Annotated in this window: 50 protein-coding genes and 1 riboswitch (1 of these 51 running past the window's edge); of the genes, 33 read left to right on the forward strand and 17 right to left on the reverse strand. The window is 72.3% G+C overall.

Features of this window, described 5'->3' with window-relative positions:
- Positions 1-52: 52 nt before the first annotated feature.
- A complete protein-coding gene (locus AMK31_RS32115) occupies positions 53-1,564 on the reverse strand; it encodes a M1 family metallopeptidase (protein ID WP_198948613.1) in 1,512 nt (503 codons plus the stop codon).
- Positions 1,565-1,860: 296 nt separating this feature from the next.
- On the opposite strand from AMK31_RS32115, the gene AMK31_RS32120 reads away from it, so the two are divergent.
- Positions 1,861-3,816 (forward strand): Xaa-Pro dipeptidyl-peptidase, encoded by a 1,956-nt coding sequence (locus AMK31_RS32120; protein WP_073944241.1) that lies wholly within the window; start codon positions 1,861-1,863, stop codon positions 3,814-3,816.
- An 8-nt stretch (positions 3,817-3,824) separates the two neighbouring features.
- Here AMK31_RS32120 and AMK31_RS32125 read toward each other — a convergent pair whose 3' ends face one another.
- Positions 3,825-4,784, reverse strand: a complete 960-nt coding sequence (locus AMK31_RS32125) for an FAD-dependent oxidoreductase (RefSeq protein WP_073944242.1) — start codon at positions 4,782-4,784, stop codon at positions 3,825-3,827.
- 66 nt (positions 4,785-4,850) lie between these two features.
- Here AMK31_RS32125 and AMK31_RS32130 point away from each other — a divergent pair, with 66 nt between their 5' ends.
- Positions 4,851-5,876 carry an oxidoreductase gene (locus tag AMK31_RS32130; protein WP_073944243.1) on the forward strand — a complete coding sequence of 342 codons (1,026 nt, stop codon included), beginning with the start codon at positions 4,851-4,853 and terminating at the stop codon, positions 5,874-5,876.
- Between the two features lie 96 nt (positions 5,877-5,972).
- Positions 5,973-7,610: an ABC-F family ATP-binding cassette domain-containing protein gene (locus tag AMK31_RS32135; protein WP_073944244.1), complete on the forward strand. Its 1,638-nt coding sequence runs from the start codon at positions 5,973-5,975 to the stop codon at positions 7,608-7,610.
- Here the strand turns inward: AMK31_RS32135 and AMK31_RS32140 are convergent.
- From AMK31_RS32140 to AMK31_RS41140, 3 genes are all read right to left on the reverse strand, one after another.
- On the reverse strand, positions 7,597-8,181 hold the full coding sequence (locus tag AMK31_RS32140) for a putative glycolipid-binding domain-containing protein (protein WP_073944245.1): 585 nt from the start codon (positions 8,179-8,181) through the stop codon (positions 7,597-7,599). The two genes, AMK31_RS32135 and AMK31_RS32140, sit on opposite strands and share 14 nt — an antisense overlap.
- A gap of 77 nt (positions 8,182-8,258) precedes the next feature.
- Positions 8,259-10,637: a Tex family protein gene (locus tag AMK31_RS32145; protein ID WP_073944246.1), complete on the reverse strand. Its 2,379-nt coding sequence runs from the start codon at positions 10,635-10,637 to the stop codon at positions 8,259-8,261.
- Positions 10,638-10,733: 96 nt separating this feature from the next.
- A complete protein-coding gene (locus AMK31_RS41140; protein ID WP_198948614.1) occupies positions 10,734-10,871 on the reverse strand; it encodes an LPFR motif small protein in 138 nt (45 codons plus the stop codon).
- A 131-nt stretch (positions 10,872-11,002) separates the two neighbouring features.
- On the opposite strand from AMK31_RS41140, the gene AMK31_RS32150 reads away from it, so the two are divergent.
- Entirely contained in the window at positions 11,003-11,962 is a 960-nt protein-coding gene (locus tag AMK31_RS32150) for a GlxA family transcriptional regulator (protein WP_073944247.1), read from the forward strand.
- 76 nt (positions 11,963-12,038) lie between these two features.
- Positions 12,039-12,674 (forward strand): DJ-1/PfpI family protein, encoded by a 636-nt coding sequence (locus tag AMK31_RS32155; RefSeq protein ID WP_073944248.1) that lies wholly within the window; start codon positions 12,039-12,041, stop codon positions 12,672-12,674.
- On the opposite strand, the gene AMK31_RS32160 is transcribed toward AMK31_RS32155, so the two are convergent.
- Entirely contained in the window at positions 12,661-13,410 is a 750-nt protein-coding gene (locus AMK31_RS32160) for an enoyl-CoA hydratase/isomerase family protein (protein ID WP_073944249.1), read from the reverse strand. The two genes, AMK31_RS32155 and AMK31_RS32160, sit on opposite strands and share 14 nt — an antisense overlap.
- A 266-nt stretch (positions 13,411-13,676) precedes the next feature.
- Between AMK31_RS32160 and AMK31_RS32165 the strand changes: the two genes are divergently transcribed.
- A complete protein-coding gene (locus tag AMK31_RS32165) occupies positions 13,677-14,153 on the forward strand; it encodes an ATP-binding protein (protein ID WP_241842794.1) in 477 nt (158 codons plus the stop codon).
- 244 nt (positions 14,154-14,397) lie between these two features.
- On the opposite strand, the gene idi is transcribed toward AMK31_RS32165, so the two are convergent.
- The 3 genes from idi to galE form a co-directional block, all read right to left on the reverse strand.
- Positions 14,398-14,991, reverse strand: coding sequence for an isopentenyl-diphosphate Delta-isomerase (gene idi, locus AMK31_RS32170; protein ID WP_073944251.1), 594 nt, complete (start codon positions 14,989-14,991; stop codon positions 14,398-14,400).
- A gap of 241 nt (positions 14,992-15,232) precedes the next feature.
- Entirely contained in the window at positions 15,233-16,171 is a 939-nt protein-coding gene (locus AMK31_RS32175; RefSeq protein ID WP_073944252.1) for a cation diffusion facilitator family transporter, read from the reverse strand.
- 134 nt (positions 16,172-16,305) lie between these two features.
- Entirely contained in the window at positions 16,306-17,277 is a 972-nt protein-coding gene (gene galE, locus AMK31_RS32180) for a UDP-glucose 4-epimerase GalE (protein WP_073944253.1), read from the reverse strand.
- A 713-nt stretch (positions 17,278-17,990) separates the two neighbouring features.
- On the opposite strand from galE, the gene AMK31_RS32185 reads away from it, so the two are divergent.
- The 20 genes from AMK31_RS32185 to AMK31_RS39335 all read left to right on the forward strand — a co-directional run bounded on the left by AMK31_RS32185 (position 17,991) and on the right by AMK31_RS39335 (position 39,360).
- Positions 17,991-19,805 (forward strand): DUF5941 domain-containing protein, encoded by a 1,815-nt coding sequence (locus AMK31_RS32185; protein ID WP_073944254.1) that lies wholly within the window; start codon positions 17,991-17,993, stop codon positions 19,803-19,805.
- Positions 19,802-20,554: a phosphocholine cytidylyltransferase family protein gene (locus tag AMK31_RS32190; RefSeq protein ID WP_073944255.1), complete on the forward strand. Its 753-nt coding sequence runs from the start codon at positions 19,802-19,804 to the stop codon at positions 20,552-20,554. Before AMK31_RS32185 ends, AMK31_RS32190 begins: the two co-directional genes overlap by 4 nt.
- A complete protein-coding gene (locus AMK31_RS32195; protein ID WP_073944256.1) occupies positions 20,542-21,603 on the forward strand; it encodes an iron-containing alcohol dehydrogenase family protein in 1,062 nt (353 codons plus the stop codon). The genes AMK31_RS32190 and AMK31_RS32195 overlap by 13 nt, the downstream gene beginning before the upstream one ends.
- Positions 21,581-22,360, forward strand: a complete 780-nt coding sequence (locus AMK31_RS32200; RefSeq protein WP_073944485.1) for a CDP-alcohol phosphatidyltransferase family protein — start codon at positions 21,581-21,583, stop codon at positions 22,358-22,360. The genes AMK31_RS32195 and AMK31_RS32200 overlap by 23 nt, the downstream gene beginning before the upstream one ends.
- Positions 22,361-22,377: 17 nt before the next feature.
- Positions 22,378-23,250 carry a glycosyltransferase family 2 protein gene (locus AMK31_RS32205; protein WP_073944257.1) on the forward strand — a complete coding sequence of 291 codons (873 nt, stop codon included), beginning with the start codon at positions 22,378-22,380 and terminating at the stop codon, positions 23,248-23,250.
- A 97-nt stretch (positions 23,251-23,347) separates the two neighbouring features.
- Positions 23,348-24,277 carry an ABC transporter permease gene (locus AMK31_RS32210; RefSeq protein ID WP_073944258.1) on the forward strand — a complete coding sequence of 310 codons (930 nt, stop codon included), beginning with the start codon at positions 23,348-23,350 and terminating at the stop codon, positions 24,275-24,277.
- Positions 24,270-25,046, forward strand: a complete 777-nt coding sequence (locus tag AMK31_RS32215) for an ABC transporter ATP-binding protein (RefSeq protein ID WP_073944259.1) — start codon at positions 24,270-24,272, stop codon at positions 25,044-25,046. The genes AMK31_RS32210 and AMK31_RS32215 overlap by 8 nt, the downstream gene beginning before the upstream one ends.
- A 329-nt stretch (positions 25,047-25,375) precedes the next feature.
- Positions 25,376-26,308, forward strand: coding sequence for a squalene synthase HpnC (hpnC, locus tag AMK31_RS32220; protein ID WP_385312917.1), 933 nt, complete (start codon positions 25,376-25,378; stop codon positions 26,306-26,308).
- Positions 26,305-27,267, forward strand: a complete 963-nt coding sequence (gene hpnD, locus AMK31_RS32225) for a presqualene diphosphate synthase HpnD (protein ID WP_073944261.1) — start codon at positions 26,305-26,307, stop codon at positions 27,265-27,267. The genes hpnC and hpnD overlap by 4 nt, the downstream gene beginning before the upstream one ends.
- Positions 27,267-27,566: a DUF6380 family protein gene (locus AMK31_RS42465; protein ID WP_385312919.1), complete on the forward strand. Its 300-nt coding sequence runs from the start codon at positions 27,267-27,269 to the stop codon at positions 27,564-27,566. Before hpnD ends, AMK31_RS42465 begins: the two co-directional genes overlap by 1 nt.
- Positions 27,563-28,966: a hydroxysqualene dehydroxylase HpnE gene (gene hpnE / locus AMK31_RS32230; RefSeq protein WP_073944262.1), complete on the forward strand. Its 1,404-nt coding sequence runs from the start codon at positions 27,563-27,565 to the stop codon at positions 28,964-28,966. The genes AMK31_RS42465 and hpnE overlap by 4 nt, the downstream gene beginning before the upstream one ends.
- Positions 28,966-30,102, forward strand: a complete 1,137-nt coding sequence (locus AMK31_RS32235) for a polyprenyl synthetase family protein (RefSeq protein WP_073944263.1) — start codon at positions 28,966-28,968, stop codon at positions 30,100-30,102. The genes hpnE and AMK31_RS32235 overlap by 1 nt, the downstream gene beginning before the upstream one ends.
- 119 nt (positions 30,103-30,221) lie before the next feature.
- Positions 30,222-32,240 carry a squalene--hopene cyclase gene (gene shc, locus AMK31_RS32240; RefSeq protein WP_073944264.1) on the forward strand — a complete coding sequence of 673 codons (2,019 nt, stop codon included), beginning with the start codon at positions 30,222-30,224 and terminating at the stop codon, positions 32,238-32,240.
- On the forward strand, positions 32,240-32,881 hold the full coding sequence (locus tag AMK31_RS32245; RefSeq protein WP_073944265.1) for a phosphorylase family protein: 642 nt from the start codon (positions 32,240-32,242) through the stop codon (positions 32,879-32,881). Before shc ends, AMK31_RS32245 begins: the two co-directional genes overlap by 1 nt.
- A gap of 5 nt (positions 32,882-32,886) precedes the next feature.
- Complete coding sequence (gene hpnH / locus AMK31_RS32250) at positions 32,887-33,909, forward strand: adenosyl-hopene transferase HpnH (RefSeq protein WP_073944266.1); 1,023 nt, start codon at positions 32,887-32,889, stop codon at positions 33,907-33,909.
- A gap of 4 nt (positions 33,910-33,913) precedes the next feature.
- Positions 33,914-35,071, forward strand: a complete 1,158-nt coding sequence (gene ispG, locus AMK31_RS32255) for a flavodoxin-dependent (E)-4-hydroxy-3-methylbut-2-enyl-diphosphate synthase (RefSeq protein WP_073944267.1) — start codon at positions 33,914-33,916, stop codon at positions 35,069-35,071.
- Between the two features lie 27 nt (positions 35,072-35,098).
- Positions 35,099-37,081 (forward strand): 1-deoxy-D-xylulose-5-phosphate synthase, encoded by a 1,983-nt coding sequence (gene dxs / locus AMK31_RS32260; RefSeq protein WP_079187023.1) that lies wholly within the window; start codon positions 35,099-35,101, stop codon positions 37,079-37,081.
- The gene (locus AMK31_RS32265; protein ID WP_073944268.1) at positions 37,078-38,505 is read left to right on the forward strand and encodes an aspartate aminotransferase family protein; all 1,428 of its coding nucleotides are present in this window, start codon (positions 37,078-37,080) and stop codon (positions 38,503-38,505) included. Before dxs ends, AMK31_RS32265 begins: the two co-directional genes overlap by 4 nt.
- 106 nt (positions 38,506-38,611) lie before the next feature.
- A complete protein-coding gene (locus AMK31_RS32270) occupies positions 38,612-39,244 on the forward strand; it encodes a helix-turn-helix domain-containing protein (protein ID WP_073944269.1) in 633 nt (210 codons plus the stop codon).
- Complete coding sequence (locus AMK31_RS39335) at positions 39,241-39,360, forward strand: DUF6126 family protein (RefSeq protein ID WP_079187024.1); 120 nt, start codon at positions 39,241-39,243, stop codon at positions 39,358-39,360. The genes AMK31_RS32270 and AMK31_RS39335 overlap by 4 nt, the downstream gene beginning before the upstream one ends.
- A 56-nt stretch (positions 39,361-39,416) precedes the next feature.
- On the opposite strand, the gene AMK31_RS32275 is transcribed toward AMK31_RS39335, so the two are convergent.
- Entirely contained in the window at positions 39,417-40,214 is a 798-nt protein-coding gene (locus tag AMK31_RS32275; RefSeq protein WP_073944270.1) for a tyrosine-protein phosphatase, read from the reverse strand.
- Between the two features lie 478 nt (positions 40,215-40,692).
- Positions 40,693-40,850, forward strand: a riboswitch (cyclic di-AMP (ydaO/yuaA leader).
- Positions 40,851-40,854: 4 nt separating this feature from the next.
- On the opposite strand from AMK31_RS32275, the gene AMK31_RS32280 reads away from it, so the two are divergent.
- The 3 genes from AMK31_RS32280 (at position 40,855) to AMK31_RS32290 (ending at position 43,712) form a co-directional block, all read left to right on the forward strand.
- Positions 40,855-41,841, forward strand: a complete 987-nt coding sequence (locus AMK31_RS32280) for a M23 family metallopeptidase (RefSeq protein ID WP_073944271.1) — start codon at positions 40,855-40,857, stop codon at positions 41,839-41,841.
- A gap of 245 nt (positions 41,842-42,086) precedes the next feature.
- Entirely contained in the window at positions 42,087-42,815 is a 729-nt protein-coding gene (locus AMK31_RS32285; RefSeq protein ID WP_073944272.1) for a DUF6250 domain-containing protein, read from the forward strand.
- Between the two features lie 111 nt (positions 42,816-42,926).
- Positions 42,927-43,712, forward strand: a complete 786-nt coding sequence (locus AMK31_RS32290; RefSeq protein ID WP_073944273.1) for an SGNH/GDSL hydrolase family protein — start codon at positions 42,927-42,929, stop codon at positions 43,710-43,712.
- A gap of 79 nt (positions 43,713-43,791) precedes the next feature.
- Here AMK31_RS32290 and AMK31_RS32295 read toward each other — a convergent pair whose 3' ends face one another.
- Both AMK31_RS32295 and AMK31_RS32300 read right to left on the reverse strand, forming a co-directional pair.
- Positions 43,792-44,391 carry a TetR/AcrR family transcriptional regulator gene (locus tag AMK31_RS32295; RefSeq protein WP_198948615.1) on the reverse strand — a complete coding sequence of 200 codons (600 nt, stop codon included), beginning with the start codon at positions 44,389-44,391 and terminating at the stop codon, positions 43,792-43,794.
- A 41-nt stretch (positions 44,392-44,432) separates the two neighbouring features.
- Positions 44,433-45,611: a glutamate dehydrogenase gene (locus tag AMK31_RS32300; protein ID WP_073944275.1), complete on the reverse strand. Its 1,179-nt coding sequence runs from the start codon at positions 45,609-45,611 to the stop codon at positions 44,433-44,435.
- Positions 45,612-45,778: 167 nt separating this feature from the next.
- Between AMK31_RS32300 and AMK31_RS32305 the strand changes: the two genes are divergently transcribed.
- Positions 45,779-46,972, forward strand: coding sequence for an MBL fold metallo-hydrolase (locus tag AMK31_RS32305; RefSeq protein WP_073944276.1), 1,194 nt, complete (start codon positions 45,779-45,781; stop codon positions 46,970-46,972).
- 622 nt (positions 46,973-47,594) lie between these two features.
- Here AMK31_RS32305 and AMK31_RS32310 read toward each other — a convergent pair.
- The gene (locus tag AMK31_RS32310; protein WP_073944277.1) at positions 47,595-48,308 is read right to left on the reverse strand and encodes an ArsR/SmtB family transcription factor; all 714 of its coding nucleotides are present in this window, start codon (positions 48,306-48,308) and stop codon (positions 47,595-47,597) included.
- 149 nt (positions 48,309-48,457) lie between these two features.
- Here AMK31_RS32310 and AMK31_RS32315 point away from each other — a divergent pair, with 149 nt between their 5' ends.
- Together AMK31_RS32315 and AMK31_RS32320 are read left to right on the forward strand one after the other, a co-directional pair.
- Positions 48,458-49,066 carry a flavin reductase family protein gene (locus tag AMK31_RS32315; protein WP_241842807.1) on the forward strand — a complete coding sequence of 203 codons (609 nt, stop codon included), beginning with the start codon at positions 48,458-48,460 and terminating at the stop codon, positions 49,064-49,066.
- A 241-nt stretch (positions 49,067-49,307) separates the two neighbouring features.
- On the forward strand, positions 49,308-50,918 hold the full coding sequence (locus tag AMK31_RS32320) for a DHA2 family efflux MFS transporter permease subunit (RefSeq protein WP_073944279.1): 1,611 nt from the start codon (positions 49,308-49,310) through the stop codon (positions 50,916-50,918).
- 273 nt (positions 50,919-51,191) lie between these two features.
- Here AMK31_RS32320 and AMK31_RS32325 read toward each other — a convergent pair whose 3' ends face one another.
- The 4 genes from AMK31_RS32325 to AMK31_RS32340 form a co-directional block, all read right to left on the reverse strand.
- Complete coding sequence (locus AMK31_RS32325; RefSeq protein ID WP_073944280.1) at positions 51,192-52,016, reverse strand: hypothetical protein; 825 nt, start codon at positions 52,014-52,016, stop codon at positions 51,192-51,194.
- 108 nt (positions 52,017-52,124) lie between these two features.
- Complete coding sequence (locus AMK31_RS32330) at positions 52,125-52,985, reverse strand: carbohydrate ABC transporter permease (RefSeq protein ID WP_073944281.1); 861 nt, start codon at positions 52,983-52,985, stop codon at positions 52,125-52,127.
- The gene (locus AMK31_RS32335; RefSeq protein ID WP_073944282.1) at positions 52,982-53,956 is read right to left on the reverse strand and encodes a carbohydrate ABC transporter permease; all 975 of its coding nucleotides are present in this window, start codon (positions 53,954-53,956) and stop codon (positions 52,982-52,984) included. Before AMK31_RS32335 ends, AMK31_RS32330 begins: the two co-directional genes overlap by 4 nt.
- A 97-nt stretch (positions 53,957-54,053) precedes the next feature.
- Positions 54,054-55,376 carry an ABC transporter substrate-binding protein gene (locus AMK31_RS32340; RefSeq protein WP_073944283.1) on the reverse strand — a complete coding sequence of 441 codons (1,323 nt, stop codon included), beginning with the start codon at positions 55,374-55,376 and terminating at the stop codon, positions 54,054-54,056.
- Between the two features lie 266 nt (positions 55,377-55,642).
- Between AMK31_RS32340 and AMK31_RS32345 the strand changes: the two genes are divergently transcribed.
- A protein-coding gene (locus tag AMK31_RS32345; RefSeq protein ID WP_073944284.1) for a glycoside hydrolase family 2 protein crosses the window boundary here: on the forward strand, positions 55,643-57,671 show its 5' portion. The gene runs 404 nt beyond the window's last position; only the first 2,029 of its 2,433 coding nucleotides appear in the window; it begins with the start codon at positions 55,643-55,645; its stop codon lies off the right edge, out of view.

Genomic DNA, 57,671 nt, shown 5'->3' on the forward strand with positions numbered 1-57,671 from the left:
ATGACGACGCACCACGAACAGACCAACGCGCCAACCACTTTGCGGACACGCCCTAGCGCCCGTGCCCGTGCCCGTGCTCGTGCACGTTGTTCGTCGCGGCGATCTTCTTCCACGACTTCGGCTGCGCGGGAGCCTTCGAGGTCCGCGCGATCGACGCGTCCCGCGCCGCCGACGCGCCCGGCTTCGACGGCTCGTACAGCCAGGTGTCGAACAGCGCCGCCAGCGGCTTGCCGGACACCTCCTCCGCGTACTGCCGGAAGTCGGCGACGCTCGCGTTGCCGTGGGCGTACCGCTGCGGCCAGCCCTTGAGGATCGCGAAGAAGTCCTCGTCGCCGATCTCGTTGCGCAGCGCCTGCAGCGCCAGGGCGCCCCGGTCGTAGACGGCGACGTGGAACTGGTTCTCCGGCCCCGGGTCACCGGGCTGGACCGCCCAGAAGGCGTCGTCGGCCGGGCGTGAGGCGTACACCCAGTCGGCGATCTCCTGCGCCGTCCCCTCGCCCTCGTGCTCGGACCACAGCCACTGCGCGTAGCGCGCGAAGCCCTCGTTGATCCAGATGTCCTTCCACTCGGCCACGGACACCGAGTCGCCGTACCACTGGTGGGCCAGCTCGTGCACCACCACGGAGGTGTTGGTGCCGTTCGCGAACTGCCGCGGGCTGTAGAACGGCCGGGTCTGCGTCTCCAGCGCGTACCCGGTGTCGGTGTTCGGCACGTACCCGCCGAGCGCGTTGTACGGGTACGGCCCGAAGTACCCGGTCAGCCAGTCGGCGATCTCCCCGGTCCGCTCGACGCTCGCCCGCGCGGCGCCGTAGTTGTCGCCGAGGTCCTTGCTGTAGGCGTTGACGACCGGGATGCCGCTCTCCGTCCTCCCGGTCGTGACGTCGAACCGGCCGACCGCGAGGGTGGCGAGATACGTCGCCTGCGGCTTGTTCGAGCGCCAGTTCCAGCGGGTCCAGCCGAGCCGCGAACTCGTCGACTGCAGGGTGCCGTTGGAGATGGCCTGGGTGCCGTCCGGCACCTGCACCGACACGTCGTAGGTGGCCTTGTCCAGCGGATGGTCGTTGCTGGGGAACCACCACCACGCCGCCTCCGGCTCGTTCGCCGCGACACCGCCGTCCGGGGTGCGGTGCCAGCTGGTGAAGCCGTACGCCTGCTTCGCCGACGGCACCCCGCTGTAGCGGACCACGACGGTGACGGCGCTGCCCTTGTCGAGGGGTGTCCTCGGGGTGATCTCCAGCTCGTGCTCGCCGGAGGTCCGGAACTTCGCGGCGGCGCCGTTGACCCGGACCTCACTCACGTCCAGCAGGAAGTCCAGGTTGAACCGGGACAGGTCCTGCGTGGTGCGGGCGAGCAGGGTCGCCGTGCCCTCCAGCCGGTCGGTGGCCGGCTGGTACTTCAGCCGGAGGTCGTAGTGCGAGACGTCGTAGCCGCCGTTGCCGTACGCCGGGTAGTAGGGGTCGCCGATGCCCGGAGCGCCGGGGGCGTGGCTCGCGGCCGATGCCGGGATCGCCAGCAGGAGGGAGGCCGCGGCCAGCGCGCCCGGAGCGGTCATTCTGCGGTGCACGTCAGCTCCAATTCCTAGGTGCGGAAAGTCTGTTCGGAGTCTGTTCGGAGCCTATTCAGTCCCTGTGGCCCCGGGCATGTCCACCGCCACCCCTGTCACACGATCGCCATTCGGCCGTCACGAGCGGCTCCGCCACACGGGCGAATTCCGGCCGCACACGCCCCTGGCCGGCACGTAAGCGACGCGTCACACTCATCGGACGACGCGCGACACTCATCGGACGACGCGTCACACGAATCGGATGATCCGTCACACGCCCCTTCTGCACGGCATTTCACCCCGGTAGCGTCCGCGGCATGCCGATACGCACGCGCTTCACGATCTGGAGACCGCTCGCGGCAGTGGCCACCGCCGCCCTGATGGCCGGCCTCCTCACCCCCATCACGGCTCAGGCCGCACCCCGCACGAGCCGGCCGGTCTACTCGTACGACGACGCCATCCGCGAGTCCGTCTGGGTCGACACCCGTTTTGACGGCGACGGCGACGGACGCACCGACCGGGTCGCCGTGGACATCGTCCGCCCCCGCGAGACCGACCGGCAGGGCCGCCGGATCCCCGTCATCATGGACGCCAGTCCGTACTACTCCTGCTGCGGGCGCGGCAACGAGAGCCAGAAGAAGACCTACGACGCGGCCGGGAACGTCGTCCGGATGCCGCTGTTCTACGACAACTACTTCGTTCCTCGCGGCTACGCCTTCGTCGGCGTCGACCTCGCCGGAACCAACCGCTCCGACGGCTGCGTGGACGTCGGCGGCCGCTCCGACATCCAGTCCGCGAAAGCCGTCGTCGACTGGCTCAACGGCCGCGGCAAGGCCTACACCACCCGCACCGGCACCACCCGCGCCAAGGCGACCTGGACCAACGGCCGGACCGGGATGATCGGCAAGAGCTACGACGGCACCATCGCCAACGGCGTGGCCGCCACCGGCGTCGAGGGCCTGGAGACCATCGTCCCGATCGGCGCCATCTCCTCCTGGTACGACTACTACTTCGCCAAGGGCGCCCCGCTGTTCGACTCCGGCCCCGACGGGCTGGCGGACCGCGTCGAGAGCCCCGAGGCCCGCGCCCGCTGCGCCGCCGTCCAGCAGCGCATCGCCGACGGCGCCCCGTGCACCGGCGACTGGACCCCGCTGTGGACCGAGCGCGACTACGTGCCCGACGCCGGCCGGGTGAAGGCCAGCGTCTTCGTCGTCCACGGCATGCAGGACCTCAACGTCCGCGCCAAGCACTTCGGCCAGTGGTGGGACGCGCTCGCGGAGAACGGCGTCGAGCGCAGGATCTGGCTCTCCCAGGCCGGCCACGTCGACCCCTTCGACTTCCGCCGCGCCGATTGGGTCGACACCCTGCACCGCTGGTTCGACCACGAACTCCTCGGCTACGACAACGGCATCGACGACGAGCCGATGGCCGAGATCGAACGCGCCCCCGACCAGTGGGTCACCTCGGAGGTCTGGCCGCCCCGCAGCACCCGGCCGACCACCCTCAGGCCCGCCGAGGGCACCCAGGACGGCGTCGGCACCCTCGGACTGCGCCCCGGCACCGGCACCGAGACCTTCACCGACGACCCCGCGCACGACGAGACCGACTGGGCGGCGCACATCCACCGGCCCACTCCCGACAAGGCGGGCTTCACCACCGGCCCGCTCACCCGCGACCTGCGGCTGTCCGGATCGTCGAAGGTGACCGTCACCGCGACCCCGACCACTTCCAGCGCTCACCTCAGCGCCGTCCTGGTGGACCTCGGCCCCGACACCATCCGCGACTACGCCGCCGAGGGCGAGGGCATCACCACCCTCACCGACCGCACCTGCTGGGGCGAGAGCACCAGCGGCGACAGCGCCTGCTTCAAGGAGACCGCGGCGGACACGGCCGACGTCGACTACACGATCGTCAGCCGCGGCTGGGCCGACCTCGGCAACCACTCCTCCGCCACCGGGGCCCCGCTCACGCCCGGAAAGCCGTACACGATCACCCTCGACCTGGCCGCGACCGACCACGTCGTCCCCCGGGGCCACCGGCTGGCGCTGATCGTCGCGGGCACCGACACGGACCTGATCGAGCCCCCGGCGAGCACACCGACGCTCACCCTCGACCTGTCCCGCACCTCGGCCCGCGTGCCGCTCGTCGGCGGCGCGCCCGCCTTCGCCCGCGCCACCGCCGGCACCACGACCGCCGGCACCACGACCGCGGTGCCCGAGGCCGCGCCGCTCGACGGCGTCCGCGACCCGGGCGCCGCACGCAGCGTCCCGTAGGGGGTGTCTCACCCGGAGGGGGCGCCGGCCAGTCCGGCGGCCTCCTCCGCACACCCCCAGGCCACGGTGACGCCGGCGCCGCCGTGGCCGTAGTTGTGCACCAGCACCCGTCCGTCCGGCAGCGACGTCCGCTCCAGCCGCACCGCCGGGCGGGCGGGCCGCAGCCCCACCCGGTGCTCCAGCACCCGCGCGCCGGCGATCTCCGGCCGCAGCGCCGCGCACCGCCGTACGATCGCCTCCGCCTCGGCCGGGTCCGGCTCCGGCGTCCAGACGTCGTCATCGGCGGTGCCGCCGAGCACCAGGCGGCCGGGCTGCGGGAAGAAGTAGGCCATCGTGCCGTCGGCGGCCGTGGACACCAGCCAGGTGCGGATGCCCGGGTTCTCCACCACGACCAGCTGCCCGCGCACCGGTCGCACCGACGGGTCGGGCACCAGGGTCCGGGCCCCCAGCCCCGTGCAGTTGACGACGACCGGCGCGTCCGCCTCGGCGAGCGCCGTCACCGCGCGCTCCTCCACGATCCCGCCCGCCGCCCGCAACCGCTCGCGCAACCAAGGCAGATGAACCGACATGTCGACGAGCGGCAGCCGCGCCCACAGCCCCGCCCCGGAGTACTCGTCGGCCGTGGCCGCCCGCAGCCCGGGCAGCCGCGCCGCGGCCCAGCCGGCCACCTCGTCCAGGGCCGTTTCGCCCAGTACCCCTTCGACCACGCGTACGCCGGTCACCACGGGGCGTCCGGCCAGCTCCTCGTACACCGTCAGCGAGCGCAGCGCCCAGGCGCGCGCCGAGCCGACCGGCCGGATCCGGTACGGCCACCACAGGGCCCCGGCAACCGCCGAGGTGGTCCGCTCGACGGGCTCCCGCGTCCACAGCCGGACCCGGTGCCCGCGCTCGGCGAGCACCACGGCCGTCGTCAGCCCGATGACACCGCCGCCCACCACGACCACGTCGTCCCTCACGTCACTGTCCACGCCGGGACCGTAGCGGAATGTGTCATGCCGCGCTCAGAACGCCGCCGGACTGGGGATACTCACAGCATGTCTGCCGCGTATGCGACCTTTGGCCTGGCACCGGCGATGCGCGCCGGAGGCGTCCTCGCGGACGGCGCGTACCAGGTGCACCGGGACTTCGTCGACTTCATCGTCGACGGACGCCCGCTGCTCTTCCAGCTCTCCGACCTGGACGCGGTCTCCCCGCTCGCCGCCGACGTGCCGCCCGCCATCTTCACCGCCCAGGTGCGCAGCCTGCTGCTGGACGCCGCCCCGCCGCTGCCCGGCGGACGGCAGGTGATCTACGGCTGCCCCGAGTGCGCCGACCTGGCCTGCGGCGCGGTCACCGCCGTCATAGAGCGGGACGGCGACGACTACGTCTGGCGGGACTTCGCCTGGCAGACGGAGGAGCGAGCCGACCTCGAACTCAACGGCTACCACGGCATAGGGCCGTTCCGGTTCCGCGGCGAGGAGTACCGCGCGGCGCTGCGCTCCCTGCTCGACGGCACCGACCCCGCCGCCGGCCGCCGCCGCGTGCTGCTCATCGGCGCCCGCGTCGCCCTGCTCGCCAAGCTCGCCGCGGCCCTGCGCACCATCGGCATCGGCGCGGACATCGCCCACGACGCCGACCACGTGCCCGCCGAGGAACTGCGCGGCTACGGCGCCGTCGCCTTCGGCCGCGCCGTCGGCCCGGACGAACGCGCCGCCGTGCGCGGCGCCTTCGAACGCGCCGGGGTCGACGTGGCCTACGTCGACGGCCTCGCCCCGATCGTCCCGCTGCTCGTCGCCCAGATCGAACACGCCCTCGACCGCAGCCCCGCGGAGCGGCGCCGCCTCACCCGGCTGGTCGCCGCCGACGGCGAGGCCGGCGTCGAGGTCACCTCCCCGTGCCGGGTCGTCCTCACCGCGTACCGCCTCGACCGCCTCTACCGCACCCACACCCGCGAACTCTTCGACGGCGTCCTCGAACCCGGCCGGCACCGCATCGCCCTGGACGCCAAGGCCGTCAAGGGCGATTCCTACGTGGTCGCGCGGACCGCGGGAAGCGTGCTGGTGGAGGCCATGGCCAAGTGAGCCCCGCCGGGCCCCGGCCCGCTCGGGGACGGTGGACGGGACGGTGGGAAACCGGCGCGACCGGTCCGCGGGGCGGCGGTTAGGATCGGCGGTCTGATGACTGCCACCCTCGTCGCCAAGAACCTCGCCGCCGGTCACGGCGACCGCTCGCTGTTCACCGGCCTCGACCTCGTCGTGGCCCCCGGGGACGTGATCGGTCTGGTCGGTGCCAACGGCGCCGGAAAGTCCACCCTGCTGCGCCTGCTCGCCGGGCTCGACCGCCCCGAGCAGGGCGAGCTGCGGCTCTCCCCGCCCACCGGGACCGTCGGCCATCTGCCGCAGGAGCCGGAGCGCCGGCCGGGGGAGACCGTCCGGGAGTTCCTGGCCCGCCGCACCGGCGTGGCCGCCGCCCAGCGCGCCATGGACGAGGCCACCGAGGGCCTGGTCGAGGGCCGGCCGGGCGCGGACGACGCCTACGCCGTGAGCCTGGAGCGCTGGCTCGGCCTCGGCGGCGCCGACCTCGACGAGCGCGCCGAGGAGGTCGCCGACTCCCTCGGCCTCGCGGTCGGCCTCGACCAGCCGATGACGACCCTGTCCGGCGGCCAGGCCGCCCGCGCGGGCCTCGCCTCCCTGCTGCTGTCCCGCTACGACGTCTTCCTCCTCGACGAGCCCACCAACGACCTTGACCTCGACGGCCTGGAACGCCTCGAGCGCTTCGTCTCCGGCCTGCGCGCCGGCACCGTCGTCGTCAGCCACGACCGCGAGTTCCTCACCCGAACCGTCACCAAGGTCCTCGAACTCGATTTGGCGCAGCGGCAGATCAACCTCTACGGCGGCGGCTACGAGGCCTACCTGGAGGAGCGCGAGACGGCCCGGCGGCACGCCCGCGAGGACTACGAGGAGTACGCCGACAAGAAGACCGCCCTCCAGGAACGGGCCCAGATCCAGCGCGCCTGGATGGACAAGGGCGTCAAGAACGCCCGGCGCAAGGCCGGCGACAACGACAAGATCGGCCGCAAGTACCGCAGCGAGGCCAGTGAGAAGCAGGCCGCGAAGGCCCGCCAGACGCAGCGCCTGATCGAGCGTCTGGAGGTGGTCGAGGAGCCTCGCAAGGAGTGGGAGCTGCGCATGGAGATCGCCTCCGCCCCGCGTTCCGGCGCGGTCGTGGCCACCCTCCGGGACGCCGAGGTGCGGCGCGGCGGCTTCCGGCTCGGCCCGGTCTCCCTGCAGGTCGACTGGGCGGACCGGGTCGCGGTCACCGGCGCCAACGGCGCGGGCAAGTCGACGCTGCTCGCCGCGCTGCTGGGCCGCGTCACCCTCGACGCCGGGCACGCCGCCCTCGGCTCCGGTGTGCTGGTCGGCGAGGTCGACCAGGCCCGCAAACTGTTCCACGGCCCGGAGACCCTGCTGGACGCGTTCGGCGCGGCGGTCCCGGGCACCGAGCCGGCCGAGGTGCGCACCCTGCTGGCCAAGTTCGGCCTGAAGGCGGACCACGTGCTGCGCCCCGCCGCGACCCTCTCGCCGGGCGAGCGCACCCGCGCCGCGCTCGCGCTCCTCCAGGGCCGGGGCGTCAACCTGCTCGTCCTCGACGAGCCGACGAACCACCTCGACCTGCCCGCCATCGAACAGCTGGAGTCGGCGCTCGACGCCTACACCGGCACCCTGCTGCTGGTCACCCACGACCGCCGCATGCTCGACGCGGTCCATGTGACCCGCCGCCTGGAGGTCGCGGACGGCAAGGTCACCGAGCGCTAGACGCCCCCTGGCCCGGCCCGCCGAGCCGTCTCGCCAGGTCCGGGTAGTCGACCACGAGCCCGTCCCGGTCGAAGCGGACGTCGCTGCGGAAGGTCCCGGAGGAGTAGCGGACCAGGCCCTCGGTGCCGAGCGGCGTGTACGTCTGCCGTGACGGGCGTACCGCCAGGTCCGGCACCGACACCCACGCCATCAGGAACTCCCGCTGCCCGCCCGCGCGGTGCAGCCCGTGGCGCAGGACCGGCATGGTGTTGGTCAGCGGGCACAGCCCGAGGTCGCAGTCGAGTGCGCCGTCGGTCTCGGGCAGCGGCCGCCCGTCGGCGGTCCAGCGGCCGTGGCCGTCGTGCCGCAGATCGAGGGTCCGGGTGCGATCGGCGGTCTCGGCGGTCACCGTCAGCCGCCGCGTCACGAATCCGTCGGCCGTCTGAAGCTCGTACGAGATCCAGTACGGCTCCGGCACCGTCCCGACGGCCCGGCCCCGGGCGCGCAGCGCGTCCCCGGTGAGCTCGGCCCAGGCGGTCTCGTAGCCCCGGCTGGCGGTGACCTCCCAGGTCAGTACCCGTGAAGTGGTCATTCCGCCAGCCTAGGGGAGGAGCCTCCCGGGGCCCGGACCCCGGCGCTCAGGCGTGCCGTGGTCCGGGCCCGCGTGTCTCAGCCCCGGCCGCTCTTCTTCGCATCGAGCAGGCCCGCGCGGCGCAGGGCGTCCGCCATCGCGCTGTTGGCCGGGGCCGGGGCCTGGCGTCCACCGCCGCCCCCGCCCCCGCGGCCCTGGCGCTGCTGCGGCGGGCGGCCGCCGCGCTGCTGACGGCGCTCGCCCGAGGGCTGCCCGCCCTGCGGGGCGGCCTCGTCGTCCAGCCGCAGCGTCAGCGAGATCCGCTTGCGCGGGATGTCGACGTCGAGCACCTTCACCTTGACGATGTCGCCAGGCTTCACCACGTCACGCGGGTCCTTGACGAACGTCCGCGACATCGCGGAGACGTGCACCAGGCCGTCCTGGTGCACGCCGACGTCGACGAACGCGCCGAACGCGGCCACGTTGGTGACGACACCCTCCAGGACCATCCCCGACGCGAGGTCGGAGATCTTCTCCACGCCCTCCTTGAAGGTGGCCGTCTTGAACGCGGGGCGCGGGTCGCGGCCCGGCTTCTCCAGCTCCTTGAGGATGTCGGAGACGGTCGGCAGACCGAACGTCTCATCGACGAAGTCCTGCGGCCGCAGCGAGCGCAGCACCCCCGTGTTGCCGATCAGCGCCGCCACGTCCTGGCCGGCGGTCTTCACCATGCGCCGCACCACGGGATACGCCTCGGGGTGCACGCTGGACGCGTCCAGCGGGTCGTCGCCGCCGCGGATCCGCAGGAAGCCCGCGCACTGCTCGTATGCCTTCGGACCCAGCCGGGGCACCTTCTTCAGCTGCGCCCGGGAGGTGAAGGGGCCGTTCTCGTCGCGGTGGGCCACGATGTTCTCGGCGAGCCCGGAGGAGATGCCGGAGACCCGGGCCAGCAGCGGCGCGGAGGCGGTGTTCACGTCCACTCCGACGCCGTTCACACAGTCCTCGACGACCGCGTCCAGCGAACGTGACAGCTTCACCTCGGACAGGTCGTGCTGGTACTGGCCGACGCCGATCGACTTCGGGTCGATCTTCACCAGCTCGGCCAGCGGGTCCTGGAGCCGGCGCGCGATCGACACGGCGCCGCGCAGCGACACGTCCATGTCGGGCAGCTCCTGCGAGGCGAACGCGGAGGCCGAGTACACGGAGGCGCCCGCCTCGGACACCATCACCTTGGTGAGCTTCAGCTCCGGGTGCTTGGTGATCAGTTCGCCGGCGAGCTTGTCCGTCTCGCGGGACGCGGTGCCGTTGCCGATGGCGACCAGCTCGACCGCGTGCTCCTTCGCCAGCCGGGCCAGCTTGGCGATCGCCTCGTCCCACCTGTTGGCCGGGACGTGCGGGTGGATGACGTCGGTGGCGACGACCTTGCCGGTGGCGTCGACCACGGCCACCTTCACACCCGTGCGGAAACCGGGGTCCAGGCCGAGCGTGGCGCGGGTGCCCGCCGGGGCGGCCAGCAGCAGGTCGCGCAGGTTGGCCGCGAACACCTTGACGGCCTCGTCCTCGGCGGCCGTGCGCAGCCGCAGCCGCAGGTCGATGCCGAGGTGGACCAGGACGCGGGTGCGCCACGCCCAGCGGACCGTGTCCGTCAGCCACTTGTCGGCGGGGCGGCCCCGGTCGGCGATGCCGAACCGGTGCGCGATCGTCCCCTCGTACGACGACGGCCCTTCCGTCGGCTCTTCCGGCTCCAGGACGAGGTCCAGGACCTCCTCCTTCTCGCCGCGCAGCATCGCCAGGACGCGGTGCGAGGGCAGCTCGGTGAACGGCTCCGCGAAGTCGAAGTAGTCGGCGAACTTCGCGCCCGCCTCCTCCTTGCCCTCGCGCACCTTCGCCGCGAGCCGCCCGCGCACCCACATGCGCTCGCGCAGCTCGCCGATCAGGTCGGCGTCCTCCGAGAACCGCTCGGTGAGGATCGCGCGGGCGCCGTCCAGCGCGGCCTGCGGGTCGGCGACGCCCTTGCCGGCGTCGACGAAGGCGGCCGCCGCGGCGAGCGGCTCGACCGTCGGGTCGCCGAGCAGCCCGTCCGCCAGCGGCTCCAGCCCCGCCTCGCGGGCGATCTGCGCCTTGGTGCGCCGCTTGGGCTTGTACGGCAGGTAGATGTCCTCCAGGCGCGCCTTGGTCTCCGCGCCGCGGATCCGCGCCTCGAGTTCCCCGGTGAGCTTGCCCTGCTCACGCACCGACTCGAGGATCGCGGTCCGCCGCTCCTCCAGTTCCCGCAGATAGCGCAGCCGCTCCTCGATCGTGCGCAGCTGCGCGTCGTCGAGCATCTCGGTCGCTTCCTTGCGGTAGCGGGCGATGAAGGGCACCGTCGAACCGCCGTCGAGCAGCTCCACGGCAGCCTTGACCTGCCGCTCCCGTACGCCGAGTTCCTCGGCGATCCTGCCTTCGATGGACCCAACTTCAATGGACCCGGGTGTCGTCACGATCCCGTACCGCCTTCTCCACTTCGGGTTGCGCGGCAATTGTGGCAGGTGACACCGGCAGTCGGGGATCAGGGCGGGTCCCGGGCGCGGCTGGTGTCACGCCCGGCGCGCGCCTCGCCCGCCGGACGCCGACGCTCCGCCGAAGAGCCGGGCCAGTGCCCGGAACGGGAGCGTCACCACCGTGGCTATGGCACCGCCGATCTGCCGCAGTACGTCCGCGATCGCTCGGAACACGTGCTTCTCCTTTCCTCGCTGTTGCTCGTCGGGCAGCCCTCGGGTACCTCACTCGCGCCCCGGCATGCATGGCAGGAAAGGTGGGTTGCCCGTCATTGCGGCCATCCGGCGGGGCCCGAAGAATCGACGGCATGGCGCAGCGAACCGTCCTCGTCGTCCTCTTCGACGACGTGCAGAGCCTCGACGTCACCGGGCCCGTGGAGGTCTTCACGGGCGCCGGGCTGCACACACCGGGGTCGTACGAGATCCGTACGGCCTCCCTGGACGGCGGCCCCGTGCGCACCTCCAGCGGACTGACCGTCGTACCCGACCGGGCCCTCGTCGATACCGCCGATCCGCACACCCTGGTGGTCCCCGGCGGGCGGGGCACCCGCGCGCCGGACCCGCGGCTGACCGCGTGGCTGCGCGAGCACGGGCCGCGCGCCGAGCGGCTGGTGTCGGTGTGCACGGGCGCGATTCTGCTGGCCGAGGCGGGGCTGCTGGACGGCCTGCGCGCCACCACCCATTGGGCGTACTGCGACAAGCTCGCCCGGGACCACCCGGCCGTCGAGGTGGACCCCGAGCCGATCTACGTGCGTGCCGGCCGTGTCGCCACCTCCGCCGGAGTCACCGCCGGCATCGATCTCGCGCTCGCGCTGGTCGAGGAGGACCTGGGCCGTGACGCCGCCCTCGCCGTCGCCCGGCACCTGGTGGTGTTCCTGCGCCGGCCGGGCAACCAGGCCCAGTTCAGCGCCCAGCTCGCCGCCCAGACGGCCCACCGGGAGCCGCTGCGGGACGTGCAGCAGTGGGTGACCGAGCACCCGGCCGCCGACCTCAGCGTGGACGCGCTCGCGGCCCGCGCCCGGCTGTCGCCCCGCCACTTCGCCCGCGCCTTCCGCGCGGAGACCGGCATGACCCCCGGCCGCTATGTCGACCGGGTCCGCCTGGAACACGCCCGCCGGCTGCTGGAGGACACCGCGGACGGCGTCGAGGAGATCTCCCGCGCCAGCGGCTACGGCACCCCCGAGGCGATGCGCCGCGCCTTCATCCGCGCGCTGGGCGCGTCCCCGGCGGAGTACCGCCGCCGCTTCCGCCCGGCCCCCGCCCCCTGAGGCCCCATCCACTTCCTCGCCGCCCAACGAGGCCCGCCCACGACGACGCCGGGCCACGCCCACCGAAAGGACCCCGATGCAGATCGCCATCGTCCTCTACGACCGCTTCACCGCCCTCGACGCCGTGGGACCGTACGAGACCCTCGGCCGCCTCCCCGACTCCGAGACCGTCTTCGTCGCCGAGCGGACCGGGCCCGTCCGCACCGACACCGGGAATCTCGCGCTGACCGCCGACAAGACCCTCGCCGAGGTGCCGCACCCCGACATCGTGGTCGTCCCGGGCGGCCCCGGGCAGACGCAGCAGATGGAGAACCGGGCCCTGCTGGACTGGCTGCGCGCCGCCGACGCGACCAGCACCTGGACGACGTCCGTGTGCACCGGCTCCCTGCTGCTGGCCGCCGCGGGCCTCCTGGAGGGGCGCCGGGCCACCTCCCACTGGCTGGCCCTGGACTTCCTCGGGGGCTTCGGCGCCGAGTCCACCGGCGAGCGGGTCGTCTTCGACGGCAAGTACGTCACCGCCGCGGGCGTCTCCTCCGGCATCGACATGGGCCTCGCCCTGCTGGGCCGCATCGCGGGCGACGAGCACGCCCAGGCCGTCCAGCTGCTGACCGAGTACGACCCGCAGCCGCCCTACGACGCCGGCGCCCCGCACAAGGCCCCCGCGCACCTCGTCGAGGAGTTCCGCGGCAAGAGCAGGTTCATCCTGACGTAGTCCACGTGAAGCGCGGCGACCGGCGCTCCAGGAACGCGGCGACGCCCTCGGCGGTGTCGCCGCTCTCGCGGGCCCGCGCGGTCCAGTGGTCGTCGCGGTCGGTGCGTCCGTCGGCGAACTCCTTGGCCGCCGCCTGCGTCAGCTGCGAGCGGGAGGCGAGGATCCGGGTGAACTCGGCGACCCGCTTGGCCAGCTCCCCCTCCGGCAGCACCTCGTCCACCAGGCCGGTCCGCAGCGCCCGCTCCGCCTCGATCAGCTCGCCCGAGAAGAGGAGGTACTTCGCGGCGGCGGGGCCCACCAGCGACACCAGCCGCCGGGTGGAGGACGCCGGGTAGACGATGCCGAGCTTCGCGGGCGTCACCCCGAACAGCGCGCCCTCCTCCGCGAACCGCAGGTCACAGGCCGCCGCGAGCTGGGACCCGCCGCCCACGCAGTGCCCGCGGATCGCCGCCAGCGTCGGCTTCGGGAACGCCGCCAGCGCCTCCTCGGCGGCCACGGCCAGCCCCTGGGCCTCCTCGGGCGAGCCCTGGAGGGTGGAGATGTCGGCGCCCGCGCAGAAGGTGCCGCCCTCGCCGGTCAGCACCAGCGCCCGTACCTCCGGGTCCGCGGCGAGCGTGTCGAGCAGCGGCGGCAGCGCCCGCCACATCGCGGCGGTCATGGCGTTGCGCTTGGCCGGGTGGTGGATGACGACGGTGGCGACCGAGTCGGCGACGTGGTGCAGCAGCTGGGGCTCCATGTGCCGGATGCTAGCCGCGCGGGGTGTGCGTGCGGTCGGCGAGGGGGTGGGGACCGGAGCGCGGGCGCCGACAAACCCGTACAACCCGAATAGTTCGCAAAGTCGGCAGAGCCGGGACAGGAGCAGTCCCACAACTGACCGTGTCATACGCCAACGGTCAGAAACGCTCGATAAGTGCTGACTTGTGTTCAGCTCTTCGCGCCGACGAGCTGGTTGCCAACACTCGACGTGTGGTGACAATCGAGCGCGAGGGTGGCGACCGGACGATGGCAGGCGGCGCAGAGGCACCCCTTGAGGCGAAGACGCCCGACCCCCTGCCGTACGAGGGCGTCTGGAGATTCACCGCCCCCGCCGTCGACGCGTCGGTGCCGCAGGCCCGGCACGCCGTGCGCGACCTGCTGATGCGCCAGGGCGTGCCGGTCTCGGACGACGTGGCCCAGGGGCTGCTGCTGATCGTCTCCGAGCTGGTCACGAACGCCGTCCGGCACGCGGCGCTGCTGTCGCCGATGCTCGCCGTCGAGGTGGCCGTCGGCGCCGAGTGGGTGCGGGTGTCCGTGGAGGACAACCACCCCTACCGCCCGACCGCCCTGGAGGCCGACCACGGGCAGACCGGCGGCCGCGGTCTCCTGCTGGTCCGGGAGATCACCCGCGAGGCGGGCGGAGTCTGCGACGTCGAGCACACCACGACCGGCGGCAAGGTCATCTGGGCCGCCCTGCCCCTCACTCTCACGCGGCCCGCCTGAACGTTCCGGCGCGGCCACCCCGCTCCGGGGCCCACCGCGCCGGCCACCCGGCCCCCCGGCCATTCGGCCGTCCGGGCTCCCTGCGGCCCCGCGCCCCGAAGGTCACCGAGCCACAGGCGGCCCCGCTCGTCTCACCGGTCCCTGTACGGGCCCGTCGTCTCACCGGTCCCTGTACGGCCCCGCTCGTCTCACCGGTCCCTGTACGGGCCCGTCGTCTCGCCGATCCACGGACGGGCCCGTCGTCTCACCAGTCCGCGGACGGACCCGTCAGTTCACTGATCGCGGGGCGGGCGGCGTCCAGGACCGTCATGAACCAGGCCGAGAACGGGCCCTCGGCGTGCCGCTCCGCCAGCTCGGCGGCGGTCACGAAGGCGGTCGCGCCGACCTCCTCCGGGTCCGGGGCGAGCGGCGACTGCACCAGGCCCACGAAGAGATGGTTGTACTCCTGCTCCACCAGCCCCGACGCCGGGTCCGGGTGGTTGTAGCGGACCGTGCCCGCCTCCGCGAGCAGCGACGGGGACACCCCCAGCTCCTCGTACGTCCGCCGGGCCGCCGCGGCGAACGGCGCCTCGCCGGGGTACGGGTGTCCGCAGCAGGTGTTCGACCACACGCCGGGGGAGTGGTACTTGCCGAGCGCCCGCTGCTGGAGCAGCAGCCGCCCCTGCTCGTCGAAGAGGAACACCGAGAACGCGCGGTGCAGCTGCCCGGGCGGCTGATGGGCGGACAGCTTCTCCGCGGTGCCGATCGTGACGCCGTTCTCGTCGACCAGTTCCAGCAAGATCGCGTCCGCGGTGCCGTCCGACGCGCTGTGCGTCGCGGTGGCAGGTGTGATCGGCATACCCATCCTTCGCTTCGTTCCTCGTGCCCAGTCTGCCGTACGAATCCGGCACTCCCGGCACTTCCCGGCACGACCCGCATGTCCCGCGCGGGACGTGTGCGGCTGCCGCCACCGTTCGGACACCGGGAGGGGCCCGGGAGGTGATCGTGCCCCTGGCGGAGGACGGGGAACCGTTCGGACTGGCGTACGACGCCGTCACGTCACCCCGCCCGGGTTCACCGTGCTCGGGCCCGCCGGCGCCTCAGTGGCACAGCCGTGCCTCATGTTCCGCGTGACCGCTCGGCTCCAGCTGGAACGTGCAGTGCTCGACGTCGAAGTGATGGCCGAGACAGCCCTGCAACTCGTGCAGCATCTTCTCGTGGCCGATCGCGCTCAGTACGTCGGAGCGGACGACGACGTGCGCGGACAGCACCGGCATCCCCGAGGTGATCGTCCAGGCGTGCAGGTCGTGCACGTCCTCCACCCCGTCCAGCGCCAGTATGTGGGCCCGCACCTCGGCCATGTCGACGTCCTTCGGGGCCGACTCCAGCAGCACGTCCAGCGTCTCGCGCAGCAGCTTCCAGGTGCGGGGCGCGATCATCAGGGCGATGACGAGCGAGGCGATCGGGTCGGCGGCCTGCCAGCCGGTGGTGAGGATCACCGCCGCCGCCACCAGCACCGCGACCGAGCCCAGCGCGTCCGCCGCCACCTCCAGGAACGCGCCGCGCACGTTCAGGCTCTCCCGCTGCCCCCGCATCAGCAGGGTGAGGGAGATCATGTTCGCGACCAGGCCGATCCCGCCGAAGACGAGGGTCACGCCGCCCTCCGTGTCGGCCGGGGTGACGAACCGCTGGACCGCCTCGTACAGCACGTATCCGCCGACCCCGAACAGCAGCAGACAGTTGGCGAGCGCCGCGAGGATCTCGGCGCGGGCGTAGCCGAAGGTGCGGTTCTGGGTCGGGGGCAGGTTCGCGAAGTGGATGGCGAGCAGGGCCATGCCGAGGCCCAGCGCGTCCGTCGCCATGTGGGCGGCGTCGGCGATCAGCGCGAGCGAGTCCGCGAGCAGGCCGCCGACGACCTCCACCACCATCACGGTGAGGGTGATCGCCAGCGCGATCCGCAGCCGGCCGCGGTACGCCGCCGCGGCCGTGCCCGTGACCGGTGCGCCGTGCGCGTGTCCGTGGTCGTGCCCAGCCCCCATGAAAGCCGCCCTCCTGCGATCGGTCCGGATCACAGTGAACTACGGGTGGGGGGTATCCGGCAACGCGGCACTGAACACCGTTGTCATATGCTCTGACCTGCGGAAACGATCCCCAGGTCAGAGCGTTGCGGCAGTCAGCGGCCGTGATGCAGCAGCCAGCCCCGCCATGCCGACTCGACCATCTCGCGTACCCCTCTGCGGGCGGTCCACCCCAGTTCCGCGGCGGCCCGCCCGGCGGAGGCGACGGCGCGCGGGGCGTCGCCGGGGCGGCGCGGCTCGACGACGGCCGGACGGGTGTCCCCGGTCACCTCCCCGATCAGCGTGACCAGTTCCCGTACGGAGACGCCCTCGCCCCGGCCGATGTTCACGGTCAGATCGCCCGCGGCGTCCTGGGCGGACAGCCGGCGGGCCGCCGCGAGGTGGGCCTCGGCGAGGTCGGCGACATGGATGTAGTCGCGCACACAGGTGCCGTCCGGGGTCGGATAGTCGTCGCCGAAGATCCGCGGCGCCTCGTCGCGGGTGAGCCGGTCGAAGACCATCGGCACGATGTTGAAGACACCGGTGTCGGCCAGCTCGGGGGCGGCCGCCCCGGCGACGTTGAAGTACCGCAGGCAGACGGTCGCGATGCCGTGCGCCCGGCCCGCGGCCCGCACCAGCCACTCACCGGCCAGCTTGGTCTCGCCGTACGGGTTCACCGGCGCGCAGGGCGTGTCCTCCGTGATGAGGTCCACATCCGGGTTGCCGTAGACGGCCGCCGACGAGGAGAACACGAACCGCCGGATCCCGGCCCCGGCGACCGCCTCCAGCAGCGTCGCCAGCCCGCCCACGTTCTCCTGGTAGTACCGGGTGGGCTGCGCCACGGACTCGGCGACCTGCTTGCGCGCGGCGAGATGCACCACACCGGTCACCCCGTGCTCGGCGAAGACCCGCTTCAGCAGGTCCGCGTCCGTCGCCGACCCCCGCACCAGCGGCACGCCGGCCGGCAGCCGCGCGGGCACTCCCGCCGACAGATCGTCCAGCGCGACGACCCGCTCCCCGGCCTCGGCCATCGACCGCGCCACATGTGCCCCGATGTATCCGGCACCGCCGGTGATCAGCCATGTCATGGTCGCCCACCCTAAGCCCGGCGCCTGCCGCGGGCCGAGTCCGGGCCCTGCCGCCGGCCGAGCCCGGCCCGTGCTGTCGACCGGGTCCGGTGCCTGCTGCTGACCGGGCTCGGCCCCTGCCACAGAGCAAGTCCGGTGCCCGCCACCGACCGGGCTTGGCCCCTGCTGCCGCCCGAGTCCGGCGTCCGCCGCCGACCGAATCCGGCCCCTGCCGCGACCGAGCCCGGCCCCCGCTGCACACCGGCCCCTGGCCCTGCCGCTGACCAAGCCCGACGCCCGCCGCTGACCGGGTCCGGCCCCTGCCGCAGAGCAAGTCCGGTGCCCGCCACCGACCGGCCCCTGGCTCCGCCGCGCACCGACCCCCGGCGTCGCCGCACCCCCCGCGCCGCTGCCACCCCGGCTCCGCCGCCACCCCCTCCACCACGCTCAGAAACCCCACCCTCACCCCACAGCAACCGCCGTATGTCACGATTGTCCGCGTTGTTAGCGGGATTTTGTCCCGCGCCCCCCGCACCCCCCATGATGATCACGGCGGAGTGGCTTGCAGTATGGGGCGTCCGGGCCGTGAACGGGCGGTGAACACGGGCCTCCGATCATCCGATAGCCTCTGCCGACATGCCGCCCGCATGGCGCAGCCGATGGTGCAGCCAAGGGGCGCCCCCACATGTTCAGGCCCGGCGCCCCGCGCGTCGGCACGCTAGGAGTGAGTTCGGTTGTCGACCGCCATCCTCACCGGTCAGCCGGTCCCCGGATCGTCGATCGAGGGCGATCTGCGGTCCCTCGGCTTCGAGGTGCGCACCGCCGCCGACACCGCCGACGCCGAGACGCTGCTGGCCCAGGTGCCCGGCGACCAGCGCGTCGCGGTCGTCGACGCTCGTTTCGTCGGCCATCTGCACGCCCTGCGCCTCGGCCTGACCGACCCCCGCTTCCCGCTGGCGGCCGTCCCCGGCGCCGTCACCGCCCAGCCGGCCGGCCGGCAGGCCCTGACCCGGGCGATGGCCCGCGAGAACTCCGCCGGCGGCGGCACCGGCGGCACCGTCGTCGTCGACAGCCTCGCCGACCGCGTGGTCACCGCCCTCGACGCCGACGGCGCCGACGTGCACCGCCCCGAGCTGGGCAGCCTGGTCGCCACCGTCCCCGGCGACCCGCAGGCCCGCAACGAGGCCCGTCAGGCCGTGGCCTCCGTCGACGACGAGGCGATCCGCCTGAAGTCGGCCGTGAAGTCCCGCGACGGGTTCTTCACCACCTTCTTCATCAGCCCGTACTCCCGCTACATCGCCCGCTGGTGCGCCCGCCGCGGCCTCACCCCGAACCAGGTCACCACGGCCTCCCTGATCACCGCGCTGATCGCGGCGGCCTGCGCGGCCACCGGCACCCGCGGCGGTTTCGTCGCGGCCGGCGTCCTGCTGATCGCCTCCTTCGTGCTGGACTGCACCGACGGCCAGCTCGCCCGCTACTCGCTGCAGTACTCCACCCTCGGCGCCTGGCTCGACGCCACCTTCGACCGCGCCAAGGAGTACGCCTACTACGCGGGCCTCGCCCTCGGCGCCGCCCGCGGCGGCGACGACGTCTGGGCTCTCGCCCTCGGCGCGATGATCCTCCAGACCTGCCGGCACGTCGTGGACTTCTCCTTCAACGAGGCCAACCACGACGCCACCGCCAACACCAGCCCCACCGCCGCCCTCTCCGACAAGCTCGACAGCGTCGGCTGGACGGTCTGGGTGCGCCGCATGATCGTCCTGCCGATCGGCGAGCGCTGGGCGATGATCGCAGTCCTCACGGCCGTCACCACCCCCCGCATCACCTTCTACGCGCTGCTCGTCGGCTGCGCCTTCGCTGCCTCCTACACCACGGCGGGCCGCGTCCTGCGCTCCCTGACCCGCAAGGCCCGGCGCACCGACCGGGCCGCGGCGGCGCTCGCCGACCTCGCCGACTCCGGCGCCCTCGCGCAGGGCGTCGCGAAGGCCTCGCGGAAGCCCGCCCGCCGCCTGCCCGGCTTCGCCGTCCCGGCGATCGCCCTGCTCGGCGGAGCCGCCGTCGTCGCCACCGCCCTGTTCACCGAGTTCGGCAGCCCGTGGCCGGTCGTCGCCGCCGCCGGCTACGCCCTGACCTCGGGCCTCGCCGTCGCCCGCCCCCTCAAGGGCGCCCTCGACTGGCTCGTCCCGCCGTTCTTCCGCGCCGCCGAGTACTGCACCGTCCTCGCGCTCGCGGCCGGCGCGGGGGTGAACGGAGTGCTTCCGGCGGCTTTCGGGCTGGTGGCGGCCGTCGCCTACCATCACTACGACACGGTGTACCGCATCCGCGGCAACGCCGGTGCGCCCCCGGTCTGGCTCACCCGGACCATCGGGGGGCACGAGGGACGCACGCTGCTCGTCACCGTCCTGGCCGCGCTGCTCACCGCCGCGCAGTTCAAGGTCGCGCTCACGGCCCTCGCCGTGGCCGTCGCCCTGCTGGTGCTCGTCGAGAGCATCCGCTTCTGGGTGTCCGCAGGGGCGCCCGCCGTACACGACGAAGGAGAACCCGCATGATCGGCCTCGTGCTGGCGGCCGGCGCCGGACGGCGTCTGCGCCCCTACACCGACAGCCTGCCCAAGGCGCTGGTGCCGGTGGGGCCCGCGGGCATAGAGGGCGAACCGACGGTTCTCGACCTCACCCTCGCCAACTTCGCCGAGGTCGGCCTCACCGAGGCCGCGATCATCGTCGGCTACCGCAAGGAGGCCGTGTACGAGCGCAAGGCGGCGCTGGAGGCGAAGTACGGCCTCGAGCTCACCCTCATCGACAACGACAAGGCCGAGGAGTGGAACAACGCCTACTCCCTGTGGTGCGGCCGTGACGCCCTCAAGGACGGCGTGATCCTCGCCAACGGCGACACCGTCCACCCGGTCTCCGTCGAGAAGACCCTGCTCGCCGCCCGCGGCGAGGGCAAGAGGATCATCCTCGCGCTGGACACGGTGAAGGACCTGGCCGACGAGGAGATGAAGGTCGTCGTCGACCCCGAGAAGGGCATGACGAAGATCACCAAGCTGATGGACCCGGCCGAGGCCACCGGTGAGTACATCGGTGTCACCCTCATCGAGGGCGACGCCGCCGCGGAGCTCGCGGACGCGCTGAAGACCGTCTGGGAGACCGACCCCCAGCAGTTCTACGAGCACGGCTACCAGGAACTGGTCAACCGCGGCTTCCGCATCGACGTCGCGCCGATCGGCGAGGTCGACTGGGTCGAGATCGACAACCACGACGATCTCGCCCGCGGACGGGAGATCGCGTGCCGGTACTGACCCGTCTCATCCCCTCGCCGCTCGTCGTCGACATCCGTCCGGGTGCCATCGACGACCTGGCCTGTGTCCTCGCCGACGAGCGCATCTCGCACTCGGGCCGCCTCGCCGTGGCCGTCAGCGGCGGCTCCGGCGCGAAGCTGCGCGAGCGGGTCGCCCCGCAGCTGCCCGGCGCCACCTGGTACGAGGTCGGCGGCGGCACCCTGGACGACGCGGTGCGGCTGGCAGCCGACATAAAGGCCGGCCACTACGACGCGGTCGTCGGCCTCGGCGGCGGCAAGATCATCGACTGCGCCAAGTTCGCCGCGGCCCGCGTCGGCCTCCCCCTGGTCGCCGTACCGACGAACCTCGCCCACGACGGCCTGTGCTCACCGGTCGCCACCCTCGACAACGACGCCGGGCGCGGCTCCTACGGCGTGCCCAACCCGATCGCCGTCGTCATCGACCTGGACATCATCCGCGAGGCCCCGGTCCGCTACGTCCGGGCCGGCATCGGCGACGCCGTCTCCAACGTCTCCGCCATCGCCGACTGGGAGCTGGCCCACCGGGTCAAGGGCGAGAAGATCGACGGACTCGCCGCCGCCATGGCCCGCCAGGCCGGTGAGGCCGTGCTGCGGCACCCCGGCGGCATCGGGGACAACGAGTTCCTCCAGGTGCTCGCCGAGGCGCTGGTGCTCAGCGGCATCGCCATGTCCGTGTCGGGCGACTCCCGCCCGTCCTCCGGCGCCTGCCACGAGATCAACCACGCCTTCGACCTGCTCTTCCCCAGGCGGGCCGCCGCCCACGGCGAGCAGTGCGGGCTGGGCGCGGCCTTCGCGATGTACCTGCGGGGGGCGCACGAGGAGTCGGCGTACATGGCCGAGGTGCTGCGTCGGCACGGGCTGCCGGTGCTGCCCGAGGAGATCGGCTTCACCACCGACGAGTTCGTCAAGGTCGTGGAGTTCGCCCCCGAGACCCGGCCCGGCCGCTACACGATCCTCGAACACCTCGACCTGAAAACCGACCAGATCAAGGACATCTACGCCGACTATGTCAAGGCCATCGGTAGCTGAACTCCGGCCGGTCGTCCACCCCCCGGGGGTGAAGGACCGGCGCAGCGGTGAGCACTGGATGGGACGCCTCTACATGCGTGAGGTGTCCCTGCGGGTCGACCGCTACCTGGTGAACACCAGGGTCACGCCCAACCAGCTCACGTACCTGATGACCGTCTGCGGTGTGCTCGCGGCCCCGGCGCTCCTGGTGCCGGGGATCCCGGGCGCCGTACTCGGCGTGATCATGGTCCAGCTGTATCTGCTGCTCGACTGCGTCGACGGTGAGATCGCCCGCTGGAAGAAGCAGTACTCGCTCGGCGGGGTCTACCTCGACCGCGTCGGCGCCTACCTCACCGACGCCGCCGTCCTCGTCGGCCTCGGCCTGCGCGCCGCCGACCTGTGGGGCGAGGGCCGCGTCGACTGGCTGTGGGCCTTCCTCGGCACCCTGGCCGCGCTCGGCGCCATCCTGATCAAGGCCGAGACCGACCTGGTCGGCGTCGCCCGCCACCAGGCGGGCAAGCCCCCGGTGCAGGAGTCCGCGGCCGAGCCGCGCTCCTCCGGCATGGCGCTGGCCCGCCGGGCCGCCGCCGCGCTGAAGTTCCACCGGCTGATCCTCGGCATCGAGGCGTCCCTGCTGATCCTGGTCCTCGCCGTCGCCGACCAGGTCCACGGCGACCTCTTCTTCACCCGGCTCGGCACCGCCGTGCTCGCCGGGATCGCGCTGCTGCAGACCGTGCTGCACCTCGTGTCCATCCTCGCGTCGAGCAGGCTCAGGTGAGTGCCGTGGCTACGTCAATGAAGGTCGGCGCCGTCGTCATCACCATGGGCAACCGCCCCGAGGAGCTGCGCGCCCTCCTGGAGTCGGTAGCGGGCCAGGACGGCGACCCGGTCGAGGTCGTGGTGGTCGGCAACGGTTCGCCCGTGCCGGACGTCCCCGAGGGCGTGCGCACCATCGAGCTGCCCGAGAACCTGGGCATCCCCGGCGGCCGCAACGTCGGCATCGAGGCCTTCGGGCCCGGCGGCCGCGACGTCGACGTCCTGCTCTTCCTCGACGACGACGGGCTGCTCGCCCGCACCGACACCGCCCAGCTGTGCCGGGAGGCCTTCGCCGCCGACGACCGGCTCGGCATCATCAGCTTCCGCATCGCCGACCCCGAGACCGGCGTCACCCAGCGCCGCCACGTCCCCCGGCTGCGGGCCTCGGACCCGATGCGCTCCTCCCGGGTGACGACCTTCCTCGGCGGCGCCAACGCCGTCCGCACGAAGGTGTTCGCCCAGGTCGGCGGGCTGCCGGACGAGTTCTTCTACGCGCACGAGGAGACCGACCTGGCCTGGCGGGCCCTCGACGCGGGCTGGATGATCGACTACCGGTCGGACATGGTGCTGTACCACCCGACGACCGCGCCGTCCCGGCACGCCGTCTACCACCGGATGGTGGCCCGCAACCGGGTCTGGCTCGCCCGCCGCAACCTGCCCGGCCTGCTGGTCCCCGTGTACCTGGGCGTCTGGCTGCTGCTCACCCTGGCGCGCCGCCCCTCGCGGCCGGCGCTGAAGGCGTGGCTCGGGGGATTCCGGGAAGGCTGGTCGACGCCGTGCGGTCCCCGCCGGCCCATGAAGTGGCGTACGGTGTGGCGGCTGACCCGGCTGGGCCGGCCCCCGGTGATCTGACAAGCTCGTCCCTGCACGGGCCGGGTCACCACCCTCGGCCCGGGCTCCCGCCGAGCCCGCACCGGCTGCGCATCTTCGAAGACGAAAGTTTCCACTAGTGAGTGAGACAACGCACGACGGCGGAGTCGCCGTGACCGAGCCACCCTCGCCCGACGGGCATCTGACGGCGGCCGAGCTCGCCGCCAAGTACGGCCTGTCCGTGAGCGGCGCCCGGCCCTCGCTCGTCGAGTACGTCCGCCGGCTCTGGGGACGGCGTCACTTCATCATCGCCTTCTCCCAGGCCAAGCTGACCGCCCAGTACAGCCAGGCGAAGCTCGGCCAGCTGTGGCAGGTCGCCACCCCGCTGCTCAACGCGCTCGTCTACTACCTGATCTTCGGGCTGATCCTGAACGCGGGCCGCGGCATGTCCAGGGACGTGTACATCCCGTTCCTGGTCACCGGCGTCTTCGTCTTCACCTTCACCCAGTCCTCGGTGATGGCCGGCGTCCGCGCGATCTCCGGCAACCTCGGCCTGGTGCGCGCCCTGCACTTCCCGCGTGCCTCGCTGCCGGTGTCGTTCGCGCTCCAGCAGCTCCAGCAGCTGCTGTTCTCGATGATCGTGCTGTTCGCGGTGGCCTGCGCCTTCGGCAGCTACCCGGACCTGTCCTGGGTGCTGATCCTCCCGGTCCTCGCCCTGCAGTTCCTGTTCAACACCGGCCTCGCCCTGGTGGTGGCGCGGATGGGAGCGAAGACCCCGGACCTGGCCCAGCTGATGCCGTTCGTCATGCGGACCTGGATGTACGCCTCGGGCGTGATGTTCTCCATCCCGATCATGCTGGAGGACAAGCCGGCCTGGATCGCCGACGTGCTCCAGTGGAACCCCGCCGCCATCTACATGGACCTGATGCGCTTCGCGCTGATCGACGGCTACGGCTCCGAGAACCTGCCCCCGCACGTCTGGGCGGTCGCGCTCGGCTGGGCGCTGCTGACCGCCGTGGGCGGCTTCGTGTACTTCTGGAAGGCGGAGGAGAGGTACGGCCGTGGCTGAGGCACGCGTTCCCACCGTCATCGCCGACGATCTGCACATCGTCTACCGCGTCAACGGCGCCAAGGGCGGCAAGGGCAGCGCCACCGCCGCGCTGAGCCGCATCCTCAGGCGGGGCTCCGACGACGCGGCCCGGGGCGTGCGCAAGGTGCACGCCGTGCGCGGCGTGTCCTTCGTCGCCTACCGGGGCGAGGCCATCGGCCTGATCGGCTCCAACGGCTCCGGCAAGTCCACCCTGCTGCGGGCCATCGCCGGTCTGCTGCCCGCCGAGAAGGGCAAGGTCTACACCGACGGCCAGCCCTCGCTGCTCGGCGTGAACGCCGCCCTGATGAACGACCTCACCGGCGAGCGCAACGTCATATTGGGCGGTCTCGCCATGGGCATGTCCCGCGAGGAGATCAAGGCCCGCTACCAGGACATCGTCGACTTCTCCGGCATCAACGAGAAGGGCGACTTCATCACCCTGCCGATGCGCACCTACTCCTCCGGCATGGCCGCCCGCCTCCGCTTCTCCATCGCCGCCGCCAAGGACCACGACGTCCTCATGATCGACGAGGCGCTGGCCACCGGCGACCGCAAGTTCCAGAAGCGCTCCGAGGAGCGCATCCGGGAGCTGCGCAAGGAGGCCGGCACCGTGTTCCTGGTCAGCCACAACAACAAGTCGATCCGCGACACCTGCAACCGCGTGCTGTGGCTGGAACGCGGCGAGCTGCGCATGGACGGCCCGACCGACGAGGTCCTGAAGGAGTACGAGAAGTTCACGGGCAAGTGACCCGACGCGCCCGGGGCCCCGCCGGAACTCCTCCGGCGGGGCCCCGCGCCTGCGAGACGGACGCCAACTCCCGCCCGTCGTAGGATTCTTGGCGTCAATCGGTGCGTTCTTGTGATGCCGGGGACACCCGCGAGGACCGTCCAGGGTTGTACAACGTAAGCTGTACCGGTCCCGAATCGATGCAAGTGGGGCGATAATGCGCGACACCCTCCGTGAGGGAGGCCGTGCGAACACCGGGCGGCGTGTCCGAAATAGTGTGTATTGGCTCCGCAGTGTAGAACGGGAGATGTGACGGCAATGGCTACGGAAACTCCCCACCTCGCCGCAGCATGTGCCGTCCCCGCCCGAGGCAGCACACGGTGACGCGAACCGGCACGGCGCTCCCGGCCGATCCGGAGCGCGCCACCCTCGACAAGGCCGCGGCCGAGAACTTCCCCGTGGCCCCCTTCTTCCTGCCCCGGGCCTGGCGGACCGACCTCATGGCGGTCTACGGCTTCGCCCGCCTCGTCGACGACATCGGCGACGGCGACCTCGCCCCCGGTGGCGCCGACGCCCGGCTGCTGGGCGTCCCCCCGGAGCGGGCCGAGGACCGGCTGACCGTGCTGGACGCCTTCGAGGCCGATCTGCGCCGGGTCTTCGACGGCGAGCCCCGGCACCCCCTGCTGCGCCGCCTCCGGCCGACGGTCCGCCGCCGCTCGCTCACCCCCGAGCCGTTCCTCGGGCTGATCGCCGCGAACCGCCAGGACCAGCTGGTCAGCCGGTACGAGACCTACGACGACCTGCTCGCCTACTGCGAGCTGTCCGCCAATCCCGTCGGCCGGCTCGTGCTCGCCGTCACCGGCACCGCCACCCCCGAGCGGATCCGCCGCTCCGACGCGATCTGCACGGCCCTGCAGATCGTCGAACACCTCCAGGACGTCGCCGAGGACCTCGGCCGCGACCGGATCTACCTGCCCGTCGCGGACATGAAGCGCTTCCACGTCCAGGAGGCGGATCTCGCGGCCCCCTCGGCAGGCGCGTCGGTGCGCGCGCTGGTCGCGTTCGAAGCACAACGCGCCCGCGATCTGCTGAATGAAGGCGCCCCCCTCGTGGGTAGCGTGCACGGCAGGCTCAGGCTGCTGCTCGCGGGGTTCGTGGCGGGGGGAAGGGCGGCCGTCGACGCGATCGTCGCCGCCGACTACGACGTACTTCCCGGCCCGCCCAAGCCCGGCAAGCTCCGGTTGCTGCGCGAGGTGGGCGTGACTCTGCGAGGAGAGGGGTGATCCGGACCGTGGAGCCCGATCCACACGTGTCGGCACCGGTACTCGCCGCCTACCGCTACTGCGAGGCCGTCACCGGGCAGCAGGCCCGTAACTTCGCCTACGGCATCCGGCTGCTGCCGGCGCCCAAGCGGCGCGCCATGTCGGCGCTGTACGCGTTCTCCCGGCGCGTCGACGACATCGGCGACGGCGCGCTCACCGGCGAGGTGAAGAACGCCAGGCTGGAAGAGACCCGGGCGCTGCTCACCCGGATCCGCGAGGACGGCGTCGACGAGGACGACACCGACCCGGTCGGCGTAGCGCTCGCGCACGCGGCCCGGACCTTCCCGATCCCGCTCGGCGGCCTGGACGAGCTGATCGACGGCGTGCTGATGGACGTCCGCGGGGAGACCTACGAGACCTGGGACGACCTCAAGGCCTACTGCCGCTGCGTGGCGGGCGCCATCGGGCGCCTCTCCCTCGGCGTGTTCGGCACCGAACCGGGCGCGCGGGGCGCCGAGCGCGCCCCCGAGTACGCCGACACGCTCGGGCTCGCGCTCCAGCTCACCAACATCCTGCGCGACGTCCGCGAGGACGCCGAGGGCGGGCGCACCTACCTGCCCGGCGACGACCTCGCCAAGTTCGGCTGCTCGGCCGGGTTCGCCGGACCGACCCCGCCGGAGGGCTCCGACTTCGCGGGCCTCGTGCACTTCGAGGTCCGCCGGGCCCGCGCCCTGTTCGCCGAGGGCTACCAGCTGCTGCCCATGCTCGACCGGCGCAGCGGCGCGTGCGTCGCCGCCATGGCGGGCATCTACCGCCGCCTCCTGGACCGCATCGAGCGCGACCCCCAGGCCGTCCTGCGCGGCCGCGTCTCGCTGCCCGGCCGCGAGAAGGCCTACGTCGCCGTGCGCGGCCTGTCCGGCCTGGACACCCGCCACGTCACCCGCCACGTCAGCCGGCGCACCCTGCGGAGGCGCGTCTGATGGGGCACTTCGGGCTGGGGGCGAGCACGGGGACGGACCCGGACGGAGCCGCCGACGGGGAGCACGGCGATGCCGTCGGCGGCAGTCGCCGCGGCGGCACGCACACGCGCGTGACCGCCGCCGGCCCCGGCGGCCGTCCCGACGGCCCGCGCGGCGGTGTCCTCCGGGAAGGCGCCGGTGACCGCCCGTACGGAAAGCGGCGCGCAACCCTCCGGCGAGCGGGTGCGTCACAGACGGCAGCGGTCCGGTCCGGACGGTTCCTTCGGCGTGGTGGACGCGCAGGGGAGGGTGCACGATGACCGACGGCACGAGGAACGGGCGCGGGCGGGACGCCGTGGTCGTCGGCGGCGGGCTCGCCGGCGTCACCGCCGCGCTCGCGCTCGCCGACGCGGGCGTGCGCGTCACGCTGCTCGAAGGCCGGCCCCGCCTCGGCGGCCTCGCCTTCTCGTTCCGGCGCGGTGAGCTGACCGTCGACAACGGACAGCACGTCTATCTGCGCTGCTGCACCGCCTACCGCTGGTTCCTGGACCGGATCGACGCGGCCGCGCTGGCCCCGCTGCAGGACCGTCTCGACGTGCCCGTCCTCGACCTGGCCAAGCCGGAGGGCCGACGGCTCGGCAGGCTGCGGCGCGACGCGCTGCCCGTCCCGCTGCACCTGGGGCGCAGCCTCGCGACGTACCCGCATCTCTCGCTCGCCGAGCGCGCCGCGGTCGGCCGGGCCGCGCTCGCGCTGAAGGGGCTCGATCTCGCCGATCCGGCCCTGGACGCGCAGGACTTCGGCAGCTGGTTGACCGCGCACGGTCAGTCGGCGCGTGCCGTCGAGGCCCTGTGGGACCTGGTCGGGGTCGCCACCCTCAACGCGGTCGCGGGCGACAGCTCCCTGGGGCTCGCCGCGATGGTGTTCAAGACCGGTCTGCTCTCCGACCCGGGTGCGGCCGACATCGGCTGGGCGCGCGTCCCGCTGGGCGAACTGCACGACCGGCTGGCTCGCAGGGCGCTCGACTCCGCGGGCGTCCGCACCGGAGTCCGTACCCGAGTCACCTCCATCTCCCGGTACGGAAACGGGCGTTGGAGCGTTCAGGTTCCCGGCGAGACCATCGAGACGGACGCGGTCGTGCTCGCCGTACCGCAGCGCGAGGCACACGCCCTGCTGCCGGACGGCGCCCTCGACGCGCCCGAACGACTGCTCGAAATCGGCACGGCTCCGATCCTCAACGTCCACGTCGTCTACGACCGCAAGGTCCTCGGCACCCCCTTCCTCACCGCCCTCGGCACCCCGGTGCAGTGGGTGTTCGACCGCACCGAGGCCTCCGGGCTCACCGGCGGCGGCCAGTACCTCGCCGTGTCGCAGTCGGCCGCACAGGACGAGATCGACGCCCCGGTGTCCGTACTGCGCGAGCGGTACCTGCCGGAGCTGGAGCGGCTGCTGCCCCGCACCCGGGGCGCCGAAGTGCTGGACTTCTTCGTGACCCGGGAGCGCACCGCGACCTTCGCTCCCACCCCCGGCGTCGGCCGGCTGCGGCCCGGCGCCCGCACCAAGGCCCCCGGCCTGTACCTGGCCGGAGCGTGGACCGCCACCGGGTGGCCCGCGACCATGGAGAGTGCGGTCCGCAGCGGCATCGGCGCGGCGGACGCCGCGCTGCGTGCCCTGGGCCGGCCCCGCCCCCGCCACCTCTTCGACGTCGAGGAGGCGGCCTGATGCAACGGCTGCGCGGCGCGGCAGGTCCCCGCACCCCCGGTACCGCAACAAGAGGAGAGACTGTGCCCACTGTGCCCCCGGCCTCGAAGGCCGCTCGAGAGACCGCGGTGGACGTGACCGCGCTCCTGGAGCGCGGTCGGACCCTGGCCACACCGGTACTGCGGGCGGCCATCGACCGCCTGGCCCCTCCCATGGACATGGTCGCCGCCTACCACTTCGGCTGGATCGACGCCGACGGCAAGCCCGCCGACGGGGACGGCGGCAAGGCCGTGCGCCCCGCGCTCGCGGTGCTGTCCGCCGAGGTCACCGGCGCCGCCCCGGAGACCGGCGTTCCCGGCGCCGTCGCCGTCGAACTGGTCCACAACTTCTCGCTGCTGCACGACGACCTGATGGACGGCGACGAACAGCGCCGGCACCGCGACACCGTCTGGAAGGTGCACGGCCCCGCCCAGGCCATCCTGGTCGGCGACGCCCTGTTCGCGCTCGCCAACGAGCTGCTGCTGGAACTCGGCACCGTCGAGGCGGGCCGCGCCACCCGCCGGCTGACCACCGCGTCCCGCGCCCTGATCGACGGCCAGGCCCAGGACATCTCCTACGAGCTCCGCGACCGCGTCACCGTCGAGGAGTGCCTGGAGATGGAGGGCAACAAGACCGGCGCCCTGCTCGCCTGCGCCTGCTCCATCGGCGCGGTGCTCGGCGGCGCGGACGACCGTACCGCCGACACCCTGGAGAAGTACGGCTACCACCTCGGCCTCGCCTTCCAGGCCGTGGACGACCTGCTCGGCATCTGGGGCGACCCGGACGCCACCGGCAAGCAGACCTGGAGCGACCTGCGTCAGCGCAAGAAGTCACTGCCGGTGGTGGCCGCGCTCGCCGCGGGCGGCAGCGCCTCCGAGCGGCTGGGCGAGATCCTCGCCGCCGACGCCGTGAGCAGTGACTTCGCGAACTTCTCCGAGGAGGAGTTCGCGGCGCGTGCCGCCCTCATCGAGGAGGCGGGCGGCCGTGAGTGGACGGCCGAGGAAGCGCGCCGTCAGCACGCCATCGCCATCGAAGCCCTCGACGCCGTGGACATGCCCGACCGGGTGCGGGCCCAGTTCTCGGCGCTCGCCGACTTCGTCGTCGTACGAAAGAGATGATCACTATCGGTCGAATAGCCCTCGCGTAGTCGCCGGCCGGTGTGCGAAGGGAAGCGCACCGGCCGACGGCGGACCCACAGCAGACAGCGTCACCAGCAGGACTGCACGAAGGGGAAGCCATGACAGCGACGACCGACGGAAGCACCGGGGCCCTGCCGTCCCGCGCTGCCGCGGCCAGCGAAACCGACACCGAGACCCCCGCGGCGGCCGGGGTGCACGAAGCCGCCGTACGCGCCACCTTGCGCGCCACCGACTTCCTGCTGTCCCGGCAGGACGCCGAGGGCTGGTGGAAGGGCGACCTGGAGACCAACGTCACGATGGACGCCGAGGACCTGCTGCTCCGCCAGTTCCTGGGCATCCGCGACGAGCGGACCACCCGGGCCGCGGCCCTCTTCATCAGGGGCGAGCAGCGCGAGGACGGCACCTGGGCCACCTTCCACGGCGGGCCCGGCGAACTCTCCACCACCATCGAGGCGTACGTCGCGCTGCGGCTGGCCGGGGACGCCCCGGACGCGCCGCACATGGCGAAGGCCTCCGCGTGGATCCGCGAGCGGGGCGGGATCGCCGCCTCCCGGGTCTTCACCCGGATCTGGCTGGCCCTGTTCGGCTGGTGGAAGTGGGAGGACCTGCCCGAACTGCCGCCCGAGCTGATCTGGTTCCCGTCATGGGTGCCGCTCAACATCTACGACTTCGGGTGCTGGGCCCGGCAGACCATCGTCCCGCTCACCGTCGTCTCCGCGAAGCGGCCGGTCCGCCCCGCTCCCTTCCCGCTGGACGAACTGCACACCGACCCGGCCCGCCCGAACCCGCCCCGGCCCCTCGCCCCGGCGACCACCTGGGACGGCGCCTTCCAGCGGCTGGACAAGGGCCTGCACGCCCTGCGCCGGGTGGTGCCGAAACGGTTGCGCCGGGCCGCCATGAACACCGCCGCCCGCTGGATCATCGAGCGGCAGGAGAACGACGGCTGCTGGGGCGGCATCCAGCCGCCCGCCGTGTACTCGATCATCGCGCTGCACCTGCTCGGCTACGACCTCCAGCACCCGGTGATGCGTGAGGGCCTGGCCTCGCTGGACCGTTTCGCCGTCTGGCGGGAGGACGGCGCCCGGATGATCGAGGCCTGCCAGTCCCCGGTGTGGGACACCTGCCTCGCCACGATCGCCCTGGTCGACGCCGGGCTCCCCGCCGACCACCCGCGGCTGGTGAAGGCCGCCGACTGGATGCTGGGCGAGGAGATCGTCCGCCGCGGCGACTGGGCGGTGCGCCGGCCGCAACTCCCGCCGGGCGGCTGGGCGTTCGAGTTCCACAACGACAACTACCCCGACATCGACGACACCGCCGAGGTGGTCCTCGCGCTGCGCCGGGTCAGGCACCCGGAACCGGAGCGGGTGGAGCGGGCGATCGGCCGCGGGGTGCGCTGGAACCTCGGGATGCAGTCGAGGAACGGCGCCTGGGGCGCCTTCGACGTCGACAACACCAGCCCCTTCCCCAACCGGCTGCCGTTCTGCGACTTCGGCGAGGTCATCGACCCGCCCTCGGCCGACGTCACCGCGCACGTCGTGGAGATGCTGGCCGTCGAGGGCCTGTCCCACGACCCGCGCACCCGGCGCGGCATCGACTGGCTGCTCGCCGCACAGGAGCCGGACGGCTCCTGGTTCGGACGCTGGGGCGTCAACTACGTCTACGGCACCGGATCGGTGGTCCCGGCCCTGGTCGCGGCCGGCCTGTCCACCGCGCACCCGGCGATCCGGCGGGCCGTCGCCTGGCTGGAGCGGGTGCAGAACGACGACGGCGGCTGGGGCGAGGACCTGCGCTCCTACAAGGACGTCGAGGCGTGGAGCGGCCGGGGCGCCTCCACCGCCTCCCAGACGGCGTGGGCGCTGATGGCCCTGCTGGCGGCGGGGCAGCGGCACTCCAAGGCCGTCGAACGCGGCATCGAATGGCTCACGGCGACCCAGCGGGAGGACGGCTCCTGGGACGAGCCGTACTTCACCGGCACCGGCTTCCCCTGGGACTTCTCCATCAACTACCACCTCTACCGGCAGGTCTTCCCGCTCACCGCGCTCGGCCGGTACGTGCACGGCGAGCCCTTCTCCGGCGGCAGGGCGGCCAGGCCGCTCGCCGAGGCCAAGGGGAGCTGATGACCGTACGGCCCGCTCCGGCCCCGCTGCTGATCGCCTGCGCGCTCGGCATCGAACACCTGGCCCTGCGCCTGGGGGACCGGAGCGGCGCGGACGGGCCCGTCACCGTGCTGCGCACCGGCATGGGCCCCAGGGCCGCCGAACGCTCGGTCACCCGGGTGCTGGCCGACCCGGCGCTCGCCGGCGCCGTCGTGCTCGCCACCGGGTTCTGCGCGGGGCTCGCCCCCGGCATGCACCCCGGCGACCTGGTCGTCGCCGAGGAGACCCGGGACCCGCGCGGCGGTACCCCGTGCGTGGGCACCGAGCTGCTGGTCAAGGAACTCGTGCGGGCCGTGCCCGGCCGCACCGTCCACACCGGGCCCCTCACCGGCTCCGATCACGTGGTCCGCGGCCTGGAGCGCGCAGATCTGCTGGCGACCGGCGCGATCGCGGTCGACATGGAGTCGGCGGCCACGCTCCTGAGCGCCGTGCGCGCGGGCGAGCGCCCGGTTGCGGCCGTCCGGGTGGTCGTGGACGCTCCTGAACATGAACTCGTCCGTATCGGCACGGTGCGCGGTGGAATATCGGCTTTCCGCGTCCTACGTTCCATCCTTCCCGCTTTCTTTGAATGGCACCGCAATGTTCTGCTCCCCAGGAGGTGAGCCCGATGGCCATGCCGCTGCGCCAGTCCATCAAGGTCGCTACATACTTGGCTGAACAAAAGCTCCGCCGGCGCGACAAGTTTCCGCTCATCGTCGAACTGGAACCCCTCTTCGCCTGCAACCTGAAGTGCGAGGGCTGCGGCAAGATCCAGCATCCCGCGGGGGTGCTCAAGCAGCGCATGCCGGTCGCGCAGGCCGTGGGGGCGGTGCTGGAGTCCGGCGCGCCGATGGTCTCGATCGCCGGCGGCGAGCCGCTGATGCACCCTCAGATCGACGAGATCGTGCGCCAGTTGACGGCCAAGCGGAAATACGTCTTCCTGTGCACCAACGCGATGCTGCTGCGCAAGAAGATGGACAAGTTCACCCCGTCCCCCTACTTCGCCTTCGCCGTGCACATCGACGGCCTGCGCGAGCGGCACGACGAGTCCGTCGCCAAGGAGGGCGTGTTCGACGAGGCCGTCGAGGCGATCAAGGAGGCCAAGCGGCGCGGCTTCCGGGTCACCACCAACTCCACGTTCTTCAACACCGACACCCCGCAGACCGTCGTCGAGGTGCTGAACTTCCTCAACGACGACCTGAAGGTCGACGAGATGATGATCTCGCCGGCGTACGCCTACGAGAAGGCGCCCGACCAGGAGCACTTCCTCGGCGTGGAGCAGACCCGCGAGCTGTTCAGGAAGGCCTTCGCGGGCGGCAATCGGCGCCGCTGGCGGCTCAACCACTCCCCGCTCTTCCTGGACTTCCTGGAGGGCAAGGTCGACTTCCCGTGCACCGCGTGGGCGATCCCCAACTACTCGCTCTTCGGCTGGCAGCGGCCCTGCTACCTGATGAGCGACGGCTATGTGCCGACGTACCGCGAACTCATCGAGAAGACCGACTGGGACAAGTACGGCCGCGGCAAGGACCCGCGGTGCGCGAACTGCATGGCGCACTGCGGCTACGAGCCGACCGCCGTCCTCGCCACCATGGGCTCCCTCAAGGAGTCCCTGCGGGCGATGCGCGACACGGCCTCCGGAAACCGGGAGTGACGTCATGACCGCCGTTCCCCTGGGCGTCCCCGAGGTGCCGGTCCGGCCGCTCGCCGAGCGCCGCCCGTCGCGGCGGATCCACGTCGGGCCGGTAGCGGTGGGGGGCGGCGCCCCCGTGTCGGTGCAGTCGATGACGACGACCCGTACGTCGGACATCGGCGCCACCCTCCAGCAGATCGCCGAGCTGACCGCCTCCGGCTGCCAGATCGTTCGGGTCGCCTGCCCCACCCAGGACGACGCCGACGCCCTCGCGACCATCGCCCGCAAGTCGCAGATCCCGGTCATCGCCGACATCCACTTCCAGCCGAAGTACGTCTTCGCGGCCATCGAGGCCGGCTGCGCCGCGGTCCGCGTGAACCCCGGCAACATCAAACAGTTCGACGACCGGGTGAAGGAGATCGCGCGGGCCGCGAAGGACCACGGCACTCCGATCCGCATCGGCGTCAACGCGGGCTCGCTGGACCGGCGGCTGCTCCAGAAGTACGGCAAGGCCACCCCGGAGGCGCTGGTCGAGTCGGCGCTGTGGGAGGCGTCGCTGTTCGAGGAGCACGACTTCCGCGACATCAAGATCTCGGTCAAGCACAACGACCCGGTCGTGATGATCGAGGCCTACCGGCAGCTCGCCGCCCGGTGCGACTACCCGCTGCACCTCGGTGTGACGGAGGCGGGCCCGGCGTTCCAGGGCACCATCAAGTCGGCCGTCGCCTTCGGCGCCCTGCTCTCCCAGGGCATCGGCGACACGATCCGGGTGTCGCTGAGCGCCCCGCCCGCCGAGGAGGTCAAGGTCGGCATCCAGATCCTGGAGTCCCTGAACCTGCGGCAGCGGCGGCTGGAGATCGTCTCCTGCCCGTCCTGTGGCCGCGCTCAAGTCGACGTCTACAAGCTGGCAGACGAGGTCACCGCCGGGCTGGAGGGCATGGAGGTGCCCCTGCGCGTCGCCGTCATGGGCTGCGTGGTGAACGGGCCCGGCGAGGCCCGCGAGGCCGACCTGGGCGTCGCCTCCGGCAACGGCAAGGGCCAGATCTTCGTCAAGGGCGAGGTCGTCAAGACCGTCCCCGAGTCGAAGATCGTGGAGACCCTGATCGAGGAGGCGATGAAGATCGCCGAGCAGATGGAACAGGACGGCGTCGCCCCGGGGGAGCCGGCCGTCACCGTGAGCTGAACAGCACGGACCGAAGGGGGCCCGAGCGTGACGATTCTGGAGAGCATCCGGGGACCACGCGACCTGAAGGCGCTGTCCGAGACGCACTTGCGCGAACTGTCCGAGGAGATCAGGGACTTCCTGGTGCACGCGGTCGCCAGGACCGGCGGCCACCTCGGTCCCAACCTGGGCGTGGTGGAACTGACCATCGCCCTGCACCGGGTCTTCGAGTCACCGGTCGACCGCATCCTGTGGGACACCGGCCACCAGAGCTACGTGCACAAACTCCTGACCGGCCGGCAGGACTTCTCCAAGCTGCGCGGCAAGGGCGGCCTGTCCGGCTACCCCTCGCGGGAGGAGTCCGAGCACGACGTCATCGAGAACAGCCACGCCTCCACGGCGCTCGGCTGGGCCGACGGGCTCGCCAAGGCACGCCGGGTGCAGGGGGAGAAGGGCCACGTCGTCGCGGTCGTCGGCGACGGGGCGCTCACCGGCGGCATGGCCTGGGAGGCGCTGAACAACATCGCCGCCGCCAAGGACCGCCCGCTGATCATCGTCGTCAACGACAACGAGCGCTCCTACGCGCCGACCATCGGCGGCCTCGCCAACCACCTCGCCACCCTGCGCACCACCGACGGCTACGAGAAGGCGCTCGCCTGGGGCAAGGACGTGCTGCTGCGCACACCGGTCGTGGGCCATCCGCTCTACGAGGCCCTGCACGGCGCCAAGAAGGGCTTCAAGGACGCCTTCGCGCCGCAGGGCATGTTCGAGGACCTGGGCCTGAAGTACGTCGGCCCGATCGACGGACACGACATCAAGGCCGTCGAGTCGGCGCTGCGGCGCGCCAAGCGCTTCCACGGGCCGGTGCTCGTGCACGTCCTCACCGAGAAGGGGCGCGGCTACGAGCCCGCCCTCGCGCACGAGGAGGACCACTTCCACACCGTCGGCGTCATGGACCCGCTGACCTGCGCGCCCCTGAGCCCCGCAGGCGGGCCCTCCTGGACCTCGGTGTTCGGCGACGAGATCGTGCGGATCGGGGAGGAACGCGAGGACGTCGTGGCGATCACGGCGGCCATGCTGCACCCGGTGGGGCTCGGGAGGTTCGCCGAGCGGTTCCCGGACCGGGTGTGGGACGTCGGCATCGCCGAGCAGCACGCCGCGGTCTCCGCGGCCGGACTCGCGACCGGCGGGCTGCACCCGGTCGTCGCCGTCTACGCCACCTTCCTCAACCGGGCCTTCGACCAGTTGCTGATGGACGTGGCGCTGCACCGCTGCGGCGTGACCTTCGTGCTGGACCGGGCCGGGGTGACCGGCGTCGACGGCGCCTCGCACAACGGCATGTGGGACATGTCGATCCTCCAGGTCGTGCCGGGCCTCAGGATCGCCGCGCCGCGCGACGCCGACCAGCTGCGGATCCAGCTGCGGGAGGCGGTCGCCGTCGATGACGCGCCGACGCTGGTGCGCTTCCCGAAGGAGTCGGTGGGGCCGGACATCCCCGCGGTGGACCGGGTCGGCGGCATCGACGTCCTGCACCGCGGCCCCGGACCCCAGGTGCTGCTGGTCGCCGTCGGGGTGATGGCGTCGACGTGCCTCCAGGCGGCCGAACTGCTTCAGGCACGCGGCATCGGCTGCACGGTCGTCGACCCCCGCTGGGTCAAACCCGTCGACCCGGAGCTGCCCGGCCTCGCCGCCCGGCACCGGCTGGTGGCCGTCGTCGAGGACAACAGCCGCGCGGCCGGGGTCGGCGCGGCGGTCGCGCTCGCGCTGGGCGACGCCGAGGTGGACGTGCCGGTACGGCGGTTCGGCATCCCCGAGCAGTTCCTCGCGCACGCCAAACGCGGCGAGGTGCTGGCCGACATCGGGCTGACGCCGGTGGAGATCGCGGGCCGGATCGGCGCGAGCCTGGCGGTACGGGCGGAGCGGGCGCGAGGGGCGGCGGACGACGCCACGTCGACGCCCGCCACGGCCCCGCACCCCCCGGCGCGGCACCCCGCCGCCGACGACGAGCCGTCCGAGGAGAGCCACGTATGACCACCGCGGAATCCGCGTCCCAGCCGCCGGAGCCGGCGCCCGGCGGGGAGTTCGACCTGAGGGCGCTGCTGGCCGAGCGCGGAGCCGAACGTTACGAGCTGCACGCCCGGTACCTGAACCACCAGTTGCCGCGCATGCTGCACACCATCGGCTTCGACAAGGTCTACGAGCGGGCCGAGGGCGCGTACTTCTGGGACTCGGACGGCGCCGACTACCTCGACATGCTCGCCGGGTTCGGGGTGATGGGCCTGGGCCGCCACCACCCCGTCGTCCGCAAGGCGCTGCACGACGTCCTCGACGCGGACCTCGCCGACCTCACCCGGTTCGACTGCCAGCCGCTGCCCGGGCTGCTGGCCGAGCGGCTGCTCGCGCACAGCCCGCACCTGGACCGGGTGTTCTTCGGCAACAGCGGCACGGAGGCGGTGGAGACGGCGCTGAAGTTCGCGCGGTACGTCACGGGCCGACCGAGGATCCTGTACTGCGCGCACGCCTTCCACGGGCTGACCACCGGCTCGCTGTCCGTGAACGGCGAGTCCGGCTTCCGGGACGGCTTCGCCCCGCTGCTGCCGGACACGGCCGTACCGCTCGGCGACCTGGACGCGCTGGCCCGGGAGCTGAAGAAGGGCGACGTCGCCGCCCTGATCGTCGAGCCGATCCAGGGCAAGGGCGTGCACGAGGCCCCGCCCGGCTATCTGCGCGCCGCCCAGGAGCTGCTGCACCGGCACAAGGCCCTGCTCATCGCGGACGAGGTGCAGACCGGACTCGGCCGCACCGGCGACTTCTACGCCTACCAGCACGAGGAGGGCGTCGAACCGGACCTGGTGTGCGTGGCCAAGGCGCTGTCCGGCGGCTATGTGCCGGTGGGCGCCACCCTGGGCAAGGACTGGATCTTCAAGAAGGTGTACTCCTCGATGGACCGGGTGCTGGTCCACTCGGCGAGCTTCGGGTCCAACGCCCAGGCCATGGCGGCGGGCCTGGCCGTGCTGTCGGTCATGGAGAACGAGCAGATCGTCGCCGGTGTCCGCCGCACCGGCGAGCTGCTCAAGGCCCGGCTCACCGCCCTGATCGACAAGTACGAGCTGCTGGCCGACGTACGCGGCCGGGGCCTGATGATCGGCATCGAGTTCGGCCGGCCCCGCTCGCTGAAGCTGCGCGGCCACTGGACCATGCTGCAGGCGGCCCGCAAGGGCCTGTTCGCGCAGATGGTGGTGGTGCCGCTGCTGCAGCGGCACCGGATCCTCACCCAGGTCTCCGGCGACCACCTGGAAGTGATCAAGCTGATTCCGCCGCTCGTCATCGGGGAGCGGGAGGTGGACCGGTTCATGGACGCCTTCACCGCCGTGATGGACGACGCGCACAGCGGCGGCGGGCTGGTGTGGGACTTCGGGAAGACGCTGATGAAGCAGGCGGTGGCGAACCGGTAGCCGGGGGACAGGAGACGGGGGACGGCGGACGGGACAAGGCTCCCGACTGTTTTGCCTGTGGGGCAAAGAAATTGCCTCACAGGCAAGAGTCGGGCTCAATGGAGCCATGAGCTCCTCCGCCGCCGAGCCGGGCCCCGAGCCCGCCGGTGACCTGTCGACCATGGCCCCGCAGCTGCGCGCCCTGCGCCGCCGGGCCTCCCTGACGCTGGAGGCGGCGGCCCGCGAGGCCGGGCTGTCGCCGGCCCATCTGTCCCGCCTCGAGACCGGGCAGCGCCAGCCGTCACTGCCGATGCTGCTCGCCCTCGCCCGTGTCTACGGTACGACGGTCTCGGAACTGCTCGGCGAGACGGTCGCCGGCCGGGACGCCGTGGTGCGCGCCGCCGACATGGAACCGACCGCGGCGGGCGGCTGGACCTACTGGCAGGCCGGCTCGCCCGGACGCGGCATGCAGGCGCTGCGCGTGCACGTGCCGCACGGCTCCCAGGGCGACATCGTGCGGGTGCACCCCGGCGAGGAGTGGCTGTACGTCCTCAAGGGGCGGCTGCGGCTGCGCCTCGGCGACACCGTCCACCGCCTCGGACCGGGCGACAGCGCGCACTTCGACTCGCTGACCCCGCACCGCATCGCCGCGGAGGCCCCGGACGGGGTCGACCTGCTCTTCGTCCACACCCTGCTGCAGAGCCCGACGGCCGCGCTGTGCCTCGGCCCCACCACCCATGTCACCGGAGAGACGCCATGAGCGGAGTCCAGAAGAAGAACGAGCGCCAGATCTGGGTGCGGCTGTTCATCTACGTGGCGGCGGGGCACGCCTTCGCCGCTTTCCTCTATCTGCTGTTCGCCGTCGGGTCGAAGTAGCCGGCCGGGCGACCGGCGAAACGGCCGACGGAACAGCCGTGCGGCCGTGACCGGCCTCAGTCGAGCAGCCGCTCCCGCAGCCGCTCCCGGACCGCCGGGGTGACCTTCAGCCCCTGCTCCAGGTAGGGGTCGACACCGCCCCAGGTCTCCTCGATGGTGTCGAACGCCGCCGACAGGTACTCCGCGCGGGCGTCGAAGAGCGGGCTGAGCAGCTCCATGACCTCGGGGGAGTAGGCCGCGGCGGAGCTGCTGCTGCGGTGCACCTTGTAGCGCCGGTGCTTGGCGTTGGACTCCAGGTAGTCGGCGATGATCGCCTCGCGCTCGACGCCCAGCGCGAGCAGCGTCACGGCGATCGACAGCCCCGCTCGGTCCTTGCCCGCCGCGCAGTGCATCAGCGCGGGCACGCTGTCCTCGGCGAGCGCGTGCAGGACCCGGGAGTGCTCCGCGGTGCGCTGCTTGATGATCATGCGGTACGAGGCGATCATCCGGCCGGCCGCCTTGCCGTCGGCCAGCAGCTCCCGCAGCTGGTCCAGGTCGCCGTCGCGCACCATCTTCCAGAACTCGGCGCCGTCGGCCGGGTCGGACAGCGGCAGGTTCACGTTGCGCACGCCCGGCAGCTCGACGTCCGGGCCCTCCAGCTTCTGGTCCGCCGCGTTGCGGAAGTCGAAGATCGTGTGCAGGCCCAGGGAGGACAGGAACACCGCGTCCTCGGCGGTCGCGTGCGCGAGGTGGCCGCTGCGGTAGAGCACGCCGTGCCGCACCCGGCGTCCGTCGACGGTCGGCAGACCGCCCACGTCACGGAAGTTGCGCACTCCGGCCAGTTCGGGCTCGGTCGACGGGACCTGCTGCGTCACGTGGGCTCCTCCCAGTCGGACCCGTCCGCGCTGTTCGCCTACGGGCACGCGTCCGACCATACGACATGGATTCCTGAGGCAATGAAGTCGTCCACAGGCGGGATACCCGACCAGGGGAGGCGTTGTCCACGGGTGCGAATGCCGCGCTTCTCCGAATCCGTCGCATCTGGGTGAACTGTCCGAATTGGAACCTTCGTTGTAACTCGCTCTGGAGTAAAGAGTTCTGGAGGGATGTCACGTGAGGAGCGTCATATCCGTGACGGTGGGTCGCCCGTCATGTCCACGTAATTCATGCGTTTTTCAAGGGCTTTTGGATAAACGGGCGGCCCGGTAATCGACGGAGGGTGACCGGTAATTCCGTGTCCGAAAAGATCGAAAAGCGCGCGCGGGCAACCTTTCGCTTGTCCTGGTGCGTCTTGCTCGCTTACGTTCCACACCGATCCGAGCGGAACGCCGAATCCTGCCGCTGCTCGGTGCCCGCGCAAACTCACCCGTCCACGGCAGGAGCGGGGGACCCACAGGTACGACCGCCTGTTCCGGTTCCCGGAACGGCTCGGGGTACAGCCACGCCTCGGCGTGGCCGGGCATCTCCAGTCCGCACCCGACAGCTCACCTCGCAGGCGCCGGAGAGGAATTCGCCATGCCTGCCAAGGGTAAGCACCGCCGTCCGAAGACCCTTCGTCTCACCCGTTCCATCGCCGTCGCCGGAACCGGCGGCGCCGCGCTCGCCCTCCCTCTGATGGGAGCCGCCGGCGCTCACGCGGCCACCCCCCAGTCGGTTTCCGAAAAGGCCGTCCAGTCGGTCGCCTCGGTCCAGCAGACGGCCGGGACGAAGGCCGCCGAGAACAACTCCGGTTCGCGCACCTACACCGTGAAGTCCGGCGACTATCTGTCGAAGATCGCCGACGACCAGAACGTCGAGGGCGGCTGGAAGAAGCTCTACGCCGACAACCGCGCGGCCGTCGGCGAGGACCCCTCGCTGATCCACCCCGGCCTGAAGCTCTCGATCGGCGGCAAGGCCACGGCGGGCTCCGCCGACTCCTCGTCCTCCGAGGCCGCCAAGCCGTCGCGGTCCACCCAGTCTTCGCAGTCGTCCGAGGCGTCGAAGCCGGCCGAGGCCTCGAAGCCGGCCGAGGCCTCGAAGCCGGCCGAGTCGCCGTCCTCGAACGCGTCCACCGCCGCCCAGGCGGCTCAGGCGGCGCCCCAGGCCGCCCCCGCCGCCAGCCACGTCGCCCCGGTGTCCGGTGCGGGCGTCGGCACCGCCTACAAGGTGGCGGGCAGCATGTGGTCCAGCGGCTACCACACCGGCGTCGACTTCGTCGTCTCGACCGGCACCCCCCTCAAGGCCGTCGGCTCGGGCACCGTCGTCTCCTCCGGCTGGGCCGGCGCGTACGGCAACCAGGTCGTCATCAAGCTCGCCGACGGCTACTACGCCCAGTACGCCCACCTGTCCTCCCTCTCCGTGTCGGCCGGGCAGTCCGTGACCGCGGGCCAGCAGGTCGGTCTGTCGGGTTCGACCGGCAACTCGACCGGCCCGCACCTGCACTTCGAGATCCGCACCACGCCGAACTACGGCTCGGACATCGACCCGCTGTCCTACCTCCGCTCGAAGGGTGTCGCGCTCTGACGCCACCCGCCCACGCCGGTCCCTGACCCGGCGCCACGAGCCACCGAAGGCCGGACCCCGATCCCCGGGTCCGGCCTTCGGTGTTGCCGTACCGCGGGTTCGTGGCCGGTTCATGGCGGCCGTGTGGCGGCGGGGCCCGGGGTCTCGACAGGGGCGGGGCCGGGAGGACACAGTGATCCACGACAGACGGCAAGCGCTTTCTAACGTGCTCGCCGAGTGCTTCCCATCCGAAGGAGCCGTCCCCCGTGCCCACCACCCGCAGAGCTTTCGGAGCCCTGGCGGCCGGTGCCGCCCTCACCGCCCTCGCCCCGGCGGGCCCCGCGCAGGCCGCGCCCCGCCACCCGCGCCGACGCCTCGTCGCCCGCGACGACTTCCGCCACGGCCTGCGGCAGTGGGTCACCGAACTCCAGGACGGAGGCACCGTCACCGCCTCACGCGGGGTGCTGGACATCGACGTGCCCAGCGGGGCGACGGTGTGGTTCAAGCGGCGGCTCCAAGGCCCGTACGTCATCGAGTACACCGCCACCCCCGTCGCCGCCGGCGGTCCCAACGACCGGGTGTCGGACCTGAACAACTTCTGGAACGCCACCGACGTCCGGTCCCCGCACGACCTGTTCGCCACCCCGCGCGGTGGCGCGCTCCCCGAGTACGACCACCTCCGGACGTACTACGTCGGCTACGGCGCCAACGGCAACACCACGACCCGGCTGCGCCGGTACGTCGGCGAGGCCGGGGTGCGTCCGCTGATCCACGACTACACCGAGCCGCTGCTGGTGCCCGGCGAGCCGAACCGGGTTCGGATCGTCTCCGCCGGGCCGGCCGTCCAGTGGTGGAACAACGGGCGGCTCGTCTTCGACCACACCGACCCGGAGCCGTACACCGAGGGGCACTTCGCCTTCCGTACGGTGTGGAGCCATTTCCGGATCAGCGACTTCCGCGTGTGGCGCCTTATTCCTCAGTTGACCAATCCTTGAAGAGTGGCTTATCTCACCGCCCGTCAACCCCTGCTTACGGTCGCGTAGGTCACATTCAAAGGTGAATCATGGTCCGACGTGGCAGACGATTCGAAGAATGACAGCAGATCAGTGATCGGGTCGTACGTGGCGGTGGGGGACAGCTTCACCGAGGGCGTCGGCGACCCCGGCCCCGACGGGGCGTTCGTGGGCTGGGCCGACCGGCTCGCGGTCCTGCTCGCGGACCGGCGGCCCGAGGGCGACTTCCGGTACACCAACCTCGCCGTGCGCGGAAAGCTGCTCGACCAGATCGTGGCAGACCAGGTGCCGCAGGCCGTCGAACTCGCGCCGGACCTGGTCTCCTTCTGCGCCGGCGGCAACGACATCATCCGGCCCGGCACCGACCCCGACGAGGTCGCCGAGCGGTTCGAGCGGGCAGTCGCCGCGCTGACCGCCGCCGCGGGCACCGTACTGGTCACCACCGGGTTCGACACCCGGCGCGTGCCGCTGCTCAAGCATCTGCGCGGCAAGATCGCGACGTACAACGGGCACGTCCGGGCCGTGGCCGACCGCTACGGCTGCCCCGTGCTCGACCTGTGGTCCCTGAGGTCCGTCCAGGACCGCCGGGCCTGGGACGACGACCGGCTCCACCTCTCACCCGAGGGCCACACCCGGGTGGCGCTGCGCGCCGGCCAGGCGCTGGGCCTGCCCGTCCCCGCCGATCCCGAGCAGCCGTGGCCGCCGCTGCCGCCCCGCGGCACCCTGGAGGTCCGGCGGGACGACGTGCACTGGGCGCGCGAGTACCTGGTGCCGTGGATCGGCCGCCGCCTGCGCGGGGAGTCCTCCGGCGACCACATCACCGCCAAGGGCACCCTGTCGCCGGACGACATCAAGATGCGGATCGCGGCGGTGGCTTGAGCGCCGGGGCACCGCGGCGGGGTCGCCAAGCGCCGAATCGCCGGGGCACGGGCGCCCGAGGGTGCCCGTGCGGCCCGCCCTACTCCTGCGGCAGCCCCAGCTCCCGGGCCAGGGCCTCGTCCACCCACTGCTGGGCCCGCGCGCGCGAGACGGTGCCGCCGTACGAGGTGAGCTGTACGGCGAGTCCGTCGAGCAGGGCGGTGAGGCGCAGGGCGGTGCCGGCGGGGTCCGGGCACTCGAACTCGCCCGCCGTGACCCCCTCGGCGATCACCTCGGTCAGGGCTGCCTTCCACTGCCGGTCGAGGTCGCGGGTGACCTCCCGCAGGGCGGGCTCGCGCAGCGCGGCCGACCAGCCCTCGATCCACAGCCGCCACCCCTTGGCCTGACCGGTGGGCGCGTACCAGCGCACGGCCGCGCGGAGCCGGCGCAGCGCCGTGGTGCGGCGGCCGAGCAGTCCGCGCAGACGCGCGAGATCGTCCTCGGCGGCGTACGCGAACGCGGCCGAGACCAGCTTCTCCTTCGTCGAGAAGTGATAGAGCACCAGCGCGTTGCTCACCCCGAGGACCGAGGCCACGTCGGCGATGCGGACCGCCGTCACGCCCCGCGCCTCGATCTGCTCCACCGCGGCGCGCAGCAACTCCTCACGCCGCTCCGCCACGCTCAACCGCACTCTTGCCACGCGGTCACCCTAATGGGCGCGGGCGGTTCACCGGCCGTCCGTCACCGGTACCAGCCGAAGCGCTCGGCGATCACCGGCAGCCGCTCCTCGGCGAGGGCGTGCGCGGCGGCCCGCGGGGTCGTCCCGTCGGCCTCCGCGCGCGCCAGCATCCGGTCGGTCAGGGCGCGCATCGCACGGCGGGTGTGGGCCAGCGCCTCGTCCGCGTCCGCCCCGATGTCGCCGAAGAGGGTCCACCACCACCAGGCGTTCGTCCCGGAGTTGACGACGACGTCGGGCAGCACGGTCACGCCACGCGCGGTCAGCGCCTCCTCCGCCTCCGGCACGACGGGCATGTTCGCGGCCTCGGCGATCCAGCGGGCGGTGATCCGGTGCTGGTTCCCGAGGCCGACCGCGTACGAGACGGCCGCCGGGACCAGTACCTCCGCGTCGGCCGACAGCCAGGCCTCGCCGGGCAGTTCGCGGTCGCCGGGACGCAGCGCGGAGCGGTCCACGGTGCCGAACGCGTCCCGCGCGGCGAGCAGCGCCTCGACGTCCAGGCCCGCCGGGTCGGCTATGACGCCCTCGACGTCGGCGACGGCCACCACGGTGAGTCCCGCGCGGGCGAGGAAGCGGGCGGTGGCGCCGCCCATGGTGCCGAAGCCCTGGACGGCGACCCGCGTGCCCGCGTACGGCACCCCGGCCCGGTCCAGGGCGGTCAGTACCGACTCGGCGACCCCGCAGCCGCCCACCAGCGCGTCGAGCCCGATGCCGTCCACCTCGACGGCGAACGCGTCCGCGAGCCTCCTGCGCGCGGCGCTCTCGTCGTCGAGCAGGGGGTAGACGGCCTGGACGGAGGAGACGAGGCCCGCCTCGGCGGCGGCCCGGTCCACCAGGTCCTGCGTCAGCCCGAGGTCCTCGCCGGTGGTCCAGAAACACTCGACGTACGGCCGTACGGCCCGCAGGTAGCGCACCAGCAGCCCGTACGCCGCCGGGTCGCGCGGATCGCAGTCGATGCCGCCCTTGGCGCCGCCGAGGGGGACGTACCGGCTGCGCGGGTCGTAGTGCAGGGCCTCCTTCATGGTCATCCCGCGGGCCAGCCCGGCGACCTCGTCCAGCGTGCAGCCGGCGCGCATCCGCAGGCCGCCGCTGGAGACCCCGCGCACCAGCCGGTCGACGACGAGATAGCCGTGGCGGCCGGTGACGTGGTCGGTCCAGGTGAGCGACAGCAACGGGGCGGTCATGCGGGACTCCTCGGATCTTACTGAACGGTGAGTCAGTATCGGGACGGTCCCGGCGAGGTGTCAACGCGCGCGACGGCACCGGCCGGCCGCCCCGCGGAGCCCTCCGGGGCGGACTGTCGGTGGGGCGGACCATAATGGATGCCTCACCGACTCCACCTGGAGGTACCGTGGCCGGTCCCCGATCCCTGAGCTCCGGGCTCAGCGCGCTGCAGCCCGAGGCCTTCGGCGCGGACCCCAGTGGTGAGCGCCTGGCGCGGATCCGCAGATCGCCCCACTTCAAGGACGGCGTCTTCCAGAACCCCGGTGGCCCCTCCCGGACCCGGCCCTCCGGCTCGGCCCTCGATTTCGCGAAGGTGTACTTCGACAAGGAGGCCCGCGCCCGCCGCGCCCCCCAGGGCGGGATCCCGGTGCACGCCACCACCCTCGCCGACATCGCCGCACCGCCCGCCACCGGCCTGCGGCTGACCTGGATGGGCCACTCCAGCGTCCTCGCCGAGATCGACGGACAGCGGGTGCTCTTCGACCCCGTCTGGGGCGAGCGCTGCTCCCCGTTCGCCTTCGCCGGCCCGCGCCGGCTCCACCCCGTGCCGCTCCCGCTGGCGGCACTCGGCCCGGTCGACGTCGTCGTCATCTCCCACGACCACTACGACCACCTGGACCTGCCCACGATCAAGGCGCTGGCCGGCACGGACACCCTCTTCGCCGTACCCCTCGGCGTGGGCGCCCACCTGGAGGCGTGGGGCGTGTCCCCGGACCGGTTGCGCGAACTGGACTGGCACGAGGCCACCCGGGTCGGCGGCCTCACCCTCACCGCCACGCCCGCCCGCCACTTCTGCGGGCGCGGCCTGCGCAACGGCCAGCACACCCTGTGGGCGTCCTGGTCGGTCGCCGGTGAGCGGCACCGGATATTCCACAGCGGCGACACCGGCTACTTCGACGGCTTCCGGCACATCGGCGCCGCCCACGGCCCCTTCGACGCGACGATGATCCAGATCGGGGCCTACAGCGAGTTCTGGACCGACATCCACATGACGCCCGAGGAGGGCGTGCGGGCCCATCTCGACCTCCAGGGCGGTGTTCCGGGCGGGGTGCTGCTGCCCATCCACTGGGGCACCTTCAACCTGGCGCCGCACCCCTGGGCGGAGCCGGGGGAGTGGACCAAGGACGCCGCGGAGGAGGCCGGGCAGGCGGTCGCCCTGCCGCGTCCCGGTGAGCCCTTCGAACCCGCCGGGAAGCTGCCGGCCGACGCGTGGTGGCGGCCGGTGTCCCGCCCGATCCCCCGTCCGTGGCGGCGACCGAGGGCCGTGGAGGCCGTCGCCGACCCGGAGCCGAGGGATCTGGACCTCGCGGGCGAGCGCTGACGTCGGCCGGGGGGGCGATGCCGCGCCCCCGGCCTTGAGGCGACGCCGGGCGCCATGGTGCCCGCCCTCCCGTCTCTCGGCGGCCTCGACGTGGGAGAACTCGGCCGCCGGTCGCCGGGCTGATCGCCGAGGGGCGGCCCGATCCGGGGCGTGGTGCGGCCCACCGCGTGGGAGTCGCCCGAGACCGGTGGCGTGGTGGGGCCTACCGCGTGGGAGTCGCCCGAGACCGGTGGCGTGGTGGGGCCTACCGCGTGGGAGTCGCCCGAGACCGGTGGCGTGGTGGGGCCTACCGCGTGGGAGTCGCCCGAGACCGGTGGCGTGGTGGGGCCTACCGCGTGGGAGTCGCCCGAGACGGGTGGCGTGGTGGGGCCTACCGCGTGGGACTCGCCCCGAGCGGTGGCCTGGCGCGACCTACCGCGTGGGACTCGCCCCCGACCGGTGGCGTGGGCGCAACTCACCCTGCCGGACTCGCCCCCGACCGGTGGCGTGGGCGCAACTCACCCTGCCGGACACGCCTCCGACCGGTGGCGTGGCGCGACCCACTGCGCGGGACAGGCCCCAGACCGGTGGCGTGGCGCAGCCCACCGTGCCGGACAGGTCCCAGGCCGGTCGCCCTCGCCGCTCAACCGGCGTTCAGGGACTCGTCCGTGAGGTTCAGGTGACGTCGGAACGCTTCGCGGCCCCGGTCTGTGACGCGGACGACGCGGGAGTTCTCGGCCGGGGTCAGCCAGGACTCCCGCAGCGCGTGCCGGAACACGCTCGCGGCCACCGCTCCCGCCAGGTGCGGGCGCCGCTCGGTCCAGTCCAGACAGGTACGCACATGCGGTGCCGTCTCCCCGGCGGCGATGCCCGTCTCCGCCAGCCAGGCCACGCCCGAGGTGGTGAGGGCGGGGCCGAACTCCCAGTCCAGCAGCCCCCGTTCGGTCATGGCATCGGTGATCGCCACGGACAGGGAGCCGCCGAGGTGGTCGTAGCAGACACGGGCGAAGGCCACGGCCCGTTGCCGGCGGGCGGCGACGAGTGAGCGGACCGGGACGAGCCGCTGCGGGGACAGGGCCGCCAGTGCCTCGATCATCTCGGCGACCCGGGTGTCGGCGAGGCGTACATGGCGGTGCCGGCCCTGGCGCGTCTCGGTGAGCAGGCCGCCGGCCACCAGCCGGTTGAGGTGGCTGGTGGCCGTGGAGGGCGCGACACCGGCCAGCCGGGCCAGTTCCGTCGCCGTCCAGGCCCGCCCGTCGAGCAGGGCCAGGCAGAAGGCGGCGCGGGTCCGGTCGGCCAGCAGCGCCGCCAGGGAGGCGAGGTCCGGTTCCTCGGCGTGGGCATCGGGGCTGGTCACCCCGCCATTGTGGCGGGCGATACTTCGACGGGCGCCGAAACGTCGCGCCTCTAGCGTCCTACGGCATGAAGACCGCGAAGACCGCGAAGACCGTGACGACCGATACGCATACCGGTGTCCAGCCTGATACGCACGCCGGCACCCATCGAGTGATCCAGCCGAGCATCCTCTACTTCGGAACCCCCGTGGTCCTGCTGGCCACCGAGAACGAGGACGGCACCGCCAACCTCGCGCCGATCTCCTCCGCTTGGGCGCTGGGGCAGTACCTCGTCCTCGGGCTGGGCAGCGAGAGCCACACCGCGCGCAATCTCGCCGCGCGCCCCGAACTGGTGGTCAACGTCGCCTCGCCGGAACTGTGGGACCGGGTGGAGCGCCTGGCACCGCTCACCGGCGCCGACCCGGTGCCGGAGAGCAAGCGGGCGGTGTACCGCCACGAGCCGGACAAGTTCGCCGCCGCCGGGCTCACCCCCGTCGGCTCGGACCTCGTGGCGCCGCCGAGGGTCGCCGAGTGCGCCCTCCAGCTGGAGGCGCGGGTCCGCGCGCTGACCCCCGGCGGGGACGGGCTCTTCCTCAGCGTCGAGTGCGAGGTGCTGCGCGTCCACGCGGCGGAGCGCGTCGTCGTGCCGGGCACGCATCACGTCGACCCCGCGATCTGGAGCCCGCTCATCTACAACTTCCGGCACTACCACGGTCTCACCCCGGAGGTCGGCCACGGCTTCCGCTCGGAGACCGCCAGGCTCGCCGCACGCCCACGTTAGGTATGTTGACATAGGTATGTGTCCGTAGCTACGGTGGGGGGCATGCCCGCTCTGACCGACGGTGCTCTGGACGCCCTCGGCTCCACCCTGAGCGCGCTCGACACGCCGCACCGGCGCCCGCGCACCGCCGACTGACCGCACCGGTCGGCGGTGCCTTTTTCCCGGTCCGGCCGCGCTCTCGGCCAACCACGCACCCACGCTCCCACGACACACGACGCATACGACAAGGACTGGCACACCCATGCCCTCCCTCACCCCGCACGCCGCCGCCGCGCCCCGGCAGGCTCCACCCACGGCGGCGCCGCGCGGCCGGCGCGACAACCCCTGGCTGACGCTGATCGCCGTCGCCTTCGGCCTGTTCATGGTCGGGCTCGACGGCTCCGTCGTCTCCATCGCCAACCCGGAGATCGGCCGGGACCTGAACGCCGGCACCGCCGACCTGCAGTGGGTGACCAACTCCTACCTCCTCGCCCTCGCGGCCGCGCTCATCCTCGGCGGCAAGCTGGGCGACCGCTTCGGGCGGCGCACCTTCTACCTGATCGGCGTCGCCGGCTTCACCCTCGCGTCCGTCGCCATCGGGCTCGCCGGCTCGATCGAGGGTGTCATCGCCTTCCGGGCCGTACAGGGCTTCTTCGGCGCCCTGCTGATGCCCAACACCCTCGCCCTGCTGCGGGCCGTGTTCCCGCCGCGGAAGTTCGGCATGGCGGTCGGCATCTGGGGCATGGTCTCCTCGGTCTCCACCGCCCTCGGCCCCATCGTCGGCGGTCTGCTCGTCCAGCACGTCGACTGGGAGTCCGTCTTCTACATCAACGCGCCCATCGGCGTCGCCGCGCTCGCGTTCAGCGCCCTCGTCCTGCCGCAGAGCAAGAACTCGGCCGCCGCGCGGGAGAGGTTCGACCTCGCCGGGGTCGTCCTGCTCGCGGCCGGCCTGCTCGCCGTCGTCTTCGGCGTCGTCAAGGGCGAGACGTGGGGCTGGACTTCGGCCGGCACCCTGGGCGCCATCGCCGCGGGCGTGGTGATTCTCCTGGTCTTCGCCTGGTACGAGACCCGCGTCGCGCACCCGCTGCTGCCGATGCGGCTGTTCCGCAACCCGGCGCTGACCGTCGGCACGGCCGTCACCGCGCTGAACTTCTTCGTCCTGCTCGGCGTGATCTTCTTCGTCATGCTCTACCTGCAGAACATGCGCGGCTACACGCCCGTCGAGGCCGGCGTCCGCACCCTGCCGCTGAGTCTGGCCTCCGTGGTCGCCTCCCCGCTCGGCGCCCAGCTGACCGAGCGGTTCGGTCCCCGGCTCACCATGCCGCTCGGCATGGTCCTCCAGGCAGCCGCGGCCTTCACCATGCTCACCTGGAGCGCCGACTCCTCGTACGCCACCATGTGGCCGCCCTTCATCGCCCTCGGTCTCGGCGTCGGCATGGTGATGTCCGCCTCCTCCGCGGCCATCGTCGGCAACGCGCCGGTCCGGGACGGCGGCGTCGCGGGCGGCCTGCAGGCCACCGCGCTCCAGATCGGCGGCGCGCTGGGCACCTCCGTGCTCGTCTCCCTCATCAGCGGCCGCGTCGGCGCCACGCTCCCCGGGGCCCTGACCGACGCGGGCGTCCCCGGCCCCCTCGCCCACGGACTCGGCGAGGCCAAGGACGCCGTCGCGATGGGCATCGCACCGGTCTCCGACGACATGCCGGCCCGCGTGGCCCACGCGGTCGTCGAGGGCAGCCACACCGCCTTCATGAACGGCGTGCACACCGCCGTCCTGGTGACCGGCGTCCTCACGGTCGCCGGCGCGGTGATCGCGGCGCTCGGCGTCCGCGGCCGGTCCGCCGCCCCGACGGGGACGCAGGCCACCGAGGACTGACCGTGGGCCTACAGCCCTGTGCCACGGCCCCTGGGCAGACCTCGAACGCCGACTGGGACATGGCGCCGGCGAACGAGCGACGACCAGCGGCTCGGGGGGTGGCGACCGCGCTCGCCACGGTGCCGGCCGCGTTGCGACAGGGGCTGATCAGGCCCGAGGAGCCGACGCTCCACATCGTCCAGTCGGCGGCCACCGGGCGAACGCCTGGGCGCCCGCGGCAAGCCCCGCCGCGGGCGCCACACCGCTGGACACCAGCCCTGCCTGCGGGCACGCCTACGCCACCGCCCGCCCCGGCACCCCGGGACGGGACTCGTACCGCACGCTGTGGAACCGCCCGGCCTCCTCCCGGCCCGTCGGGTCGCCGCCGAGGGCCCGTACCGCGTCGACCGCGAAGCCCTGCTCCCGCTCGTCGGTGAACCGACGCTGCGGATAGGTGCGGGCCGTGTCGGGTGTGGTGCTCAGGCCGCGGTCGGCGAGAGCGCGCACGACGGGGTCGTAGGACACGGTCCGCAGCACGAACGCGCTCACCCACACCGGGCGCCGCGCGCCGTCCAGCAGGCGGGCGAAGGTCCGCTCCGTGATGTAGCTGCTGCCACCGGTGATGGTGACCAGCCCCACGTCGGCGAGCGCACGGCCCAGCTCGGGGCCGGGATCGGAGCGCTCCAGGTCGTCGGTGAAGGCGGCATCCAGCAGGCCCACCTCCCGCGCGTAGCGCACGGCCGGCGCCGAGATGTCCAGGCCGTACACCGGCAGCGCGTCGGGGCGGCGGCGCTCGGCGTAGAACTCCTTGTCCCAGGCGGCGAGGCCGGAGGTCGGCAGGTCCCGGGCCGCCGGGGACAGGTAGTGCTCGTACAGCTCCGCCAGGGTCACGTCGTGGTTGAGCAGCGCCGCGTTGATGCCGTACGAACAGCACACGTCCAGTACGGCCGGAACGCCGGGCAGGCCGTCGTCCAGCGCGGCCCGCTCGGCGGCCACCCGCCGGAAGACCGGCTGGGCGTGGTGCGGGATCTCGTACCCCAGCGGGGCCAGCCGCGTGAAGTACGCCCGTGGATCAGCCTGGTCGTAGATGTCGTCGAAGCACGCCTTGCCACCCGCCATGCCGTCTCGGCCCCCTGTTCGCCGACGAGCCTTCCTCTCATGATGTCCCGCCACGGCGGAGGCGGCTCGTCGAGGCCCGGCGAGCCGCCGTCCCGTCCGCTGCCGCGGCTACTTCGTCGCGCCCTGCGCGAAGCCGTTGTAGATGTAGCGCTGGAGGAAGAGGAAGACGAGCAGGGTGGGCAGGATGACGAGGATCGCTCCCGCCGAGATGTTCTCCCAGTGCGCCCCGAAGGGCCCCTTGAAGCGGAACAGCGCGGTGGAGATCGTGCCGAGGTCCTCCGAGGGCATGTAGAGGAACGGGATGTAGAAGTCGTTGTACGTGGTGATGCCCTTGATGATGACGACGGTGGCGATCGCCGGCTTCAGCATCGGGAAGATGATCTTGCGGTAGATGGTGAAGGCGTTGGCGCCGTCCAGCCGCGCGGCTTCGTCCAGCGAGGTCGGGATGGCACGGATGAACTGCAGGAAAATGTAGATCGACACGATGTCGGTGCCCATGTAGAGCAGGATCGGCGCCCAGCGCGTGTCGAACAGACCGAAGCTGTTGACCACCTGGAACGTCGCCACCTGCGTCGTCACGCCCGGCACCAGGGTGGCGACCAGGAACAGGCCCATGACGAGCTTCCTGAACCGGAAGTCGAAGCGGTCGATGGCGTACGCGGTCATCGAGCCGATGACGACCGTGCCGGTGATGGAGAACAGCAGGATGAAGGCCGTGTTGCCGAACGCGCTGAGCATGTGACCACCGGTGAACGCGGTCGCATAGTTCGAGAAGTTCAGCCAGTCGTCGGGCAGGCTCAGCGCGCCACCGCCGTCCGCGATCTCCCGGGAGGTCTTGAGAGAGGTGAGGAAGACGACGACGAGCGGGATCAGCACTACGAGCGAGGCGAGGACCAGGGACAGATAGGTCAGCGTCGTCGCGATGCCGAAGCGCCGGCGCCGCGGCCGTCCGGGGGCGGTGAGGGTCATACGAGGTCCACCTTCTCGTCGGGCACCAGGCGGCGCTGGATCCAGGTGATCAGCAGGATGATCAGCAGCAGTACGACGGCGCAGGCGGAGGCCAGGCCCGTCTTGTTGAACTGGAAGGCGAGCTTGATCGTCTGGATCACGAAGGTCGAGGTCTCGGTCGCGCCGCCCGTCATGATGTAGGGGATCTCGAAGACGGACAGAGAGCCGGAGACGGCCAGGATGACGCTCAGGCTGAGCACCGGCCGGATGCTGGGCGCGATGATGTGCCGGAACTGCTGCCAGCGGCTCGCCCCGTCCAGTTGCGCCGCCTCGTACAGCTCGCCGGGGATGGACTGGATCGCGCCGAGGAACAGCACGAAGTTCAGGCCGGTGAAGCGCCACACGGAGACACCGGCCAGCGAGGTGTTGGCCGACTCCGGGTCGCCCAGCCAGGCGTGGTCGCCGTCGACGCCCAGGAACGCCAGGATCGAGTCGAGGGTGCCGCCGTCCTGGAAGAAGTACAGGAAGACGAAGCCGATCGCGACCCCGTTGATCAGGTAAGGGAAGAACAGGATGCCCTTGAAGAGGTTCCTGAAGCGCAGATCGAAGCTGAGCACGGTGGCGAAGTACAGCGCGACGGCGATCTGCACCACGGACGCCGCCAGGTAGTAGAAGCTCACCGCGAACACCCGGAACATCTCGGGCCGGGTGAACAGCTGGGTGTAGTTGTCGACGCCGACGTAGTCGCGGTCGGGGCTGACGCCGTCCCAGTCGGTGAAGCTGTAGTAGATCATGTTGCCCACCGGCACATAGGTGAACGTGATCAGCAGTGCCAGGGGGACCAGCAGGAACAGCCAGGGGGTGATCCGGCGCAGGGGATGGTCGCGCCGGCTGCGCAGCCGGGCGCCGGAGCGCCGGGCGGGCCGGGGGCCGCGGTCCGGCTCGGCGGCCGGCGCGGGCGGTGCCGCGGGGGAGGTGGTGATACGGGTCATGTGCGGGCCTGAGCCTTTCGTCGTCCTCTGAGAGCGCCGGCCCGCCGGGTCGCGGCATCGGGGGGCCGCGGGGGCCGGGACCCGGCGGGCACCAGGGTCAGGACCCGGCGGTCCGGGCGGCCTCGGCCCAGCGCTTGTCGAGCTCGTCGAAGTAGCCCTGGAGCGACCCGTCCTGGGCGCCGCGGGCGATGTCGACCAGCTTCTGCCGGTAGTCCTGCTTGCTCAGGCCGATCTCGGAGGCGTTGTCGATCGCGTTGACCTCCGCGGTCTCGGCCTCTGAACGCTCCACCAGCTTGACATCGTTGTCAACGTAGCTCTGCAGCGTGCTCGGCAAGGACGCGGACTTCAGGGCGGAGACAGCGCCCTCCCTGGCCGTGTAGCCGGACTTCTCGGTGAACCAGTCGATCCAGGCGCGCGCGGCCTGTTTGTGGTCGGAGTGGATGTTCACGGCCATCTGGTAGTCGGACACGAGCGTGGCGCAGAACTGGCCGTCCGTCTGGTGCGGGAAGGGCATGAAGCCGATGTCCCCGGGGTTCTCGCCGGCCTTCTCCGCTGCGTCCTGCATCTGCGTGACGGCCCACGAGCCGAGCAGCATGCTGCCGACCTCTCCCTTGGCCAGCAGCGTCTTGGACGCCTCCCAGTTGGTGGTTGACGGGTCCTTCTCGGACAGGTTCCCGTGGACGATGTCGTGCAGCAGGGTGTCGATCACGTTGAGGTCCGAGCCCTCGGCCCAGGGCTTGTCCGTCGCGGCGAGTTTGTCGGAGGCCTGACTGTCGCAGCTGACCGAGCCGATACTGTTGGTCCAGGGGCTGCTGAGAGGCCAGCCGTCCTTGAAGTTCGTGTAGTAAGGGGTGGCGCCGGTCTTCTCCTTCACCGTCCTCAGGTCGTCCAGGAACTCCTGGGGCGTGGCCGGCCAGTCGGAGATCCCGGCCTTCTTCCACAGCGCCTTGTTGTAGACGAAGCCGTTGGCGGTGCCGAAGGTGGCGATGCCGTAGGTCCGGCCGTCGACGTCCGTCTTGTCGGTGAAGCGGTACGTCTCCTTCATCGTCGCGGTGCTGCCGAGCGGCGCGAAGAACTTCGGGTAGTCGCCCTTGGCGACCGCCGAGGGGATCAGCAGGACGTCGCCGTAGTTCTCGGTGTTCATCCGGATCTTCACCTCCCCCTCGTAGTCGGTGATGGCCTCGAACTCGACCTTCACCTCCGGGTAGGTCTTGTTGAACTCCGCCGCGTACTTCTTCATCGTGCCGTTCTGCACGAGGTCGGTGCGGTTGGTCAGGACCTTGATGGTGCCCGAGACGCCGTCCGGGTTCAGCGGCGCGACCGCGGTCTCGTTCGCGTTCGGTGTCCCTCCGCCACTGCACCCCACGACGGTCAGCATCGTGGTCGCCAGCAGGGCGGCGCTCAGGGTCTTCCTCCCCATGTGCCCAACTCCTTCCAGGGTTACGGCTCGGGCTCCGGTGGTTGACGGCACTATGTCAGGCGCCCGTAAACCGGTAAAGCTCCTTGTGGGAGCGAGATGCCCAATCGTTACCTGGCTTTTCCGGTGGATCTTGGCGTTCAGGCTCGCGGCCTGGGGGTTTCCAGGCCTGACGGGTTGAAAGTGGGGACTAGACCGGTTAACCAGCCAGCGTTAGGTTGAGTCGCGTCGCACACGAATCAGGCCCGTCCTGCCAAGAGGAGCCGCACATGAAGGAAGTCGTTCCGCTCGCCGAGGGCTGGAGCCTCCACCACGACACGCGCCCGCTGCCCGCCCAGGTCCCCGGCTGCGTGCACACCGACCTGCTCGCCGCCGGGGTGATCCCCGACCCCTACGTCGGTCTCAACGAGCGGGAGGTGCAGTGGGTGGGCCGCCGGGCCTGGACCTACAGCCGCGCCCTCGCCGCCGCCGACACCTCCGACGCGTCCCACGAACGCGTCGACCTGGTCTTCGACGGCCTCGACACCGCCGCGACGATCACCCTGGACGGTCGGGAACTGGGGCGCACCCGCAACATGCACCGCCGCTACCGCTTCGACGTGACCGGCCGACACGGCGGGCTGCACGTGGAGTTCGCGTCGGCGTACGACGAGGCGGAGTTCGTACAGGTGCTGACCGGCGACCGGCCCAACGTCTACCCGGAGCCCTTCCAGTACATCCGCAAGATGGCCTGCTCCTTCGGCTGGGACTGGGGACCCACCCTGGTCACCGCCGGCATCTGGCGTCCGGTCCGGCTGGAGCGCTGGTCGACGGCCCGGCTGGCCGAGGTGCGCCCGCACGTCACCGTCACCGACGGCACCGGCCGGGTGGAGATCCACATCGACGTCGAGCGCACCGAGCGAGGCGCCGGCCGTCCGCTCGCCGTCCGCGCCACGGCGGTCGGCGCGGTCGGCCGGGCCGTGGTGGACGGCACGCGGGCCGTGCTGAAGCTGGACGTGCCCGACGTGGCTTTGTGGTGGCCGCGCGGATACGGCGAGCAGCCGCTCTACGACCTGGAGGTGACCCTCGTCGAGGACGGCGACGAGGAACCGCTCGACACCTGGCACCGGCGCATCGGGTTCCGCACGGTGGAGCTCGACCGTTCCCCCGACGCGCACGGCACCGGCTTCACCTTCGTCGTCAACGGCGTGCGCGTCTTCGCCCGCGGCGTCAACTGGATCCCCGACGACGTCTTCCCGTCCCGCGTCACCCCCGACCGCTACCGCGCGCGCCTCGTCCAGGCCGCCGAGGCGGGCGTCGACCTGGTGCGGATCTGGGGCGGCGGCATCTACGAGGACGACGCCTTCTACGACGTCTGCGACGAGCTCGGCCTCATGGTCTGGCAGGACTTCCTCTTCGCCTGCGCCGCCTACCCCGAGGAGCAGCCGCTGCGCTCCGAGGTGGAGGCCGAGGCGCGGGACAACGTTGTCCGGCTGATGCCGCACCCCTCGCTGGTGCTGTGGAACGGCAACAACGAGAACCTGTGGGGCTTCCGCGACTGGGACTGGGAGCCGGACCTGAAGGGTGACTCGTGGGGCGGCGGCTACTACCTGGACCTGCTGCCCCGCGTCGTCGCCGAACTCGACCCCACCCGCCCCTACACCGCCGGCAGCCCCTGGTCCGGCTCCTGGGAGCACCACCCCAACGACCCGGCGCACGGCACCCACCACTCCTGGGAGGTGTGGAACAGGCGTGACTACGCCGAGTACCGCGACTCCGTGCCCCGGTTCGTCGCGGAGTTCGGCTGGCAGGCGCCGCCCGCGCTCGCGACCCTGCGCCGCGCGCTCCCCGACGAGGAACTCGCCCCCGACTCCCCGGGGATGCTCCACCACCAGAAGGCCGAGGACGGCAACGGCAAGCTGAACCGCGGCATCGCCCGCCACTTCGACCTGCCCGCCGACGACTTCGACCGCTGGCACTACCTCGCCCAGGTCGTCCAGGCCCGCGCCGTGGCCGCCGGCATCGAGCACTGGCGCTCGCACTGGCCGGTCTGCGCCGGAACCGTCGTATGGCAGCTCAACGACTGCTGGCCGGTCAGCTCGTGGGCCGCGGTCGACGGCGACGGCCGCACCAAGCCGCTCTACCACGAGCTGCGCCGCGTCTACGCCGACCGCCTCCTCACCCTCCAGCCCGGAGCGGACGGCCCGACCCTCGCCGTGATCAACCAGAGCGGCGAGACCTGGCGCACTGCGGTTTCGCTGCGCCGCCTGCGGGCCGACGGCGGCGTCACGGCGGAGGCGCCGCTCGAGGTGACCGTCG

Source organism: Streptomyces sp. TSRI0107, assembly GCF_001905845.1.
Classification (GTDB): Bacteria; Actinomycetota; Actinomycetes; order Streptomycetales; family Streptomycetaceae; genus Streptomyces.

Coding starts and splice junctions, on each gene's coding strand:
- ispG (WP_073944267.1), top strand. CDS start 33,914: ATGACCGCCGTTCCCCTGGGCGTCCCCGAGGTGCCGGTCCGGCCGCTC.
- AMK31_RS32340 (WP_073944283.1), bottom strand. CDS start 55,376: ATGGGGAGGAAGACCCTGAGCGCCGCCCTGCTGGCGACCACGATGCTG.
- AMK31_RS32150 (WP_073944247.1), top strand. CDS start 11,003: ATGGCGCAGCGAACCGTCCTCGTCGTCCTCTTCGACGACGTGCAGAGC.
- AMK31_RS32235 (WP_073944263.1), top strand. CDS start 28,966: ATGCAACGGCTGCGCGGCGCGGCAGGTCCCCGCACCCCCGGTACCGCA.
- AMK31_RS32130 (WP_073944243.1), top strand. CDS start 4,851: ATGTCTGCCGCGTATGCGACCTTTGGCCTGGCACCGGCGATGCGCGCC.
- AMK31_RS32120 (WP_073944241.1), top strand. CDS start 1,861: ATGCCGATACGCACGCGCTTCACGATCTGGAGACCGCTCGCGGCAGTG.
- AMK31_RS32140 (WP_073944245.1), bottom strand. CDS start 8,181: ATGACCACTTCACGGGTACTGACCTGGGAGGTCACCGCCAGCCGGGGC.
- AMK31_RS32165 (WP_241842794.1), top strand. CDS start 13,677: ATGGCAGGCGGCGCAGAGGCACCCCTTGAGGCGAAGACGCCCGACCCC.
- AMK31_RS32265 (WP_073944268.1), top strand. CDS start 37,078: ATGACCACCGCGGAATCCGCGTCCCAGCCGCCGGAGCCGGCGCCCGGC.
- AMK31_RS32155 (WP_073944248.1), top strand. CDS start 12,039: ATGCAGATCGCCATCGTCCTCTACGACCGCTTCACCGCCCTCGACGCC.
- AMK31_RS32245 (WP_073944265.1), top strand. CDS start 32,240: ATGACCGTACGGCCCGCTCCGGCCCCGCTGCTGATCGCCTGCGCGCTC.
- AMK31_RS32320 (WP_073944279.1), top strand. CDS start 49,308: ATGCCCTCCCTCACCCCGCACGCCGCCGCCGCGCCCCGGCAGGCTCCA.
- AMK31_RS42465 (WP_385312919.1), top strand. CDS start 27,267: ATGGGGCACTTCGGGCTGGGGGCGAGCACGGGGACGGACCCGGACGGA.
- AMK31_RS32160 (WP_073944249.1), bottom strand. CDS start 13,410: ATGGAGCCCCAGCTGCTGCACCACGTCGCCGACTCGGTCGCCACCGTC.
- AMK31_RS32175 (WP_073944252.1), bottom strand. CDS start 16,171: ATGGGGGCTGGGCACGACCACGGACACGCGCACGGCGCACCGGTCACG.
- AMK31_RS32200 (WP_073944485.1), top strand. CDS start 21,581: ATGTCAAGGCCATCGGTAGCTGAACTCCGGCCGGTCGTCCACCCCCCG.
- AMK31_RS32280 (WP_073944271.1), top strand. CDS start 40,855: ATGCCTGCCAAGGGTAAGCACCGCCGTCCGAAGACCCTTCGTCTCACC.
- hpnE (WP_073944262.1), top strand. CDS start 27,563: ATGACCGACGGCACGAGGAACGGGCGCGGGCGGGACGCCGTGGTCGTC.
- shc (WP_073944264.1), top strand. CDS start 30,222: ATGACAGCGACGACCGACGGAAGCACCGGGGCCCTGCCGTCCCGCGCT.
- AMK31_RS32190 (WP_073944255.1), top strand. CDS start 19,802: ATGATCGGCCTCGTGCTGGCGGCCGGCGCCGGACGGCGTCTGCGCCCC.
- idi (WP_073944251.1), bottom strand. CDS start 14,991: ATGCCGATCACACCTGCCACCGCGACGCACAGCGCGTCGGACGGCACC.
- hpnC (WP_385312917.1), top strand. CDS start 25,376: ATGTGCCGTCCCCGCCCGAGGCAGCACACGGTGACGCGAACCGGCACG.
- AMK31_RS32335 (WP_073944282.1), bottom strand. CDS start 53,956: ATGACCCGTATCACCACCTCCCCCGCGGCACCGCCCGCGCCGGCCGCC.
- AMK31_RS39335 (WP_079187024.1), top strand. CDS start 39,241: ATGAGCGGAGTCCAGAAGAAGAACGAGCGCCAGATCTGGGTGCGGCTG.
- galE (WP_073944253.1), bottom strand. CDS start 17,277: ATGACATGGCTGATCACCGGCGGTGCCGGATACATCGGGGCACATGTG.
- hpnH (WP_073944266.1), top strand. CDS start 32,887: ATGGCCATGCCGCTGCGCCAGTCCATCAAGGTCGCTACATACTTGGCT.
- AMK31_RS32270 (WP_073944269.1), top strand. CDS start 38,612: ATGAGCTCCTCCGCCGCCGAGCCGGGCCCCGAGCCCGCCGGTGACCTG.
- AMK31_RS32325 (WP_073944280.1), bottom strand. CDS start 52,016: ATGGCGGGTGGCAAGGCGTGCTTCGACGACATCTACGACCAGGCTGAT.
- AMK31_RS32330 (WP_073944281.1), bottom strand. CDS start 52,985: ATGACCCTCACCGCCCCCGGACGGCCGCGGCGCCGGCGCTTCGGCATC.
- AMK31_RS32205 (WP_073944257.1), top strand. CDS start 22,378: ATGAAGGTCGGCGCCGTCGTCATCACCATGGGCAACCGCCCCGAGGAG.
- AMK31_RS32135 (WP_073944244.1), top strand. CDS start 5,973: ATGACTGCCACCCTCGTCGCCAAGAACCTCGCCGCCGGTCACGGCGAC.
- AMK31_RS32300 (WP_073944275.1), bottom strand. CDS start 45,611: ATGACCGCCCCGTTGCTGTCGCTCACCTGGACCGACCACGTCACCGGC.